Here is a 54288-nt window from a genome sequence, read left to right on the forward strand (position 1 = left end):
CGGACGGGCCGGGCCACGGCGTGGTGTTCTTGAGCATGTCGCGCGGAACGATGGTGACCTGGGCGCGGGCGTGCGAGTCGGGGTCGGGGCGACACCCCGGGCCGCCCCGTTGCCGCGTCTGGAGTCCGCTTATCGGGGTTTTGCTGGGTTTGAAGTGCTTTGGTGTTGCTTCTGATTAATGTGGCGGAGAATTTTTGGGGGCGTGCCTGCTGGGCGGTAGCGTTCCGGCTAGCAAGACCGGTCAGGAAGGCCAGACGTCACCCGCCGCACGACATCGCAAGGAGCCTCGCCCGTGGTGCAGGACAAGACGGCCGCTCCGGTACCGGAGCGGCCCACGCAGGGCGTTCCCGCGGGAGGTGCGGCGGCCGGTCCCGTGACCGGCTCGGTGACCGGTCCCGCGAGGAGGGCGACCGCCGGCCCGGTGGACGGCTCGGCGGACGGTGCCGCGGCCGTGCCGGCGGACGGTGCGGACGGTGTCGCGGGCGGCCCGCTCGGCGCGGAGGTTTCGTCCCCCGGCTCGCGCCTGGTGCCGCTCGCCCGGGCCGCGGGCGCGGTGGCCGGCGGCCTGCTGATGTTCCTCGCCTTCCCGCCGCTCGGGCTCTGGTTCCTCGCGCCGCTCGGCATGGCCTCGGCGATCCTGGCCGTACGTGGCACCCGCCCGCGCCGGGGCACCTGGCTCGGCCTCCTCACCGGTCTCGCCCTGCTGCTGCCCGCTCTGCACTGGGTGAGCCCGATCGGCACCGACGCCTGGCTGGGGCTGGTCGCCATGGAGAGCGCCTTCTACGCCGCGTGGGGGACGGGCGTCGCGGTGGTGACCCGGTTGCGTCTGTGGCCGCTGTGGGGCGCCGCGCTCTGGGTGGCGGCCGAGTGGGCGCGAGGGCAGTTCCCCTTCGGCGGATTTCCCTGGGCGCGAGTGGCCTTCAGCCAGGGAGAGTCGATCTTCACCCCGTACGCCGCGCTCGGCGGGGCTCCGCTGGTGAGCTTCGCGGTGGCTTTGTGCGGTGGCCTGCTCGCCCTGGCGGTGCTGCGCTTTTTCCCGGCCACGGCCCCCGCTCCAATCACGGCCCCGGCCCCGAGCGCGGCCTCGGCTCAGGTCCCGGCCTCGGCCGAGTCCCAAGGGTCGCTCTCGCGCACGGACCGGCTCCCGGCCTCGGCCGAGGTTCCGCCCGAGTCCTCCGGCTCTCCCGTGGTTCCCGGCCCCCGCCGTGCCCGGGGCCCGCGCTGGGGGCGGGCACTGGCCCTGCCGCTCGCCGGGGCGTTGGCCGTGCCGGTCGCGGCCCTCGCCGTTCCCCGGTACGGCGACGAGGGCAGGAGCGTGACCGTCGGCGTCATCCAGGGCAACGTTCCCGGCCGTGGCATGCACCCGCTGGGCGACGAGCCCGCCGTGGTCCTCGGCAACCACACCCGGATGCTCCACCAGATGGCACGGGATGTGCGAGAGGGCAGGACACCCCGTCCCGACCTGGTCGTGCTGCCGGAGAACTCCACCGACATCGACCCGTTGCGCAACGAGTTCGCCCGGAGCGAGATCGACGCGGCGGTCAAGGACATCGGGGTGCCCGTCCTGGTCGGCGCCGTGGTCGGGATCGGGGAGAACAACCGGGCGACCCGCAGCATCGTCTGGGATCCGGTCACCGGCCCCGGCGCCCACTACGACAAGCAGCAGCTGGTCCCCTTCGGGGAGTTCACCCCGCTCCAGGGCCTCGTGCTCGCCCTGTTCGAGCGGGCATCCCTGGTCGGCAAGCAGTCGGTGGCGGGCACCCGCGACGGCGACCTCAGGCTGGGGCCGGTGACCGTCGGCGCGATCAACTGCTACGAGGTGGCCTTCGACGGCATCGTGGGCGACACCGCCAGGACGGGGGCCACGCCGCTGGTGGTGCAGACCAACAACGCCACCTACGCCCTGACCAACCTGCCGTCGCAGCAACTCGCCATGTCCCAGTTGCGGGCCGTGGAGCACAATCGGGCTGTGATCACTTCCGCAATTACTGGTATATCGGCATATGTGACCCCGAATGGTTCGATCGCCTGGCGCACCGGTGAGCTGGTTCCCGCCATGAACGTCCTGACCGTTCCGGTCAGGACCGCGCAGACCATCGCCACACGCGTGGGTGCGCTGCCCGAGTGGGCCTTGATACTTGTGGGTGCGGGTGCGGTGGCCACCGCCTGGCGGCGCCGGACGCCCGGTGCGGGGCACCTCGCGAACCGGGAGGACGATCAGCAGGTGGGAGACGCGTGATGGAGCGGATGCTTGGTCGGGTGCTCGTCATCGTCCCGACGTACAACGAGCGGGAGAACCTGCCGCTGATCACCCGGCGGCTGCGCGAGGCCGTCCCCGACGCCCACCTCCTGATCGCGGACGACGACAGCCCCGACGGCACGGGAGCGATCGCCGACAAGCTGGCGGCCGACGACGACCACGTCCACGTGCTGCACCGGCCGGGTGGCAAGCAGGGGTTGGGCGCCGCCTACATCGCGGGTTTCCGCTGGGGTCTTGAGGAGGGGTTCGGCGTTCTCGTGGAGATAGACGCCGACGGATCCCACCAGCCGGAAGAGCTGCCCAAGCTGCTGGACGCGCTGGCCGAGGGGGCCGATCTGGCGATCGGCTCCCGGTGGGTGCCCGGCGGCAAGGTCGTCAACTGGCCGGTCTCGCGGGAGTTCCTGTCGCGCGGCGCGAACGTCTACACCCGGCTGATGCTGGGCCTCCCGGTCCGGGACGCCACGGCGGGCTTCCGCGCCTACCGTGCCTCGGCCCTGGAGAAGATCAGCCTGCACGACGTCGAGTCGCGGGGCTACTGCTTCCAGGTGGACCTGACCCTGCGCACGGCTCGCGGCGGGATGCGCGTCACCGAGGTGCCCATCACCTTCGTGGAGCGCACCGTCGGGGCGAGCAAGATGAGCCGCGGCATCGTGGTCGAGGCACTGTGGCGGGTCACCGTCTGGGGTGTCACCGGTCTGCCCGCCCGCCTGCGCCGCCGCCGAGGTCGCTGACCCCTGGCCCCGCGGTGGCGCGGCCGGCCGATCCTGGCCGCCCGCGCCGCTTCCGTGAGGCCGCCCCCGGTTCGGAGGGGAGCACCGTCCTGAGAGCCGGCTGAAGCCCTGAGGGCCTGAGGACGCTGAGAAAACCGTCCACGCTGAGCGAACGCGGAACGCGCCGCCGCTTCGGGACGTTGTTCATGTCGTACGGCTGTCGCACGAGTTGAGGCGAAAAATGCGCATTCTGCTGTTCCTGACCTTTCTCGTGGTGCCGTTCCTCGAGATATGGGTGCTCATCCAGGTCGGTCAGCTCATCGGCGGGTGGCCCACGGTGGCCCTTCTGCTCGCCGGCAGTCTGCTGGGCGCCTGGATCGTGCGCCGCGAGGGCCGCCGGGCCTGGCGCAGACTCCAGGAGGCGCTGCAGAGCGGCCGGGCACCCGAGCGCGAACTCGCCGGCGGCGGGCTGACCCTCGTGGGCGGCATGCTGCTGATCGCTCCGGGATTCCTCTCGGACGTCCTCGGTCTCCTGTGCCTGCTGCCGTTCACCCGGCCGATGGTCCGCGGGCTCGGATCCTGGCTTCTCGCCCGCCGGATCCGCACCCTCGTCGCGAGGAACGCGGGTGGTGCCGGGCTCGGCTCGCCGTTCGGCGCGGGCTCGCCCTTCGACGTGTCGCGCGACGGCGGGAGGCCCCCGGGTTCCGGGCCGGTCGTCCACGGCGAGGTCATCCGCGACGAGCCGGGTGACGCGGGAGGCCCAGGCGGGACCAAGGACTCCGACCGGGGGATCATCGGTCGCTGAGCGCGGCCAGGCGGCGCAGCGAGAGCCGGAACAGGGCCGCGTTCAGCGGTTTGATCACCCGCCAGCCGAGCCGACCGGCCGCGCCGAACGGCACGTCGAGGTCCTCCTCCCAGACGATCGTGCTGCCGCCGCCCTCGCGGGGCAGCACGCGGAAAACCCCGGTGCCGCGCACCAGCCGTCCGGTGTGGCGGACTCCCACGCTCCTCGGCGGATCCCACTCGGTGATCTCCATGGTGTCGAGGAACCCGGCCGGTCCCACCCCGGTGAAGGCCTCCAGACGGCTCCCGGCGCCGCGACCGTCTCCGGCGGTGACGCGCGCCCGGGTCAGGACCATCCACTCGTGGTGCCTCGGCCAGTCGGTCAGGACCGAGAACACCTGCTCGGGCCGGGCGTGCGCGTCCACGGAGACGCTGATGTGGGAACGGGTCATCCACGGTTCCTTCCCCGTCTCCGCCGGCCGACCCTCCGGACACCTCGCCGTGCCCCCGTGCCCGTGAGATCCTGCCGTGGGCGGTGACGAAGGTGCCGGAGGAATCTCGTTTTTCTCCTTTTCAGGTCGAGATTCAGTGTGACTGTGGACCGTGAGAGGGCGAAGACGTGACGGCACGGCGCGCCCGGGACGGTTCGCGGCGGGAAGAACGACACCGGGAGAGCGTGGAGAGGGGCGGGTTCGCGATGACCGCGTTCGCACAGGGAGCCGACCTGGTCGAGGTCAGGCCGGTCGGCTGGGACGACGCGGCGGCCGTGGCGCTCCGCGGAGCGATGACGGAGGAGATGGACGCCCGCTACGCCGACCTGCTCGCCGTCATCGGCCTCGTGCCCGATGGCATGAACGTCGAGCCGGAGACCGTCGCCTACACCGGGGTCGCCTACGTGGCGGAGGGCGTCGCGGTCGGGCACGTGGCGTTGCGCAGGCTGGGTGGCGACCTGGAGCTCAAGCGGATGTTCGTGACCCCGTCCCATCGGGGTACCCGCGTGGCGCGGGCCCTGCTGGCCGCCGCCGAGGACGCCGCCCGCGCGCTGGGCGCGCCCCGGGTCGTCCTGCAGACCGGTCCCCGCCAGCCGGACGCGGTGAGGATGTACGAGCGGGAGGGCTACACGCCCGTCCCGGTCTTCCCGCCCTACGACCGTCTCCCGGGCTCCCTCTGCTTCCAGAAGCCTCTTTGATCCGCCCTCTCGCTCGCGGCGAAGGGCGGTTCTCCGGGGGGCCGGGGCCGTGCCGGGCCGGTCGCCCGGACACGGGTTCGCCGGCCCGGCCGAGGGGACGGCCGGACCGGCGAGGTGCTCGCGGGGTCTAGGACGCCGCGTGCTCGGGACTGTCGACGTAGATCCGGCCGAAGTCGACCGCCGGGGCGAATCCGGCGAAGTTGCGCTCGACCTCGGCTTTCTCCGCCGCGTTCGGGTTCGCGTTGGTGCAACTCGTACCCGCGCTCGCGCCGGACATCAGGTCCGTGCACCGGCCGGTACGCCGGTCGGGCAGGCCCAGGATGTGGCCGATCTCGTGGGTGGCGATCCGCAGCGGGTTGTGACCCTCCGCGGTCGCCTGCCGGCCCATCCACACGGTTCCGCGGCCCAGGCTGGTGGGCTGCGCACGAGGCCAGCCGTTGTCGGCGAGCACCACGAAGTCCGCGGGGCTGCCGGCCACCAGTCGTACGTTCGAGACGCTGGAGTTCCAGATCTGGGCCGCCTGGTCGACGGCGGATCGGAACTCCGCGGCCCTGCTCGCGTCATACCTGAGCACGCGAACCGCTGCCGTGCGGGCGTCCGCCGCGTGGGCGGGCGCGGCCTGGGCGGGGGTGACCGTCACCAGGAAGGCCAGCCCCAGGATGAGGGCGACGCCGGAGCGAATGATCCTTGACATTTCTGGCGGGCCTCCTCGGCCATCGGGGGGTTGCTCACGGGGAGCAGGCTGGTGAGGAGGCGAGATCAGCCGGTGACGAGTGTCAGCCCGTACGCCGAGAGGATCTCGTTGACCGGCTGGTGGTAGGTGGTACCGCCGACGGAGCAGTTGCCCGAGCCACCGGAGGTGACGCCCTGTGCCTGGTTGCCGGAGATGAAGGAGCCGCCGGAGTCGCCTGGCTCGGCGCACGCGCTGGTGCGGGTCAGGCCGCTCACCGTGCCCTGCGCGTAGGTGACGCTCGCGTTGTGCTGCTGGATGGTGCCGCAGCGCCAGCCCGTGGTGGAGCCGGAGCGGCAGATCGAGGAGCCGACCGAGGCCTGGGTGGAGCCGCGGACGACCACGTTGGCGCCGCCGGAGCCGCGGACGTAGGGGGTCACGGTGTGGCCGGGAGTGGAGACCCAGGCGTAGTCGTTGCCGGGGAACGACGAGCCGTAGAAGGAGCCGGAGGGGGAGCTGGTGGTGGCTCCCGCCCTACCGCAGTGACCGGCGGTCACGAAGCCGGGGGCGGTGCCCCGGCGCGCGGAGAAGCCGATGCTGCAGCGGCTGCCGCCGATGTAGTAGGCGTTGCCGCCGATGATGTTGATGAAGGGCTCGGGCTTCTCGGCGGAGAGCGTCACCTTCACGACGCCCTTGTCCACGCCCGCGGCCGCGGCGAGGGCCTCGCCCGCTGCCTGGTCGCCGGTGAGGATGACGACGCTGTTGGTCGTGACGTCGACGTACCAGAGGGAGGCGCCGGCCTTCGCCTCCGCCGACGCGCCGTCGAGCTTGGCCTTGACGGCCTCGAGGTCGGCGAGGGAGCGGCTGACGACCACGGGCTGCGCGCCCTTGGCCTTGATGGCGGCCGCGGCGGAGGCGTCGGTGGTGGCCACGGAGAGCTGGGAGGCGTCGCCGTTGAGCCAGGCGCCGCCGTACTTGGCGCCCAGTTCCTGGGTCAGGGCGGACTCCGAGGCGGCCGCGCGGTGCTCGTTGGCCAGGCGCTGGACGGCCTGCTCGGCGGTGAGGCCGAGGTCGCGCTGGAGAGCCTCGAGCATCGCGGCCGGAGGCTGGGGGGCGGGGGCAGGGGGGGCGGTTGTCGCGACGGCGGGCGACACGGTGGCGACCAGGTACAGAGCCACGGTGGCGGCTCCAGCCAGAAGGGTACCTCGACGTAACATGCACACTCCTTGTGAGGGGTGATGTCAAGGTATTGGTGAGAAGCATGCGGGGGGATCTCCCAAAAAATCCCTATCGCGATGTTATGGGGGCTTGATCACCTTCGGGCCTGGGGTGAGGTTGAGGGCGCGGTGCTCGCGAACACCTTCCTCCCGGAGAGGCGATGCGACCGAAACGGTTCAGGAATATGGCCGAAACGGCGGGGAGTGATGGACGATCAGGTGCTTCCCCTACTCGCGCGGCCGGGGGGAACTCTGAAAGACTGGTCACCGCGCCTTCGGCGCACAGGTGCCGATTCTCGACAGTTACCAACAGTGACCAAACGGAGCAGCGTCAATGACTTGTTCTGTGCATCCGGAACTCGCGAGGACGCATCGCCGCGCCGCACGTGCGGCCGATCGGTGGAGAGGGGCCCTCACGACGCCCGTTCCCCTCCTCTCCCGGGCACGCCCCGCGCGGGCCGTCGTCCAGGCCGCTCACCATCCGGCCGTCACCGCCCGGATGCCACAGAAGGACACGCACCATGACTGACGAAGCCGCCGTCACCGACGCCGGGAGCGAGGAGACGGCGACGTTGCCGCGCCGCAGCGACGCGCTGCGATGCCCGCACACCGAGGGCGACGAGCGCCGTTGCGTCCTGCCTCCCGACCACGATCTGGACCACGTCTACCCGCACCAGAAGGCTCCCGCCCTGTGCGCGGGTGAGTGACGGGCGATCGAACGGCCGGCAGGGAAACGGCCCGCGGGCGCGAGAGGTCCGGCGGCGCCGTCCCCGGTGACCTCCCGGCGGGAGGCCCTCTCGGAAACAGGCGTCCCTCGGTGTTCTTCGGCGTCGCCCGGCGTCCCCCGGCTTCAGAGGACGCCGATCGCCTCGGCGGCGGTCACGGCCGCGCGGACGGCCTGCGCCGGGTCGCCCTCGTGGTACCGCCGCTCGCTGGGCTCGATGTTGTCGAGAAACTCCTGATAGCGGACCGCGTACGCGAGGTGCTGCAGAGGTTCGGCCAGGACCAGCGCGCGGGCCGGGTCGCAGCCGGGGACGGCCGCGGCCCACGTCTCGCGCCAGGCTTCCGCGGCCGCTTCCCAGAGGTCGCCGGGCAGGAAGTCACGGGGGCGCAGGCCGTCGAGGACGGGGTGGCCGTAGTGGCTGTCGGCGAGGTCCAGCACGACGGTGCCGCGCGGTCCCGCCATCCAGTTGCCCGGATGGAAGTCGCCGTGCACCAGCGTGCACGGCAGGCCGCATGACTCCAGCGAGGCGGCGAGCGACGGCAGACGACCGGCGAGCCGGTGGGCGAGGCGCAACTCCCCGGTGTTCAGGTCACCGGCCGCCTCACCGTCGAGCAGTCCGCCCACCAGCGCGGCCAGAGCCGAGGGGGTGCGGTCGGGAAGTCCGTCGGGTGGCGCGCACCCGTGTTCGGCGAGGGCCGCCTGTGCCCTCGCCAGGCGGCTCACCGCCTCGACGACGATCTCCCGCGACGCCCCGTGACAGTCGCCGCCGGGCACGTGCTCCAGGAGCACCCGCCGGTTCGGGGTGTCGGCCGCCACGATCGCGGGCACCAGGCCGGGATCCTTCGCCGCGAGCATCCCGATCGCGCGGGCCTCGTCGGAGGCGAACCCAGGAGTGATCTTCAGCCAGACCGGTCCCGGGCGCGTGGGGATGCGGAACAACCCCGCCAGGTTCCAGGTCCTCACCTGCCGGACGGGACCCTCGGCGGGTCTGCCCGCCTCACGCAGCGCGGCCTGGGCCCAGGCCAGTGCCTCGCGCGCTCCGGACGCCTTCGCCCACTCCGCCCGGTGCGCCACGGGGCCCGCCAGATCTTCCAGGACCGGCCTGCCGGTCACGTCCGGGGCGCCGGGCCGGAGGTCGGCCGGACCGGCCGCGGGACGGTCCAGAGCCTCGACGTGATAGGTCGTGTGACCGTCGCGAGGGCCATCGCGAGGGCCGCCGCCGTTCTCGACGTCGACCAGGCGCAGCACCACCACGGGCGTGCCGAGCACGCCCTCCAGATGGGTCACGACCGAACCGACCTCGGCCCACCAGGGTTCGGCCACGGGGAACGGGCCCACGGTTCCCAGCCATTCGGTGCCCGACGTCACGAAGGCGCTCACCGTGCGGCCCGATGTTTCGCTCACGGGGGCAGTGTGCCCGCGGGGAAGCGGTCGGTGCCACGGGTTTTCCCCGGGGCCGAGGCGGAGGAGGACGAGGGGCGGCGCTGCCGGGCCCGGGTGGCCGGTCCTCGGTCAGTGCCCGGAGTTGTGGTCGTCGAAGAGGGAGGGCTCGTGCCGCCGGGCCGGCCGCGCGTGGGGCTCCATCGACCCCGCGGGCCGGGGGTTCTCGCTCGGGCGATCGCGCCGCAGTTGGGACAGGAGTCTCGCGTCCTCGCGCATCTCCTCTTCCGAGGGGGACAGGAAGATCGCCAGAAGCAGACCGAGGCTGAGCATGCTGATCCCGACGAGCAGGGGCAGCATGAAGTCCATTCCCTGTGCTCCGCTCGTCGGTGCGGGGGTGCCGTGGAGTTCGACCCCGATGGCGAACATCCCCGTGTAGTGCATCCCGTTCACCGCGAAGCCCATCAGCAGGGCGGCGCCGGTGGTGGCGAGTGCCCCGCGCACGCGCACGCTGAACCAGAGTGCCACCGTCGCCGCGACCACCGCGATGATCAGCGACAGTCCGACCAGGAGGGGGTCGTAGCTCACGTGTGCGGACATGTTCATGGCCGCCATGCCCAGATAGTGCATTCCGGCCACGCCCAGGCCGGTCAGCAGCCCGCCGCCGAGGAGCGCGCCGGTGCTGTTCTCCCGGTGCGAGACCAGGAACAGGCCGGCGCCGACGACGACGATCGCGAGCAGTGCGGACGCGACGGTGAGCGGGACGTCGTAGCGGATCGACGTGCCCATGACGTCGAAGCCCATCATCGCGATGAAGTGCATCACCCAGATGCCGGTCCCGCCGATGGACAGGGCCGCGCCGCCGAGCCAGAGCGCGCGTGAGCTGCCCTCCGCCCCTCGGGCCCGCGCGGCGAACAGCAGTCCCAGCAGGGATCCGGTGCTCGACATGATGTACGAGGCGACCGGCGTGACGAGCCCGTAGGCGAAATGGTCGATGGGGGACATGGCGAACTCCTGGCATGCGGGAGGGTGATGGAACGTGCCAGGACGGGGTCAGGCCGGGCTGGCGTGCGGGGGGATGGAACGTGCCAGGACGGAGTCAGGCCGAGCTGGCGTGCGGGAGTGGTCGTGGGATGGCCATGAGGTGGCCGTGGGGTGGTTCGGGTAGTGACTGGTTGATCGGCCAATCACTACGAGGGGAGCTCACCTTACAGTTCTTCGGTTGCGCATGGCCATAATGGGGTGATTACGAATGTCTAAACCAAGCACGCGGTGACTGTCTCACTCACTTGACGTGAACATCCCAGGAGAGGAGGCGGGCCGATGAGCAGGCTCGCCGGTCGAGGACAGAAGACGCCACCGCCTCCGGTATGGCCGGAGGACCGCTACGAGGTGGTCTGCGAGCGTGACGAGCCGCACGGCGGCACCCACGACCGCTATCACTTCCCGAAGTACGCGGTGAACTCGGCGCGCAGCCTGGAGACGGCAGGGCTCGCCAGGAGGGTGCGCGTGGTCAGGCTGTCCGACGGGGTAGTGATCTACGACCGCGTCAACGGCGTCGACCTGCCCGCCGACGAGTGGTGATGGCCACCCTCGGGCGGAGGCGTGAGGGGGCCCGGGTGCCGAGGTCGGAGGGCGCCGGGCCCTGTGGGGACGGACGGGTCACCGGGCCCTGGACCGTCGAGATCAGACGGTTCCAGGGCCCGGGCCGTCGGAGTCAGGGGGTGGGAGGCTCGGAGGGATAAGGGCTCTCGCCGTCCCGGATCGCCGCGAGCATCCGTGCCGCGTACGCCTGCACAGCCTTGTGCAGGCCGTGGCCGAAACTCACGCGGGCCACCCCGAGGGCCGCGAGCTCGCCGATGGACGGTGTGCCGGGACGGAACAGGATGTTGATCGGCCCGTCGATCCCCTCGACCAGCGCGCGAACGGCCTCCGCCTCGGCCACGAAGATCGGATAGACGCAGTCGGCGCCCGCCTCCAGGTAACCGCGCCCCCGCCGCACCGATTCGGTCAGCCGCTCCTCGGGGCTTCCCGGCCCCTGCATGTAGGCGTCGACTCGGGCGTTGATCACCAGGTCCACGCCCGCGTCGGTCGCGGCACTCCTGACGGCGGAGAGGAAGGCGATCTGCTCGTCGACGTCGATCATCGCGCCCGTACGGGGGTCGGAGTCCTCCAGGTTGCAGCCTGACGCCCCCGCGGCGACGAGCCGCTCGACCAGCTCCGCGGGCTCAAGCCGGTAGCCGCGCTCCATGTCGGCGGTGACGGGCAGGCCGACCGAGCGGCTGATCCTGGCGATCGCGGCCAGCATCTCCTCGACCGGGGTCTCCTCGCCGTCGTCGTAGCCGAGCACCGGGGCGATCGCGGCGCTGCCGGTGGCGATCACCGGGAAGCCCGCCGCCTCGACCGCACGGGCCGACGCGGCGTCCCAGACGTTGGGCACTACCAGCGGACGGCCGGGTACGTGCAGCGCCCGTAGTGCCGTGGCTTTCTCATGGGCCGTCGTCGGCGCGGAACCGCCGGTGTCCTCACTGGTGGAAATGGTCATGGAAGCGACCCTAGCCGGGAAGTGGATCGATCTTAAGCACCAATTCCCAACCAGCCGGTTAGGCCACTTCGCCTCGTTCACCGCCTGGAAGAGCCGGACGACCCCCGAGGCGGGGACGCTCTTTCCGAGCGGGAGGGTGAGGCTCTTGGAAGCCTCGGGGCGAGTGGGGGAAGCGACGGTCAGGGGGAGAGGCCGGGGACGGGAAAGAACGGACCCCCGGCCCTCGTGGGGCCGGGGGTCGCCAACTCTCCGAATTCGGTCAGGCGCTCTTGCGGCGCTGGGCGCGTAGAATCGCCAGGCGCTCGTTGAGCACCTCCTCCAGGTCCTCGATCGTGCGGCGCTCCAGCAGCATGTCCCAGTGCGTTCGCGGGGGCTTGGCCTTCTTGGCCTCCGGCTGCTCGCCGTCCACCCGGAGGGCGGTCGCGCCGCACATGCGGCACTCCCAGGTCGCCGGGATCTCTGCTTCAGCGGCAAGCGGAACGTCGAATCGATGGCCCTTCGGGCAGGTGTAGGACACCTCTTGGCGCGGGGCCAGATCGGTGTTGCGGTCGTTCTCGTAGCTGGTCGCCCCGAGTCTGGTGCCGCGTAGCGCACGCTCGCCCATGTCTGAATGCCTCCTGAGGGCCCCGTCGTGAGGGGTTCGTCTCCCACGGCGTACAACGCTTGGTACCGTGTGTGGATTCCCACAGACAGGGTGATCCAATCGCACGTTCTTGACCCGGTCTGCGAAGGACCCTTTTTTCTGGGGTTCTCAGATGCGTTCCGGCACCTGGTTTCCGGCCGCTCTGATGGCCTTGGGCAGGTTGATGAGGGCGAGCAGCACGAATCCGAGCACGAAGAAGATCACCAAAGAGATGATTCCCAGGCGATAGCTGTCGGTCAGCTGGAGCGCCAGGCCGAGGGTGAACGAGCCGAGGAACGTCGAGCCCTTGTCGCTGATCTCGTACAGGCTGTAGTACTCCGCCTCCTTGCCCTTCGGGATCACGTGGGAGAACAGCGATCGCGACAGGGCCTGTGTCCCGCCCATCACGATCGCGATGGCGAATCCCAGCGCGAAGAAGGGCAGGGCCGCGCCCTTGGGCAGGAAGTAGGCCACGGCCACCACGGCGATCCAGGCGATCAGCGCGGCCAGCACGACCCGCTTGGCCCCGTACGAGGCGGCGAGCCTGCCGAGCAGCAGGGCGCCGAAGAAGGCGACGAACTGCACCATCAGGATCGCCGCGATCCGTACCTTCTGGTCCAGCCCGAGCTCCTTGTCGGCGTAGGTGGCCGAGAAGGAGATGACGGTCTGCACGCCGTCGTTGTAGATCAGATAGGCGACGAGGAAACCCAGGGTGAGCGGGTAGCGTCGCAGCTCCCTGATCGTGCGGCCCAGCTGCCGGAAGCTGCCGGTCATGGCCTGGCCCACGTTCTCCGCGCCCGAGGGGAGCGCCCGCCGGTTGCGCAGCCGCAGCAGCGGGATGATCGTGAACCCGCCCCACCACAGGCCCGCGGACGACAGGGCGATGCGCACGGCATCGCCCTCGGTGATGCCGAAGGACTTGTGATAGAGGAACAGGGCCAGGTGGACGGCGAGCAGCAGGCCGCCGCCGAGATAGCCGAAACCCCAGCCCCTGGCGGAGACCTTGTCACGCTCGTCCGCCGTGGAGATCTCCGGCAGGAACGAGTTGTAGATCACGAACGCGGCGGCGAAGGCGACGCTGGACACCAGGAACAGCGCGCCGCCCAGCAGGTAACGTCCGTCGGCGACGAACCAGAAGCAGACGGTCGCGCCGGCGCCGAGGTAGGCGAAGAGACCGAGGAGCTCCTTCTTCCTGCCGGTGTGGTCGGCCAGCGCGCCCACGACGGGCATCAGGATGATCTGCAGGATGGCCGCACAGCCCACCACGAAGGAGTAGTAGGCGCTGGGCCGCACGTCGAACCCGATCACGTCCACGTACGGGCGTCCCTGGGCGGCGGTCTCCGCGATCGTCGTCAGGTACGGGCCGAGGAAGACCGTCAGGATGGTGGTCGGGAAGGCGGAGTTCGCCCAGTCGTAGAAGTACCAGCCGCGCTGTTCGCGGCGGCGGGACTGGGGGGAGTCCTCGACGACCTGTTCTGAGGTCATGGGCGGTCCTCGGTCTTTCGGGGGGAGGGGGAGGCGGGGAGAGGAGAGGGGAAACAGGGGATCGCGGGGATACGGCTTACGCGGCGAGACGGCCCGGATACCACTGGCCGCGAGACTCCAGCACGCCGCGCAGTCCTGAGATGTTGTCGGTCATCAGCCCGTCCACGCCGAGGTCGAGCAGGCGTTCCATCACCCCGGTGTCGTTGACGGTCCACACGTGGATCTGCATACCGAGCGCGTGCGCCGTGCGGATCAGTGCGGGCGTGGTGATCCGCAGGCCGCGGAAGCCGACCGGCACCTGCGCGCACGGCACCCCGGCGCGGGCCAGGCGGGCGAGCAGGCGGCCGTAGCCGGAGGTGGAGGCGGCGGCGCGCAGGGTCGCCACGCCGCGCGGGCCGAGCGATGAGCACACGTCACGGCCGATCGCGGCACGGGCCCTGGCGAGCCGCTCCTCCGAGAAGGAGGTGAGGCAGATCCGGTCGTGGGAGGCGGTCCGCCTGACCGCGGCGGCGAGCGGCGCGATGGCCGCCGACTCCTTGACGTCGATGTTGAAGCGCGCCTCGGGCCACGAGCCCAGCAGGTCCTCCATCAGCGGGATCTCGTCCACGCCGCCGATCCGCGCCTCACGCACCAGCCGGTACGGCAGTCCGGCGATCCTGCCCCTGCGGTCGGTCACCCGGTCCAGGGTGTGGTCGTGGAAGGCGAGCAGCACTCCGTCGGAGGTGGCGTGCGCGTCGGTCTCCAGATACGTGTAACCGAGTTCGACGGCCCGCTCGAAGGCGGGGAAGGTGTTCTCCCTGCCCTCGGCGGCACCACCCCTGTGCGCGAAGGGCAGCGGGCCGGGATGGTCGAGGAAGGCGTAACGGCGTTGCACGTGCAGGAGTATGCCCCCTGCGGGCCGGGCGCGTCATCGCGGGCAGGTGAACGTTTGGATCACAAGGCCCTGAACGGGAGGGGACGGGCGGAGTGGGACGGAGGGCGCGACAGCGGCCGCCCGGCGCCGACCTGACCCGGGGCAAGGCTTTGCCCTGGCCTGCCCATCGCCGTGGATGATGGAAAAACACCTGGTTGTCCACGGGGTGTCTCGCCGTTACGCCCGGTTTTTCCTTCTTCGGGGGCAGGTGGCGTCGAGGCCCTGGTTGTGAGAACGGAGGCCGCGCATGAGCACGGGAAGCACTCCCGGACGCCTGGCGCGCGTGGGCGTCTTCCTCGACGATCGCCTCGGCGCGGCGACGTTCCTCAAGCGGAACATGCGGAAGATCTTTCCTGACCACTGGACGTTCCTGCTGGGCGAGATCGCTCTCTACTCGTTCGTCATCCTGCTGCTGACCGGCACGTTCCTGACGTTCTTCTTCAAGCCCGGCATGAACGAGGTCGTCTACAACGGCTCCTACTCGCCGCTCAAGGGCGTCACCATGTCCGAGGCGTACGCCTCCTCGCTGGACCTCAGCTTCGACGTGCGCGGCGGCCTGCTGATGCGGCAGATGCACCACTGGGCGGCCCTGCTGTTCATCGGCGGCATGATGATCCACATGCTGCGGGTGTTCTTCAACGGCGCCTACCGCAAGCCGCGCGAGCTGAACTGGCTGATCGGCGTCGCCCTGCTCGCTCTCGCGCTGTTCGAGGGCCTGACCGGCTACTCCCTGCTCGACGACCTGCTCTCCGGTGCCGGCCTGAGGATCACCGCCGGTGTGGCGCAGTCGCTGCCGGTGGTGGGCACCTGGCTCAGCTTCTTCCTCATCGGCGGCGAGTATCCCGGCCAGGACGTCATCGCCCGCTTCTACTCGATCCACATCCTGCTCATCCCGGCCGTACTGCTGGCGCTCATCACCGCCCACCTGATCCTGACGTGGGTGTTGAAGCACACGCAGATGCCGGGCAAGGGCCGCACCAACGACAACGTGGTGGGCGCGCCGACCTACCCCTCCTTCATGATCAAATCGGGCGCCTACTTCATGTTCACCTTCGGCGTCGTCGCGCTGCTGGGCACCTTCGCCCAGATCAACCCCGTCTGGCTGTACGGCCCCTACGTGCCGTCCGACATCTCGGCGGGCACCCAGCCCGACTTCTACCTGGCGCTCCTGGACGGCTCGCTGCGCCTGATGCCCTCCTGGGAGATCAACTTCCTGGGCTTCACGCTGCCGATGAGCGTGCTGATCCCGGCGCTGCTCCCTCTGGGGATCATCCTGACCGGCTTGGCGCTCTATCCGTTCGTCGAGCAGTGGGTCACCGGGGACCGCCGCGAGCACCACATCGTGGACCGTCCCCGAAACAACCCGCACCGCACCGCGATCGGCGTGTCGGCGGTCACGTTCTACGGCGTCCTGTGGCTGATGGCCTCCAACGACGTGATCGCCTCGGTCTTCCACCTCTCGCTGAACAAGATGATCTACATCGGCCGGGTCCTGGTCTTCCTCGGCCCGGCACTGGCGTACCTCGTCACCTACCGGATCTGCCTGGGGCTGCAGCGCCGCGACGCCGACGCCCTCGGTCACGGCGTGGAGACCGGTGTGATCAAGCGCCGGCCCACGGGTGAGTACTTCGAGGTCCACGTTCCCCCCCTCGAATCCATCGAGGCCCAGGTCCGAGGCAAGGAGCCGGTCCCGATCCTCGAAGGGGCGGCCGAGGAGGGCGACGGGGACGGCGCCCCGCCGCGCGGAGGGAAGCACCACCCGCTGCGCGAACTCCGCGCCAGGATGAGCAGGGCGTACGGCGGCGAGAAGGTCCCGCTCGGCGACGGGGATCACGACGGTCACGACGGGCGTGAGGGGAGCGGCGGGCACGACGGGCGCGACCGCGCCGGGCGCGCGGCCGTCGGCCGCGGAACGGAGGAGAAGAGGTCGCCGTGACCGGCCGGGGCGGTCGCTCCTCGGGCGGCACCTCGCCCGTCGAGGGCAGTCACTCCTCGGCGGGCACCTTGCCCGACCACTCCTGGCGGCGGGCCTCCGCGATCGCGATCGCCGCCGCCACCGCGACGTTGAACGACCCGACCCGGCCGACCTGAGGGATGTAACAGACGCCGTCGGCGGCCTCCAGCAGCGCGGGGGAGCAGCCGTGGTCCTCGCTGCCCACCACCAGGCACACGTCGCCGTCGAGCCTGGCCTCGGACAGGGGCACCGCGTCGCCGGTGAGTTCCACCGCCACCACGGCGAACCCGTCCTCCTTCGCCGCCCGTACGGCCTCCAGGACGGGGACCGGCTCCTCCCAGGCCACCAGCCTGTCGGTGCCCAGCGCGGTCTTCTGCGCCTTGGGGTTGGTCGGCGGGGTGGCGTTGCCCGCCAGCCAGATCCGCTCCACACCGAAGGCGGCGGCCGTGCGGAAGATGGAGCCGATGTTGAACGGGCCGGTCACCGACTCCAGGATCAGAGCCAGCCGCCCTTCGGTGTTCCTCCGCCAGGTGCGGTTGAGGCGTTTGACATCGGTCGGGCGCAGTTGCCTGCGCGGATTCGCCGTCATCGGTCGTTCACTGTTTCTCGTCGTTCCTCGTTCGTTCCGGGTTCGTTCAGAGTTCGTTCAGGGGTCGTTCCGCGCTCTGTCCGCGGTGACCGTGTCTCGTCGCGTCTCACCACTTCAGTGCCGCTCAGTGCCGCTCAGTGCCGCTCAGCCGCCACCCGGTGCCATCCGGTGTCGGGAGTCCTCGGCGCCTCTGGTGCCCGCCGGAGAACGGCCGCTCACGGCGCGGGGTCCGTCCCCGGGCGCGCCTCCACCCGGAGGATCCGGTACGAGGAGCGGGAGGCCACGCGCTCGGTGGGCCAGCCCCGCTCGTTCAGCCAGCGCTGCAGGGAGTCGGAGCCCAGGTGTTTCTGGACGACCAGGTGGGCGACGCCGTCGGGGGTGAGACGCGACAGCCAGCGGGTCAGCATCTCGTGCATCGCGGCCTTGCCGATGCGGATCGCGGGGTTGGACCAGATGGCGGAGAACCGCACCTGTGGGGGGACCTCGTCGACATGCATCGACCTTACTTTGTCAAGGGAGGCGGCCCTGGCGTTTCTCGCGCACAGCTCGACCGACCTGCGGTTGACGTCCACCGCCCAGACCGTCGCCTCCGGGGCACGCGAGGCCATCGTCAGCGCGATCGGCCCGTAGCCGCAGCCCAGGTCGAGCAGGTCACCGCTCGGTGGGGGAGGCGGGACGCTCTCCAGCAGGATCCGGGTGCCCTGGTCGACACGCTCGGCGGAGAACACCCCGCTGTCGGTCTCCAGCTTCAGATGAAGGTCGGGGAGCACGAGCGTGACCGAGCCGGGACGGCCCGCGGTCTCCGGACGCTCCTCGAAGTAATGTGCCACGTCGTAGAACGTTACCAATGGCGGGGACCGGCTCAGGGCGGCCACGACGCCGAAGGCGGCAAGACCACCCCGTACACCCGCCCCGCTCCCGGCCGGTCGGCGGAGACGGGAGCGCCCGCCCCCACCCGCCGCCCCAGTCGTACGTCCGCCCCGACGTGTGAGATCAGGGGATCCGCGACCCCAGCAGCAAGGCCACTCCGGCGGTCACCAGCCCGGCCAGGATCGCCGCCACCACGAACCACTGGGTGATCTCCTGGTTGACCGTCCGGTACCCCAGCGAGGTGCCGATCTGCTCGTACACCTGCCGCAACTGGCTACCCGACTCCGCCTCGTAGGCCCGGCCGCCGGTGCCGTCCGACAGGGTCTGCAGGGTGGCCTTGTTCACCGGCACGTTCACGTCGCGGCCGTCGATCGAGACCGTGCCGTCCTGGGTGCCGTAGGCGATCGTGGAGACCGGCACCCGTGAGTTCATCGCCGTCTCGATCGCCTCGGCCACCGAGCGGCCCGAGGTGTTGTCGCCGTCGGACAACAGCACGATCGCGGCCGGAGGCGGGTCGGTCACCGCCTGCTGGTCGAAGGAGCGTAGCGACTCCAGGGAGCTGAAGACCGCCTCGCCGATCGCGGTGCCCGCCCGGGTGCTGAGATTGCCGAGGGAGGTGTTGACCGCCTGGTGGTCGGTGGTGGGTGAGATCACGACCGAGGCGGAGCGGGCGAAGGCGACCAGCCCGACGTTGAACCGTTCCGGCAGGTCGGCGACGAACTTCTGGGCGGCCTCCTTGGCCGCGGTGATCCGGTTCGGCTGGACGTCGCCGGCCTCCATCGAGAGCGAGACGTCCAGCGCGATGATGATCGTCGCGCGGTCGCGGGGGATGCGTACCGAGTCGGCGGGGCGGGCCGCCCCCACGATCAGGAGGCTCATCATGACGAGGAACAGCGCGGGGGCCACATGCCGCCGCCAGCCGGGCCCCGCGGGGGACACCAGCGCCAGCAGGGGCAGGTTGGTGAACCGCAGCGCGTAGCGGCGCCGGGCGAACTGGGCGGCCAGGTAGCCGGCCACGAGCAGCGCCAGCGCGGCGAACAGCCACAGCCAGACCGGAGAGAGGAAGGTCACCGGGTCGCTCCCGATCTTGGGGGCCGATGGGTCAGGTGTGCCATACGGCGCTGCCGCAGCACGAACTGGGCGATGTCGAACACCCAGTCGCGGTCGGTGCGCAGCACCAGGTGGGCCACCCCGCAGCGGCGCAGCGCCATCCGGTTGGTCATCCGCTGCGCGGCGGCGGCCTCCGCGTACGCGTGGCGGACCTTGGGGGTGAGCTGGATCTGGCGGTTCCTGCCCGTCTCGGGGTCGGTCATGGTGACCAGCCCCACCGGTGGCAGCTCCAGCTCGCGAGGGTCGATCACTTCGACGGCCAGCACCTGGTGGTGGGCGGCCAACCGGCGGATCGGCCGCTCCCAGGGCAGCTCCAGGCCGGGATCGAGGGTGGGCTCGGGATCGAGGAAGTCGGAGACGATCACTCGAAGACCGCGCCGCCGCCGCGCCGAGGCGAGGATCTCGATCGCCTCGGCCAGGTCCGGGGCATCGGCGACGGCACGGCCCCTCGGGGCGTCCATCAGCGAGTGCAGCAGGCCGTACAGGGCCGGGCGGCCGCTCCTGGCGGGCATCCGGTGGACGTACTCGTCGTGCAGGACGTAGGTGCCGAAGCGGTTTCCGATCCGGCCGGACAGGAAGCCGATCGCCCCGACGGCGGCCACGACCAGATCCCGCTTCTCCATGTCGGCGGTGCCGAAGTCCATGCTGGGCGACAGGTCCGCCAGGGCCCAGGTCTCCAGTTCCCGGTCGGCGATCAGGTCGCGCACGTGCGGGACGGTCGTGCGCGCGGTCACCGCCCAGTCCATCCGCCGGATGTCGTCCTCGCCGGGCACGTAGACCCGGCTGTCGCCGAACTCGCTGCCCGGACCGGGCAGGAGCCCCTGGTGGGCCCCCTGCAGCAGCCCGTCCAGGCGCCGGACGATGGTGAGCTCCAGTCGCCGCAACGCCTGCTCGGCTGTGTTTGTTTGCGACGCTGCGCGTCGCGGTGAGGCCGCTCTTACCCGGCTCCTTCCCTCGTCGCTCATCCGCTTCGCTCCTTCGCTCCTCAGTCCAGTCCCCGGCGCGGCCTCACGCGCTGGTTGGCGACGCTGCGCGTCGCGGTTCGGCCGCTCTTGTCCGGCTCCTTCCCTCGTCGATGAAGGTCGTTCGTTCCTCACGACCTTCCTCTCCTCAGTCCAGTCCCCGGCGCGGCCTCACGGCCCTTTTCAGCAGGTCATCGAGGGCCCTGGTTCCAGACGACCAGGGGGGGCGGTACCGCGGCGAGGATCTGGCGGACCACCTCCTCGGGGTCGATCCCGTCGGCCAGGGCGTCGAAGGTGAGCATCAGCCGGTGGGACATCACGTCCACCGCCACGTCGCGCACGTCGTCGGGGAGCAGGTAGTCACGGCCGCGCAGCAGCGCCAGGCCGCGGCCCGCGGCGACCAGGCCGAGGGTGGCCCGAGGGCTGACGCCGATCTCGATGTTCTCCTGCAGCTCGGCCAGGCCGTAGTCGGCGGGGGAGCGGGTGGCCATCACAAGCCTGACCACGTAGTCGGCGACGAGCTGATGGACCGACACCTGGTCGGCCATGGACTGCAGCGCGGCCAGCCGCGCGGGGTCGAGCACCGCTCTGGGGGTCGGCGGTGTCACGCTCATCCGGTGCAGGATCTCCAGCTCCTCGTGGGCGCTGGGGTGGCTGACGCGGACCTTGAACAGGAACCGGTCGCGCTGGACCTCGGGGAGGGGGTAGACGCCCTCGGACTCGATCGGGTTCTGGGTGGCCAGCACGATGAACGGCTTCGGCAGGGAGTGGGTCTCCCCGGCCAGGGTCACCTGCCGCTCGGCCATGACCTCCAGCAGCGCCGACTGCACCTTCGCCGGGGCCCGGTTGATCTCGTCGGCGAGCAGGAAGTTGACGAACACCGGGCCGAGCTCGACATCGAAGGCCTCGCGGGAGGGGTGGTACACCCGAGTTCCCACGATGTCGCTGGGGACCAGGTCGGGAGTGAACTGGATGCGGGCGAACTCCCCGCCGACCACCGTGGCCAGGGTCGAGGCCGCCAGGGTCTTGGCCACCCCGGGCACGCCCTCCAGCAGGCAGTGACCTCGGGCGAGGAGTGCCACGAGCAGCCGCTCCACCATGTGTTCCTGCCCGACGATGACCCGCCGGACCTCGGCCAGGGCGTCGCGCAGCAATCCGGTGTCGGTCTCGCGCGGCAGTTCTTCGGCGACGGTCATGTCGGTATTCCATCAAATGAAGTGGCGGCTCGCACGGCGGGCTCGCTCCGTATTTCCTGACAGTGCCCGCATGGGGCCCGCATGGGGCCCGCAGCGGGACCCGGCGGGTTCGTGTGCCGGTCCTTCCGCAGGTCCGGCGGGTTCCGTTCGGAGTCCCGTCGGGTGGTCGATCCCGGTCCCCGTGGAGCGTGGTGTGATCGGCGGGGTGTGCTTTCATGTCAGACGTGGCCACTCCACTCCAGTACGGTGATCCGCCCCAGTTGGGGCCCTTCGTCGTGCAGGCCCGTCTGCGCGTGGGACCCGCGGGTCTGGTCTACCTCGGGTTGGCGCCCGACGGCCGGGCCGTCTCGGTCGCGGTGCTGACCAAGGGGGCGGCGCTCGACCCGGCGGCCCGTGACCGTTTCGTCACCGGGGTCCGCGAAGCGACGGCGAGCCGTTCCGGCGTACGGGGCTGGATGGCCTGGGCGACGCGCACGCGTACCGCCGCGGCCGATGCGGTCCCGCAGGTGCTGGCGATGGACGGTGGGAGCGCCCCGTGGGTGGCCACGCCGTATGAGCCGGACCGGGCGGGGGCGGAGCGGTTCCTCGAGGCGGTGCTGGTCAGCGGCACGCTGATCGGTGAGCAGCACGGTCCTGACTTCGCGCCGCACTGGGTGGGTGACCGCTCCCCGGCGCTGCCACCGCCGCCCAAGGGCGCGCCGCCGCCGACCGAGACCCGCCGGTCCGTGATCATCGCGGGGGTCGTGCTGACCGTGCTGCTCGTGCTGCTGGCCGTGATGGTCTGGCTTCTGTTGCGCAGGGAAGACGATTCCGAGCCGTTGCCGAGGCCGTTGCCGCCCACGGTGTTCGTCCCGACCCCGCCGCCGGTCCCGGCGACACCCGAGCCCGGCGAGCCCACGCCGTCACCGTCGCCGAGTCAGAGCGGGACCGGAACGCCAGGGCCGGATCGGGGCGACGAGAACGAGGGCGAGCCGATCTAGGGGGCCCATCCGGGGATGTCCGGCGGGCTCGGGCCGGATGCGCGCGTCGAGTTCGAAGCGAGCCGGGTGGGTGTCCGGATGGAGAGATCGCGCGGGTCTTCCTCCTGGTGAGTGACCATCTGGGCGCGTTCGTCGCGCATGTCGACGGCATGTCCCGGTGAGGCGGGGCGTCGAGTCCGAAGCGAGCCGGTGGACGTCCTCATGGGGGATTCCTCTCGTCCTGCTACTCGTTTACGAGTACTCATGTTTGACTATGTCACCTACTCGTGTTTGAGTAGTCGTATGAGTAGTACGCGACTGTTCATCCTGGGGGCGCTGGCTCGCCGGGGACCGATGCACGGTCATCAGATCCGGCAGAGCGCGCAGACGGACCGGACCGAGTTGTGGACCGACATCAAGGTCGGCTCCCTGTACGGGGCGCTGCACCGCATGGAGGCCGAGGGCGTGATCGAGACGGTGCGCACCGAGCAGCAGGGCAATCTCCCGGCGCGGACCGTCTACGCGATCACCGAGGACGGCGCGCTGGAACTGGAGTCGCTGCGTGAGGCGGCCCTGCGTGACACCCGGCTGCGGCCCGATCCCGTGGACCTCGCTCTTCAGCTCAGCGCCGACATGGGCGAGCGGGAGCTGAGGGCCGTCATCGAGGACCGGCATCGCAGGCTCACCGCCGAGCTCCAGAGCTGGCAGCGGCTGAGGGAGGCGGCCACCCCCCACCTCCGCGGCCTCGAACCGCTCGGCTTCGACCACACCCTCATCCGCCTGCGGGCGGAGATCACGTGGCACGAGACGCTGCTTGGGGAACTGCCCCGGCTTCTCGGCGCCACCGGTGGATCCCCGGAAACGCCCTCCGATGCCACCCCCGACGAAGACGAAGGAGGAGCCTGACATGCCCGCCGAACCACTCGACGTCCTCGTCGTCGGAGGTGGCATCGGAGGGCTGGCGCTGGCTCAGGCACTGCTGCCCTCCGGTGTGAACGTCCAGGTCTACGAGCGTGCGCGTGAGGCCGCCGACTGGGTGCAGGGTTACCGCATCCACATGAACCAGATCGGCAGCCGGGCGCTGCACCGCTGCCTGCCGCGCCCACTGTGGGAGGCGTTCCTCGCCACCTCGGGTCACCCCGGCCCCGGCTTCGGCTTCCACACCCACCGGCTGCGCGAGCTCGTGTTCGTGGAGGAGAGCGTGATGACCGGCGGGGCCGCCGACCCTTCCGGCGGCCAGTACGCGGTCAGCCGCACCACCCTGCGCAGGCTCCTGCTCGCCGGTCTGGAGGGCGTCGTCCACCACGGCAAGACGTTCCAGCGCTACGAGACGAGACCGGACGGCAGGGTCACCGCCTTCTTCGCCGACGGCACCTCGGCCACCGGTGATGTGCTGGTCGGCGCGGACGGCGCCGACTCGCGCGTACGCGGGCAGTATCTGCCGGGGGCCCGTCGCGTCGACACCGGCGCGCTCGCGATCGGCGCGAGGCTGCCGCTGGACGACCGGGTTCGTGGGTGGCTGCCACGAAACCTCGCCGACGGGCTCAATCTCATCCTGCCGCCGAGCGGGAGCGCGATGTTCACCGCGGCCTTCAACGGCAGACGCAGGGCGGAGAGCCTCCTCGCCCGGGGGAGCGGCCTCGTTTCAAGCCGTGGAGCCGGGCCGGCCGCCCGGGAAGGGGATGGGGCGGGCCTGGAGACCGATCTCGCCGGGTTCGGGCTCGACCTGAGGGCCCTGGCCGACGATCTTCAGGACTACGTGCTGTGGGCCTTCGTCGCCCCTCGCGGGATCTACCCGGCCGGTGCCGCGGACCTCGACGGTGGCGGGCTCAGGGACCTGGCCGGGACGATGACCTCCGGCTGGCATCCCGCCCTGCGCCGCCTGGTCGCCGAGGCCGACCCGGCCAGTGTTCGGTTGATGCCGTTCAAGACCTCCGTCCCCGTCGGCCGCTGGCCCACGACGACGGTGACACTGCTCGGGGACGCCATCCACAACATGACCCCCGCGATGGGCTTCGGCGCCAACACGGCGCTACGCGACGCCGCGCTGCTGGCGAGCAGGCTGGTGGCGTTCCAGCGGGGCCGGGGCACCCTGGCGGAGGCCGTCGGCGGCTACGAGGCCCGGATGCGTGAGTACGGCTTCGGAGCCGTCCGCACCTCCGCGAGGTTCACGAATTTCATGATCTCCGGCAGTCCTCTCGTCCGGCACGGCGCGAAGACCTGGTTCCGCCTGTGCGACGCCCTGCCGCCGGTCAAGCGGATGAGCTTCGGGCACCTGTGGACCGACGGCGCGACCGGGGAAGGGTAGGCGCGGCCGGGGGCACAGGGGCATCGCGCGGGGGGCGCTCAGGGGCGCGCCCCCCCGTAAACCGCCGCCCTTTTTCGTGAAGATTTTTTCCTTTGTCGCTATAAAGCGCCCTATGTCGGATAAGGAGCCCGTGTGTCGATATGTACTTGGCACGCCGATAGCGACCGCGGCAGGGAAAGGAAACGTTGTCATGACGGATGTGTCGAGCATGGGCCCCCAGTCGGGCGATGACCGCCCGGTCCTGACCAACCGTCAGGGGCACCAGGTCTACGACAACCAGAACCAGCGCACGGTCGGCGCGAGGGGCCCGGCCACGCTGGAGAACTACCAGTTCCTGGAGAAGATCAGCCACTTCGACCGCGAGCGCATCCCCGAGCGGGTGGTCCACGCCCGGGGGGTGACCACCTACGGCCACTTCGAGGCCTACGGCAAGCTCGGCGACGAGCCGATCAGCCGCTACACCAGGGCGAGGCTCTTCCAGGAGGCGGGCAAGCGGACCGACGTGGCCGTGCGCTTCTCCACGGTGATCGGCGGCAGGGACTCCTCGGAGGCCGCCCGCGACCCACGCGGGTTCGCGGTGAAGTTCTACACCGAGGACGGCAACTGGGACCTCGTCGGCAACAACCTGGGGGTCTTCTTCATCAGGGACGCCATCAAGTTCCCCGACGTGATCCACGCGCTCAAGCCGGACCCGGTGACGTTCAGGCAGGAGCCGGGACGGATCTTCGACTTCATGTCGCAGACGCCGGAGAGCATGCACATGATCGTCAACCTGTTCAGCCCACGCGGCATCCCCTCCGACTACCGGCATATGCAGGGATTCGGGGTCAACACCTACAAGTGGGTGAACGCCCAGGGCGAGACCCACCTGGTCAAGTATCACTGGATGCCCAAGCAGGGCGTGCGCAGCATGACCGAGGAGGACGCCGCCGTCGTCCAGGGGCAGGATCTCGGGCATGCCACCAAGGACCTGCACGAGGCGATCGACCGCGGCGACTTCCCCGAGTGGGAGCTGCTGGTGCAGATCATGAGCGACGACGACCACCCCGAGCTGGACTTCGACCCGCTGGACGACACCAAGGTGTGGCCCGAGAACGAGTTCCCGCCCATGCCGGTCGGCAAGATGGTCCTCAATCGCAACGTGGCCAACAATTTCGCCGAGAACGAGCAGATCTCCTTCGGCACCGGGGTCCTGGTCGACGGGCTCGACTTCTCCGACGACAAGATGCTGGTGGGCCGTACGTTCTCCTACAGCGACACCCAGCGCTACCGCGTGGGGCCCAACTACCTGCAGCTGCCGGTCAACCAGGCCAAGAACGCCGAGGTGCGCACCAACCAGCGCGACGGCCTGATGACCTACCACGTCGACGGGCAGGGCGAGAACCCGCACGTCAACTACGAGCCGTCGATCACCGGAGGGCTCAGGGAGGGGCAGAGGCCCGCCCACGACGAGCAGGGCCCGCTCATCTCGGGCCGGGTGACCCGCAAGCGCATCCCGCGTACCGACGACTACACGCAGGCGGGCCAGCGCTACCTGCTGATGGAGGAGTGGGAGCGCGACGACCTCGTGCGGAACTTCGTCGACCTGATCTCCCAGGCCTCGCGCCCGGTTCAGGAGCGCATGGTCTGGCATTTCCTGATGGTCGAGGACGATCTCGGCCTCAGGGTCGGGGAGGGGCTCGGGATCAGCCCCGACGACGTCTCCCATCTGGAGCCGCTGGCGAGCCAGGACCTGAGTGACGAGGACCGTGAGCGGATGTCCAAACTGGGCAAGAACGGGCCTCGCCCGGTGGAGGGCATGAAGATGACCCACTGCGTGCCCAACGAGCGGGCGCGGGCGGAGCGCTAGCGAACCGCCGCCGGGCCGGAGCGAACCGTACTCCGGGCCCGGCGGCGGAAGGCGTGGGCCGGTGCTCGGGGACGGCGTCCCGCGGGCGCGGGGAGATGATCCATCCGCCCCGGAAGCCCGCCGACCAGGACCTTCAGCCAGGGAGAGATCCTCGGTCAAGGAAGCCCGATTTTTCCGCTTAAAAGGTATGAATGCCATTACAGCGGGCACGCGATTCTCAATCCGAGACGCCGTTCCCACTCCCAATTGGATCGCCATGCCTGTTAAGAGCAACGTCATTCCGATCATCCACTGGTCTCGCCGTTCGTCCTGTCTCAGCGAGGACCCCGAGCTGTTCTTCCCCGTGTCCTATGAGGGGCCGGGCCGTGAGCAGTACGAGCGCGCCAGGGCGGTGTGCCGCCTGTGCCCGGTGCGCGGGCGTTGCCTGGAGTACGCGTTGAACACCCAGCAGATGTACGGCGTGTGGGGAGGCACCACCCCGGAGGAGCGCAGGGCCACCATGACCAGGGCGAAGCGGCAGGTCAGGTAGCGCGGCCTTCCTCGTCAACGGGCCCGCCGGCGCCGCCCGCCCGGCGCACGGTCCGGTCAGCCCGGAGCCGACCGGTTCACCGCGGCCTCCCCGGGCTCACGGCGCCCTCGGGTTCCTCGGCCTCGCCACGGTCTCCGGATTCGCCGACGAGGGCGCGGAAACGGGCGGCGTTGCGCTGGGAGTTGTCCGCGCAGCAGTTGTTGAAGAGCACATGGGTGATCTCGGCACCCTCCGCGAGCTTCTTCACCCTCGCCGCCCAGCGGGCGAGCTCCTCCTCCGAGTACAGGTACGCGAAGCGCTCGTCGACGTTCTTGCTGGTCCACTTGTCGGAATGCCCGTGCATCCGTACCACGGCGAGGTCGGAGGTCGCGGCGAGGACCGGCGGGACCGACGAGGCGTGCCCCTGCGGCATGTCGACCCCCACGTACGCGAGGTCGTGCCCGGCGAGAAAGGCGAGGGTGTCCTCGCGGTTCTCCTCGCTCATCCAGGTGCGGTCGCGGAACTCGACACTGACGCGCATCGGTGCGCAGCGCCGGGCGCATTCCAGGATGTGGCGCCTGTTGCCCTCCCCGATCGGGAACCACGGCGGGAACTGGAAGAGCACCGCCCCCAGCTTGCCGGCCTCGTGCAGCGGGCCCAGCGCGTCGAGGAAGCGCCGCCAGACCTCGTCCAGGATCTCCGGTGGCACGTCCTTCGGGTAGAGGTTGCGCCCCTGTGGCGCGCCGAGGCTCTCCCGCAGGTCCTTGTAGAGGGAGGCGGGCCGGGTGGGGTGCCCGGTGAGCATGGAGAACGCCTTGATGTCGAAGGTGAAGTCCGCGGGGGTGCGGTCGCGCCAGGCCTCCACGGTGCTCCGCGACGGCGGATGGTAGTAGGTGGCGTCCACCTCGACGACCGGGAACCGCGTCGCGTAGTAGGCGAGGCGTTTCGCCGGGGTGGAGGCGTCCTCGGGATACCAGCCGGACTCCAGCAGCGAGCGGTGGGTCCACGAGGCCGTGCCCACACAGATCCTGCCCATGCCCACGTCCTCCCCTGACAGGCCCGGCGTTCGCCGCTGCTCGTATGCCTACCGGGTGCCCTGGGAGGGGGCGGTGAATCCCTCCCGGTGGCGGCTTCGCCGTACGGGGGGATGATCCGGCGGTGGGTGACCACCGCACCGGCCCGGAGGAGGGTCCGGCGTCCGCGCGATGCCGGACACGGCGAGCACGACACCGCGCCGCTACGGACTCCCCAGCACCGTGCCCGAAATGCCCGCCATACTCACCCTAAGCGGGCGGGGCCGGGTTCAGCGCCGGGGGGACGGCCAGGGGTTGGGACGGCAGCCGTGCAGGGACTTGGTCTGCTGGAGCATCACCGGTGCCCGCCGGCCGCGCCCCGGGCAGGACACGTGGCCGTGGCCGAGACCGTGGCCGACCTCGTGGCTGATCACGTACTCGCGGTAGGAGGCCACGTCGCGGCCGTAGCCGCGCGCCCCGCTGTTCCAGCGGACCGCGTTGATGACCGCGCGCTCGCCGTTCCAGCAGGAGAGTATGCCGTTGGTCCGCATCGGCAGGCATCGCCTGTCGGTCGTCCGCGGGCTGCTCAGGGAGACCCTGATGCTCGCCGGGCCGCGGGGCACCCGCTTGAACCGGTATCCCCAGCCGCGCCGGTCGTTGAGGATCCGGTGCACCTCGGCGGCGAACTCCTCCGCCTCGAACGGCAGGCCGCGCTCGACCTCCACGATGTACCGGATCACCTTGCCCTTCCTCCCCCTGGGAGGGGCGGCCTCGCCGGGGGCGACGGCGTAGCGGCCCTTGGCCGCCCGGGGCACCTTCATCCTCAGCGGCTGCTGGCGGCCGTTGGTGAGCAGGAGCGGCTCCTTGGCGGGTGACAGGGGCGCGGCCGTGTCCTGCGGCTGAGGCGGCGGGGTCGGCGTCTGGGGAACCACCGGTATGCCGGGCGGGGCGGCGTCGGGGGGAGGTGCGGGCCTGTCGGGAACGGGGTCGAGGCGACCGCTCAGCACCGTGGCCCCACCGGCTGTGAACGTGACCACGATGCTCAGCGCGAGAAGCAACAGAACGGTCTTAGGGTCACGTCTCTTTTCGTTCCTGGACATAGACCGTAAACCCTATTGCCCCTTGGAGGTAACTCATCAAATCAGGAGCAAATCCATCATATGCAGCCAACGCAGGGGCATTTCACGGCATGCCAACGGCGACCGCACGTATGCGGTCGCCGTTGGATCAAAGGGGAGCGGACTCAGCGGGGTCCGCGTGGACTCGACAGACGGATCGCCGCCGGCACCGCGGCCCGGCCCTGGACGGGACGGGATCTCACCGGCCCGAGGCGATCAGCTTCCTGGCCTCTCCCGGATCGTCGGTGGCCAGGGCGAGCCGGGCGTTCTCGCGGCACCGCTCCAGGGAGTGGGCGGCGAGACTCTCCCGTACCGCGGGGACGCCGGGCGCGGACATCGACAGGCTGGTGACCCCCAGCCCGACCAGGACCGTCGCCATGAGCGGGTCGGCCGCCGCCTCGCCGCACACGCCGACCGGCTTGCCCGCCGCCTGTCCGGCCGCCGCGCAGTCGGCGATCAGCTGGAGCAGCGCGGCCTGCCAGGGGTCGAGCAGGTCGGCGAGTTCCCCGTGCTGACGGTCGGAGGCGAAGGTGTACTGGCTCAGGTCGTTGGTGCCGATGCTCAGGAAGTCGAGCTCCTCCAGCAGGCGTCCGGCGCGCAGCGCGGCGGCGGGAACCTCGATCATCGCCCCGACCCGCGCGATGCCCCGGGCGCGTGCCCGCGCGGCGAAGTCGGCGGCCTCGGCCACCGTCGTCACCATCGGTGCCATCACCCACGCTTCGGCCCCGGTCGCGCGGGCGGCCTCGGCGATGGCGTCGAGCTGGGTGTCGAGCACCTCCGGCCTGACCCGGGAGACCCGAAGTCCCCGGATGCCCAGCGCGGGGTTGGTCTCCTCGGCCAGTCCGAGGAACGGCAGCGGCTTGTCCGTGCCCGCGTCGAGGGTGCGGACCACGACGTGCCCGCCGCCGGGTGCGGCACGGAAGACCGCGGCATAGGCGGCCACCTGCTCCTCGTAGGTCGGCTCCTCGCGCCGGTCCAGGAAGAGGAACTCCGTGCGGAACAGCCCCACCCCCTCGGCGTCGAATCCCCCGGCCCCCTCCGCGGAAGGGGTGTGGCCCGAGGGGGTGAGGTCGGCCGCCGAGCCGACGTTGAGCAGCAGCTTGACCGGGTGGCCGTCGGAGGTCCGCCCGGGGCCACGGCTGGTGGCCTTCCTGAGGCGGTCTTCCTCGGCCCGGCGCTGGACCGCGGTGGCGGCCTCCTCGCCGATGCCGACCTCCACCTCGCCCAGCTGGCCGTCGACCGAGATCCACGTTCCCTCGCCGATGTCGTCGGCTCCCCGGCAGGCGACCACGGCGGGCAGGCCGCGGGCGCGGGCGAGGATGGCGGTGTGGCTCGTCGGGCCGCCCTTCTCGGTGACGAGGGCGAGAACGGACCCGGGATCCAGGTTCACCGTGTCGGCGGGGGAGAGATCCCCGGCGACCAGGACGAACGGGTGGCCGGGGTCGGGCACCCCGGGGACGGGCAGGCCCAGCACCGCCGCCACGGCCCGGTTGCGGATGTCGTCGAGGTCCGCGGCGCGTTCGGCGAAGTAGCCGCCCGCATCCAGCAGCGCGCGCCGGTGATGGGCGCAGGCCTCGTCGACGGCGTGCGCGGCGTTCCGGCCCGACCTGACGCTCGTCTCCACGGACTCGTGCAGGCCGGGGTCGTCGGCGATGAAGGACTGCGCCTCCAGGATCGCCTTCGCGTCTGCGTCGGGCGCCTTCTCCGCGCGCGCCGCCAGCTCCGCGGCCGTGGCCCGCAGCGCGTCCAGCGCCAGAGCGAGCTCGGCGTCGGCGTCGGTGACGGGGGAGGGTGCGGGCAGCTCCGGCGGACCCGCCATCCGGCAGACCCGTCCGGCGGCCCGGCCCGGGCTCACGCCCAGGCCGTTGAGCGTCTCAGCCACGGGAGTTCTCTTCGGCGTCGAGGTCACGGGCGAGCAGTTCGGCGAGAGAGTCGAGCGCCTCGTCGGCTCCCGCTCCCTCCGCCTCGAGCGTGACCTCCGTGCCGTGCGTGGCGCCCAGTGCCAGTACGGCGAGCATGCTGTTGGCCGGTACGGGTTTGCCCTCTCCGACACGGATGCGGACGGGCACCCCCTGCTTGCCCGCGGCCTGCACGAAGATCTTCGCGGGCCGGGCGTGAAGGCCCGTGCTTGAGGCGACGACCACTGTCCTCTCCGGCATCTCCGGTTCTCCTTCTGCGCTTTGTGCGCGTTCTGCGAGTGGTGCGAGCTTGACGGGCCTGTGCCGGTTGTGTGCCGGGCCCCTCCCACCTGGTCCGGCGGGAGGGGCCCGGCGGGCCGGCACCGGTCAGGGTTCGATGGTCACCTTGATGGCCTCGCCCCTGCTGACGATGTCGATGCCCTCAAGGACCTCCGTGAGCGGCAGCCGATGTGTGATCAGGTCGGCGACCGGCACCGAGCCGTCGGCGATCAGCCGCAGAGCCTGGGCGTTGTGCGCCGGGCTCGACCCGTTGGCGCCGACGATGGTCAGCTCCCGGTAGTGGACCAGGTTGGAGTCACACCGGATGATCGGGTTGTCCTTGGGCAGGCCGCCGAAGAAGCTGATCCGCCCCTGGCGGGCGACCATCTGCAGCGCCTGCTCCTGGGCCGCGCCGGCGGCGGCGGCGGTGATGACGACGTCGGCCCCCCTGCCCTCGGTCAGTTTGAGCACCTGCTCGACGACGTCCTCACCGTGGACGACCGCGTCCGGGTGGACCAGCTTGGCGGCCATCTCCAGCCGCCCGGCGTTGATGTCGACGAGGAAGACGCGTGCCGCGCCCCGCGCCCGGGCCAGCCGCACGTGCAGGCAGCCGATCGGGCCGGAGCCCATGATCACCACGTCGTCGCCCTCGCCCACGCGGGCCAGTTCCTGGCCGTTGAGCACGCAGGCCAGCGGCTCGGCCACCGACGCCTCGGCGAAACCGATCTCGTCGGGAATGCGGTTGACGCCGTTGACCGCGAGGACCTTCGCCGGGATGATCATGTACTCGGCGAAACCACCGTCGTAGTGGTAGCCCATCGACTCCTGGTTCGGGCAGACGGTCATCCGGCCCCGGCGGCACTCCGGGCACGTACCGCAGGGGATCGCGGCGATCACCTGCACCCGGTCACCCGGGGCCCACTCGCCGGCGTCGACGGCCTCGACCACCTCGCCGGCGATCTCGTGCCCCATCACCCTGGGCGGATGGATGTGGTGGTGGCCGTGCTTGAGGATCTTCGCGTCGGTGCCGCAGGTCGAGCAGTTGCGCACGCGTATCTTGATCTCGCCTGGTCCGGTGACGGGTTCCGGCGCCTCCTCGACGCGGATGTCGCCGGGGGCGTAGAAACGGGCGACCTTCACTGTGCTTCGTCCTCTTCGTTCGGTTGCAGCAGCCGGACCACCTCGGCGACTTCCGTCGCCTCACGAAGGGCCCGGGCCTGGTCGGGATCCATCAGGATCTGGGCGAGTTCGGCGAGCAGCCGCACGTGGCCGTCACCCTTGGCGGCGATGCCGATGCACACTGTCACCTGCTCGCCGTCCCAGTCGACGCCCTCGGGGAAGCGCACGAAGCTGATGGCGTCGTACAGGACCGCGTCCTTGCCGGCCAGGGTGCCGTGCGGGATGGCGACCCCCTCGCCGACGTAGGTGGAGATCGACCGCTCCCGTTCGAGCATGGTGTCGATGTACTCGCTCTCCACCGCGCCGACGGCGAGCAGGGCCTCTCCGCACTGCAGGATCGCGTCGTCCCGGCCGGCGGCCGAGGCCGCCAGCCGGATGGCGCGTGGGTCCAGCGGCAACGGTGCCGTCTCAGGCATTGACGGTGCCGCCGCTCTTGATCGTGCTGACCAGCTTGGTCACCGCGGGATCTCCGATGAAGACCTGGAACGGGATCAGCACCTTGTCCGGGGCTCCGGCCCGGGCCCGGCTCGCCAGTCCGGCGTGGCAGAGCACCACGTCGGCGTCGGCGGGGATCGTGTTGACCGGGGTGTGCTCCACCGCGATGTTCTGCGGCTTCAGCTGCTTACGGAGCTGGCTGGCGAGCATGACGCTGCTGCCCATTCCCGCGTCGCAGGCGACGACGATCTTGTGGATGTCCTTGCTCTCGATGCTGGCCATCGATTAGGCCTCCTTGACGGTGGGTGCGGTCTGCGGCTCTTCGACGCTCTCCCCACTCTCCTCACTGTCGTCCTTGCCGCGCCCGAAGCCGAGGAGCGCCGCCGCGACGGCGAAGGAGACGAGCGTGGCGGCGGCGACGCCGGCGATGGTGCCGAACAGTCCACCCCTGGGGGTCACCGCGAGGAAGGCGAAGATGCTGCCGGGCGACGGCGTGGCCACCAGCCCGGCCCCGGTCATGAGGAAGACCAGGACGCCCGTGGCGCCACCGGCGATGACCGCGAGGATCAGCCGGGGCTTCATGAGCACGTAGGGGAAGTAGATCTCGTGGATGCCGCCGAAGAAGTGGATGATGATCGCGGCGGGGGTGCTGGGACGCAGCGCGCGGGGGCCGAAGAACATGAAGGCGAGCAGCAGGCCGAGGCCGGGGCCGGGGTTCGACTCCAGCATGAACAGGATCGACTTGCCGTCCTCGGCCGCCTGGGCGATGCCCAGCGGGCCCATCACGCCGTGGTTGATGGCGTTGTTGAGGAAGAGCACCTTGGCGGGCTCGATGACGATCGAGGCGATCGGCAGCAGGTTGTTGTTGATCAGCCAGGCGACCGCGTCACTCGCGACCGAGGTGATCGAGGCGACGACGGGGCCGATGGCCTTGAGTCCGACCAGGGCCATGGCGCCGCCGATGATGCCGGCGCTGAAGTTGTCCACCAGCATCTCGAAGCCGGCCTTGACGCGGTCGGCGATGAGTCCGTCGAACAGCTTCAGGAGGTACGCGGTGAGCGGACCGATGATCATCGCGCCGAGGAACATCGGGCTTTCCGCACCGGCGACGATGCCCATGGTGGCGACGGCGCCGACCACGGCGCCGCGCTGGCCGTGGACCATCCGACCGCCGGTGTAGCCGATCAGGACCGGCAGCAGCGTCGTGACGATCGGCCCGACCAGGGTGGCGAAGTCCTCGTTGGGCAGCCAGCCGGTGGGGATGAACAGGGCGGTGATCAGGCCCCAGGCGATGAACGCGCCGATGTTCGGCATGATCATCCCGGCGAGGTATCCGCCGAAACGCTGAATAACTGCTCGCGCCCCGGTTCCTGTGACAGTTGGGGTGTATTCACTCATGTGGTTCTGCTCCTTCCGGGGCGGTCGGCGGTTAGGCCGACCTGGGGGGTGGATCTGTGCCGCCGTCAGCCCTCGGGCCGCAGCGGCAGGGTGGGATCGGCTCCGGTGACGCTCACGTCGTCACGATGGATGTGGTGTGGGGATGGCATCCGGCTTCCCGGTAGCCCGACCGCGGCGGTCGCCCAGGCCAGCGCCTCCACCAGCGCGCGCTCGCCTCGCGCCCCGCCCGCGAGGAAGCCCGCGAGCATGGCGTCGCCGGCACCGACGGTGCTGCGTGGTTCGGCCACCGGGCACTGGCCGTGCCAGATCTGGTCGTCCTGCAGCAGGATCGCGCCGTCGGCGCCCAGACTGGCCAGGACGGTGCCCGCGCCTCGCGCCCGCAGGTTCTCCGCGGCCTTGATGGCGTCGCCCAGGGACGAGATGACGATCCCCGTGGCCTCGGCCAGCTCCTCCCGGTTGGGTTTGACCAGGGCGGGAGCCTCGGCGAGCGCCGAGACGAACGCGGGTCCGCTGGTGTCGACCGCGACGTTGATGCCCGCGCCGCTGAACCGCTCGCACAGGCGGGCGTAGACGTCGGCGGGCACCTCGGGCGGGAGACTGCCCGAGGCGACCACCCAGTCCGCGGAGCTGGCCGCGCCGAGCACCGCCTCGGCGATGGTGTCGAGTTCGGTCGGCGACAGGGCCGTTCCCGGTTCGTTGATCTTGGTGACCGTGCCGTCGGGCTCGGCCAGCGCGACATTGGACCGGGTGGCCCCGCCGACGGGGACGGTGATCATCTCGATGCCCTCGGCCGAGAGCAGGCTCACCAGTCGGCGGCCCTCGTCGCCGCCGAAGGGGACGACCGCGCACGAGCGGACCTGGTTGGCCAGCAGCGCGCGGGAGACGTTGACGCCCTTGCCGCCGGGGTCGAGGTGGGTGGCGGCGGCGCGGATGACGGCCCCGCGGGTCATCGACCCGACCTCGATCGTGCGGTCCAGGCTGGGGTTGAGGGTCAAAGTGACGATCATGCCGGGACCACCTTGGTCGTACGGTTCCGGCGGGTGCCGAGGGGGGCGGGGACGGTCACCTGCGAGGTCCTGGCGGTGAGCGAGGGGGAGGGGAGGATCACGCCCGGATCACCTCCGGGCCCGCTGCGGCCATCTCGGCCGCGACCCCGGAATCGAGCCCGGTGTCACTGATCACCACGTCGATCTCCTGGATCGAGGCGAAACGCGCCAGGTAGGTGTTGGGGAACTTGGTGTGGTCGGCGAGCAACACGCACCGCTGCGCCGCGTCGATCATCGCCCGCTTGATGGCGGCCTCGGCCGGGTCGGGTGTCGTCAGCCCCTTGGCCACCGAGCAGCCGTTGGCGGCCATGAACGCCACGTCCACGTGCAGGTCGGCGAGAGGGCGCAGTGCCCAGTCGTCGACGGTGGCCAGGGTCCGCCCGCGGACCCGGCCGCCCAGCATGATCACCGTCAGGTTGGGGCGGGTGGCCATCGCCGTCGCCAGCGGCGGTGAGTTCACGATCACGGTCAGCTCCCGATCGACCGGAAGTGCCTGCACCAGCCTGCCGGTGGTCGAACCGGCGTCGATGATGATCGCGCCGTCGTCGGGGAGCTCGGCGAGCGCCGCCTTCGCGATGCGTTCCTTCTCCGCGATCATCACCTCGTCGCGGGCGGCCAGCTCGGGCTCGAACCCCAGCCGCTCGACCAGGATCGCTCCGCCGTGCACGCGTCGCAGCATCCCGGAGCGCTCCAGCGCGGTCAGGTCGCGCCGGATGGTCTCCGTGGTGACGGCGAACTCCTCCGCCAGCGTCACCACGTCCACCCGTCCGACGGCCCGCGCCCGGCGCAGAATCTCCTGTTGCCGCTCCTCGGCGTACATGCTGTTGATTCACCACCGTTTCCGTGTTGTTTCAGCTTTATTTACACCCGAATGTGTTGGAACGTCAATGGGCTACCTCCCGGCTAACACAGCATGACCATAAAAAAACCCAGGTATTTACCGGTAAACCGAGGGGTCGGGCGGGGGTGGGGTCACGGTTTGGCCCATATTTGGGAACACGTTGGAATCACTGTGGCTCTTGGTGTGAAGTGAGGCCGATCCGGGCTCCGCCCGGCGGCGAAGTGAGGAGCGCCGCGGGCTCTTCCCGTGCGAAAGACGCGTCTCAGGAGGGATCCGGGGAGGTTCGAGGAGCTCCGGGGATCTTCGGGAAGGACGGGGAACGCCCCGGACTTCCCGGCGGATGGGAGTCCGGGGCCATCACGGGGGTTCTGTCGCGGGAAGTGCCTCAGCCGGTCGCGGGAAGTGCCTCAGCCGGGAAACGAGATGTGGGCGGGCGGCACGTGGGCGGCCAGCCAGACGCCGTTGGCGCTCACCCGGAACTCGTGACCCGCCCGGTGCATCTCTCCCGCGCGGACGACCAGCACGACCGGCCTGCCCCGGCGCGCGCCCACCCGGGTCGCGGTCTCCCGGTCGGGGGACAGGTGCACGGCGTGCCGATCCATCGGCCGCAGGCCCTCCTGCCGGATGGCGGCCACGTGCGCGCCCACCGTTCCGTGAAAGAGGATCTCGGGCGGTTCGACCGCGGGAAGGCCAAGATCGACGTCGACCGTGTGGCCCTGGTTGGCGCGGATCCGGTCGCCCTCGATGCTGAAGCGCCGCTTGTCGTTGCCCGCGACCACCCGCGCGAGCTCCTCACGGGTGATCGCGAAACCGTGCCGCGCGGCGGCGGCCAGCAGGGCTTCGATGTCCACCCAGCCCTGCGGGCCGAGGGCGAGCCCGATGCGCTCTGGCTGGTGCCTGAGGTGCTGGGAGAGATATTTGGAGACTCGAACCAGCCGCTTGTCGTCCATGGATACGGGTCTCCGGGTGGGGTGGGCTCAGCCGTCGGCGGCCCAGCCGTGGGTGCGCTTGAGGACGGCGGCCACGCGGGCGAAGCGCGCGCCGTCGAGGATGGAGCCCTCGCGCCGGATGTCGCCCTCGGCGAGACTGAAGATCCGATCCAGGCGCAGGTAGGAGACCCGGTTCTCCCGGTCCCACTGGCCGGGGCCGAGCTCCAGGTAGTCGTCGGGGTCGCCGCCGGCCCGGCTGGTCAGCATCAGTGCGAGCAGCTTGCGCCCGTGGCGGCCGACGACCAGCAGGGGCCGGTCCTTGCCCCGGTTCGGATCCTCCTCGTAGGGGACCCATGCCCAGACGATCTCGCCGGGGTCGGCGAGCCCGTCGAGGTCGGGGGAGTAGTGCAGGGTCGCGGTTCGGTCGACGCGGTGGACCTCGCTGACCGCGCCTCGGGCCGGTCGGGGGTCCTCGCCAAGATCACGCACGCGCACAGCTTAACGGCAGACTCCGGCCGCTTCCAAGGGGGCACCCGGAGCCGGTGGCGGGAAAGCGCGCCGCCCGCCGGCCGCGATGCCGGCGGGCGGCCGAGGTCCCGGTGGGCGGGTGCCCTCATCCTGGACCTGGTGCGAAGACGGCTCAGCCGCCGCTCTTGCGCCGGAAGGAGCGCTTGGCCGCAGCCGGGCCGTGAGCACCGTGGATCTTCGAGGAGTTCTTCCCCTTGCCCCCGGAGCCCGCGTCCGCCTGGGCGAGCCTCTTGCGCTCCAGTGCCTCGCGGAACTTGCGCTTCAGCTCGTCGTCGGAACTCTCGGAACCTTCGGGTTCCGGCGTGACGTCAGACATTACAGACCTCCTGATCTATCGGGCGGTCCAACCCCGACCAACAGGATCATCATCCTCTCATCCGGACCCCTTCGGCGTGCAGGCCCCTGGCTTCGGCTCTGAGAGGAAGGGCATTGTGCCGCGAGCTCCGCCGGCGCACGGGTCAGTGCATTCCCAGCGCCATCATCAGCAGCAGGCCGGCGAGGTGGCCGACGACCACGAAGACGATCACGAAGACGAAGACGAACTTGGCCGGGCCGTGCTCGAAATGCCGGCCCTCCTTGAGGGTGGGGCGCTTGGCCTGGCGCTCGGCGATCCGCTCCTCGATCGGCCTGCTGTGAAACATGGGGGTCCTTTGCTCACCGATGGTTGGGGCGATAATCGTTTGTGTACCAATTATCGTACTATGTCGCTTGGAGGCGCACGTGAGTGACATGGCCGACCCCCTGAGCCTGGACCGTCAGGTGTGCTTCGCCCTGGCGATCGCCTCGCGCAACGTCATCGGTCTCTACCGGCCCCTGCTGGAGCCGATGGGGCTCACCCATCCCCAGTATCTGGTCATGCTCGCCCTTTGGGAGCGGGCACCGCTCTCGGTCAAGGAGCTGAGCGAGCTACTGAGACTCGACCCCGGTACGCTGTCCCCGCTGCTGAAGCGTCTCGAGGCCGTCGGTTACATCCGGAGGCGGCGTGACAGCCAGGACCAGCGTGTCCTGGCCGTCTCGCTCACACCGGAGGGCAGCGGGCTACGGGGCGAGGCGGAGAAGGTTCCGCCGGCGATCGTCAAGCGTCTGGGGATGACCGTGGAGGAGCTCCAGGAGCTCCACCGGTCGCTGACACGGCTGATCGCCGCGGCGGACGGCGCGGCATCACCGACTCACGAAGAGTCACAGGACAGGGAGAGGAAAGGCTCATGGCCGGAAGTCACGGGGGAAGCCCCAAGTCGTGGTTCGCGGTGATCGTCATCCTGCTGGGGTTCACCGTGGGGGGCGTCGCCCTGTGCCTCGGCCCCAACTGGACGTTCTTCTGGGTGGGGGCCGGGATCGTCGCGGTGGGCGGTGTGATCGCCCTGATGGTCGACATCTTCTCCGACGTCATCATCGACGCGCCCCGCGTGCCGATGGACCAGAGCAACGGCTGATCGGGCCTCCTGCGGGGCCTCCCCGCCCGGCGGGATCTCAAGTGATCCGGTAGAGCAGCTCGGGTCGTCCGAGTCCGCCGTACTGGGGGACCCGGTGCGTGATCCCGTTCTCCGTCAGATGCTCCAGGTAGCGGCGGGCGGTCACCCGGGAGACGCCGATCGCCGCCCCGGCGGTCTGGGCCGACAGGCCGCCGGGCGCCTTGCGCAGCTCCGCCAGCACGGCGTCGAGCGTGGCCTGCGTCATCCCCTTGGGAAGGAGGCTCTGCGTCGGACCCCGCAGTGCCGCCAGCGCGCGGTCCACCTCGCCCTGACCGTTCGCCTCTCCCACGCCCTCCACCGACGACCGGAACTCCGCGTAGCGGACGAGCTTCTCGTTCAGCGAGGCGAAGGTGAACGGCTTGAGCAGATACTGGGCCACGCCGACGGAGACCGCCGACCTGACCACCGACAGGTCCCGCGCCGAGGTGACCGCGATCACGTCCGACATCACGCCCGCCGCCCGCAGCGCGCGGCACACCTCCAGCCCGTGCATGTCCGGCAGGTAGAGGTCGAGCAGGATGAGATCGACGGGGTGCCGCCGCAGGAAGCGCAACGCGTCGCCGCCGGACCTGACCACCGCCTCCACCCTGAAGCCGGGCACCCGCTCCACGAACACCCGGTTCGCCTCGGCGGTGATCTCCTCGTCCTCGACGACCAGTACCGAGATCATGAGACGCCCTTCCCTCGCAGTGGCAGCCGCACGGTGAACACCGCGCCCGTCCCGCTCTCCGTCGTCCTTCCTGCGTCCCGCTCGTCCTCGCCCGCGAGCGCGCGGACGGTTTTCGCGGCCGGGTCCGGTTCGCCGGTCCCGCCGACCTCGATCGTCCCGCCCATGCGGCGGACCGCCTGACCGACCATGGCCAGGCCGAGGCCGCGGCCGTCGCCCTTGGTGGTCCAGCCCCGGCGGAAGGCATCCCGAGCCGTCGCCGGGTCGAGGCCCTGGCCGCTGTCCGCCACGCTGATCACGAAGGTCGTCTCGTCGGCGCGCAGCCGCACCTCCACCCGCGCGGGCCCGGTGCCCGACATGGCCGCGTCCGCCGCATTGTCTATCAGGTTGCCGACGATCGTCACCAGGTCGCGGGTGTCCAGGCCGAGGTCGTCGAGCTCGCTGTCCGGCGTGATCGCCAGCTCCACTCCCCGTTCCCCGGCCTCGGCGCTCTTGCCCAGCAACAGCGCGGCGAGTACGGGTTCGCGCACGGCGCCCACCACCCGGTCGGTGAGCTGCTGCGCGGCCTTGATCTCCTCGGTCGCGAACGCCACCGCCTGCTCGGCGCGGCCCAGCTCGACGAGGGTGATGACCGTGTGCAGCCGGTTCGCCGACTCGTGCGCGGCGGCCCGCAGGGAGTCGGCGAAGCCGCGCTCGGCGTCGAGCTGCCCGGTCAGGGACTGCAGCTCCGTGTGGTCGCGAAGGGTGACCACGGTGCCGAGCGAGCGGTTGCCGGAGCGGACCACCGCGACGTTCACCACCAGCGTCCGCTCTCCGGTCATGTGGATCTCGTCGCTACGGTTCTCACCCGCCGAGAGGCGCTCGCTCAGCGAAGGGGGAAGGCCCAGCCGGCCGATGTGCCTGCCGCTCACCTCGCCCGTCAGGCCCAGGAGTTCCCTGGCGCCGTCGTTGCAGAGCGTCACCGTGCCCGCGTCGTCGACGAGCAGCAGCCCTTCCCGTACGGCGTGCAGGATCGCGTCGTGGTACTCGTACATCCGGCTCAGCTCGGCGGGGCCCATCCCGTGGGTCTGGCGACGCAGCCGGGCACCGACCAGGTAGGTGCCCGCTCCGCCGACGGACAGGCCGAGCAGACCGGTCAGCGCGGCGCCGGCGATCTGCCCGCGGAGCCTGACGCTGATCTTGCTGATGGTGATGCCCGCGCTGACCAGGGCTTTCACCTCGCCGCGGGCGTCGCGGACCGGGGCGACGGCACGGACCGAGGGACCGAGCGTGCCGGTGTAGGTCTCGGTGAACACCTGTCCCGCGAGGGCGGGCGCGGTGTGGCCGAGGAACCGGTGGCCGATCCGGGCCGGGTCGGGATGCGTGTAGCGCACGCCGTCGAGGCTCATGATCGTGACGAAGTCGACCCCCGTCTCCCGCCTCACCCGTTCCGCGTACGGCTGCAGGGCCGCGGAGTCACCCAGGTGGGTGAGGACGGAGGGGGAGTCGGCCACGCTGATGGTCACCGCCCTGGCGGTGCCGACGGCCTCCTCGACGAGCAGGTCACGCACCTGCAGGAACGCCAGCAGCGCGCCACCGGCCACGGTGACGCCTACCACGACGATCTGGAGCACCAGCATCTGCCTGGCGAGGCTCCAGTCGCGCATGCGTCTGGGAAATTTCCGCAAGCTCACGAACTTCACGAACGAAATGTACGCAAGGGTGACTTAGATCACACGCCCGGACCATAGTCGCTCGACCGGACTTTCCTTCTAGCGCGGTGGAGCACGCATGAGCGCGGCCCGAGATAGAACACACTACCTGTACATAGCCGTCATCCTCGCTGTGATCGCCGGCATCGCGATCGGCTTCGCGGCCCCCGAGGCCGGCATCGCACTGAAGCCGCTCGGCACCGCCTTCGTCGCCCTGATCAAGATGATGATCAGCCCGATCATCTTCTGCACCATCGTCCTCGGTGTCGGATCGGTCACCAAGGCCGCCAAGGTCGGCAGGGTCGGAGGCCTCGCGCTCGGCTACTTCGTCGCGATGTCGACCGTCGCGCTGGGCATCGGCCTGCTCGTGGGCAACCTGGTCGACCCCGGCCACGGCCTGCAGCTCACCGACGAACTGCGCAAGGCCGCCGAGGCGGAGGCGGTCAAGGGCGGTGAGACCGACACGACCACGTTCCTGCTCGGGATCATCCCCACCACGCTGGTGTCGGCGTTCACCGGAGGGCAGGTGCTGCAGACCCTCCTCGTCGCGCTGCTCGCCGGGTTCGCCCTGCAGGCGATGGGCGAGCGCGCCAAGCCCATCCTGAACGGCATCACGCACATCCAGCGGCTCGTCTTCCGTATCCTCGCCATGATCATGTGGGCCGCCCCGGTCGGCGCCTTCGGCGCGATAGCCGCGGTCGTCGGAGCCACCGGCATGGACGCGCTCAGGAGCCTCGGCGTCATCATGCTCGCCTTCTACCTGACCTGCGTGCTCTTCGTGTTCGTCATCCTCGGGCCGATGCTCTGGCTCGTGGCGCGCGTCGGGCTGTTCCCGCTGCTGCGCTATCTCGGCCGGGAGTTCCTGCTGATCCTGTCGACCTCGTCGTCGGAGTCGGCCCTGCCCCGCCTGATCGCCAAGATGGAGCACCTCGGCGTGAGCAAGCCCGTCGTCGGCATCACCGTGCCGACCGGGTACTCCTTCAACCTGGACGGCACCGCCATCTACCTCACCATGGCCACGCTGTTCGTCGCGAGCGCCACCGGTGCCCCGCTCGCCTTCGGTGAGCAGGTCTCCCTGCTGGTGTTCATGATCATCGCGTCGAAGGGCGCGGCCGGGGTCACCGGTGCGGGTCTGGCCACCCTCGCGGGCGGCCTGCAGTCCCACCGCCCCGACCTGGTCGACGGTGTCGGCCTCATCGTCGGCATCGACCGCTTCATGTCCGAGGCGCGGGCGCTGACCAACTTCGCGGGCAACGCGGTCGCCACCGTCCTGATCGGCACCTGGACGGGAGAGTTCGACCGGCAGCGCGCGGCCGAGGTCCTGGCGGGCAGGGCGCCGTTCGACGAGACGACCCTCCTCGACGACGACAACGAGGGTGAGGACGCCTCGCCGCCCTCGCCGTCCTCCGCGCGCCCGGACGACCAGGCCCTGACCCCGGCGTAGCCGGTGTGACGACGGGCGACCCTCCGAAGGGCGCACGGGCCGGTGGTGGACGCTCTGCTCGGGGGAGCGACCGCCACCGGCCCGTACGTGTGAGGACGCGCCTGTCGAAGCGATCACCGTCGGCCGGTTCCCGTGGATCCGGCGGCGTTGACACCCCTGTCACGTCGTCCTAGTTTGAGCAGGCTCAGACGACTGATCACGAAATCGAAGGGGAGCGGTGGATGGCCGTCATCGATGCCCACCAGCACTTCTGGAATCTGGAGACGGGCTCCTACCCCTGGCTGACGCCGGAGGCGGGGCCGCTCTACCGCACCTTCGCCCCCGAGGAACTCGTCCCGCAGCTCGCCGCCGCCGGTGTGCGGCGGACCGTGCTGGTCCAGGCCGCCGACACCTACGCCGACACCGACGCGATGCTGGCGCAGGCGGACGCCCACGACTTCATCGCCGCCGTGGTGGGGTGGGTGCCGCTGAACCGGCCGGACGAGGCGGCGGAGGCGCTGGAGCGTTACGGCAGGCATCCGAGGTTCGCCGGGGTGAGGCACCTCATCCACGACGACCCCGACCCCGACTGGGTCGTCCAGGACACGGTGATCGAGAGCCTGGGCCTGCTCGCCGCGGCGGGGCTGCCGTTCGACGTGGTCGCCGTGCTGCCCAGGCACCTGGAGCACGTGCCGTTCCTCGCCGAGCGCGTCCCCGGGCTGCGGCTGGTCATCGACCACCTGTCCAAGCCGCCGATCAGGGAGAAGGGGTGGGAGCCGTGGGCGTCGCTGATCGCCCGCGCCGCCGAGCACCCCAACGTGTACGGCAAGGTGTCCGGTCTCAACACCGCCGCCGATCCGGAGACCTGGACCGCCGAGGACCTCCGCCCCTACGTCGACCACGCGCTTGAGGTGTTCGGCCCCGAGCGGCTGATGTTCGGCAGCGACTGGCCGGTGGCCGTCCTCGCGGGCGACTACGCCAAGGTCTGGCAGGAGACCGGCGTGCTGCTCTCGGGGCTCGACGAGGCCGCCAGGCAGGCGATCCTCGGCGGTACCGCGGCGCGCTTCTACGGCATCGAGCCCTGATCGGCCCTCGCTCTTTCCTGACCCCCTTCTGCCCGCTTCGCGCCCCTCCCGGCCCTTTTCTGACGGGGGATCCGGCGGGGCCGAGAGCGCGGGTTGACGCGCGCCCTCGGACTCAGGCCGACGCGCGCAGGAAGCCGATGCTCGCCGCGAGGCCGCGAACGTCGACACCGAGGCCGCGCAGGATGGAGACGGAGGCGTTCGAGCCGTCGGCCAGCAGGCCCTTCAGTAGTTCCTCGCCGCCCACCTCGGAGTCGGTGCCTCGGGTGTGCAGGGCGACCTCGACGACCTTCCGTGCCCTGGCCGTGAGGAGCAGGTCACCGGCCGGGCCGCTGAGTGTCACGTTCAGCGGGCGGAGCCTGGAGCGCGTCAGCCGCCACGCCAGGGGATCCTCTCTCCGGGGCGGGAGGCGCCGCCTGACCTCGTCCAGGTCGACGCCGATGGCGGCGAGCAGCGCGCGGTCGCCCGCCAGGCCCCTCGCGGTCTCACGGTTCCGGATCTCCGCCCCGACCGTCTCGGGGGTGACCGTGAGACCCGTCACCGGCCAGGACTTGGCCAGAGCGAGCAGGAACATGTCCTCGTCGAGCGTGGTGCGGCCGTGGTCGAGCGCCAGTAGTCCGGCGCGGACCGTGGTCCGCCGGGCCTCGGGGGTGAATCTCGCGAACATCGTCAGCTCCCGCCCTCGGTGATTCGGTGTGCGTGCTTGCGGTGTGCCGTCTGCCGCCTGACGCCGAGCGCGGCGGCGATGACCTCCCAGGAGGAACCCTGGTTCCTGGCCTCGATGACGTGCGCGGCCTCAAGCTCCTCCAGAAGCCTGCGCAGCGCCGCCACGGCCGCCAGTGCCACCACCGGATCCTTGCCGTCGACGGCCTCGGCGAACTCGTTCAACGATCCCATGCTGTCAGCATAAGCTGACATATTCGTTGTTGTCAGCATTTGCTGACAACATTCTGGAGCCTCGCCGCGTTCCGGCAGCGGACGCGCTAGCGTGCGAGGGTGGACAAGATCTTCACCGTTGAGGAGGCGCGGGCGCTCATGCCCGTGCTGCTGGAGCGGGCCGCCGCGTTCGTGGCGATGCGGGGGGAGTTGGCGGAGCTCGCGCACGAGCTCCGCAGCACCGGGACGTCGCAGGCCGGTGGCCTGGCGGAGGCGAAGGCATTCGAGGCCAGGCTGGAGGAGATCCTCGGCTGGTTCGAGGAGCGGGGTATCGAGGTCAAGGGCGTCGCGCCCCTGCTGGTCGACTTCCCCTCGGTGCTCGACGGGGTGCGGGTGCGGCTGTGCTGGCTGGAAGGGGACCGCGAGCTGGTGTGGTACCACCGAGAAGAACTCGGCTTCGCCGGTCGCAGACCCCTTCCCTGACCACGTTCCCCGGAGGGTCGGGGGTCTGACTACTCGACCACCAGGTTGACCGGGATGTTGCCCCGGGTGGCGTTGGAGTAGGGGCAGACCTGGTGGGCGGCCTCCACGAGGGCGGTGCCGGCCTCCCCGTGCAACTCGTCGGGCAGCTCGACGCGCAGCGTCACGGCGAGCGCGAAGCCCTCACCCTCGGGGACGAGGCCCACCTCGGCGGTCACCGAGGCCTCGGACACGTCGGCCTTCCGCCTCCTGCCGATCAGCTGGAGCGCGCTGGCGAAGCAGGCGGCGTATCCGGCCGCGAACAACTGCTCGGGATTGGTGCCCTCGCCGGAACCGCCCAGCTCCTTCGGTGGTGCGAGGGTCACGTCGAGGCGCTTGTCGGACGAGACCGCCCGTCCCTCTCTGCCGTTGGCGGTGGCGATGGCCGTGTAGATCGTACTCATCGTGATCCCTTCTCGGTTTCGGACAACTTAATTGTGCACAATTAAGTTGATAACAGTCAAGGTCGGTATAATCGAGACGTGAAGATCACCGTCGAGAATCTGGTCTGCTTCGACGTGCACGCCGCCTCTCGCGCCCTGGACGCCGTCTACCGCAGGGTGCTGGGCGAGCTCGGCCTGACCTACCCGCAGTACCTGGTCATGATGGTGCTCTGGGAGCGCGAGCCGGTGACGGTCAAGGAGCTCGGCGTGAGGCTGCGGCTCGACTCGGGCACCCTGTCCCCGCTGCTGAAGAGGCTGGAGGCGGCCGGCCTGGTGCGTCGCGAGCGCAGCACGGAGGACGAACGATCGGTGCTGGTGCGGCTCACCGACGAGGGTGGCAGGCTGGGGGAGCGGGCGTGCGACGTCCCCGCCCGGATCTTCGAGGCCGCCGGTCTCGCCCCCGTCGAGGTCCTGGACCTGCAGCGGACCCTGCGCCGTCTCGTCGCCTCCCTCGACGAGTCGGCGCGATGACCACGGCCGACGACGTACGCCGCGTCGCCCTGGCGCTGCCCAGGACCGAGGAGAGAATCGTCAGGGACCGGGTGACCTTCCGGGTGGGCCGGATCGTCTACGCCGCGATCTCGCCGGACGAGACCTCGATGGGTTTCGCCTTCCCCAAGGAGGAGCGGGCCGCGCTGGTGGCGGCCGAGCCGGAGAAGTTCCACATGCCCCGGCCCTCCGACGAGCGTTACCACTGGGTGCGGGTGTGGCTCGCGGCGATCGACGAAGCCGAGACGCGCGAGATCGTCGAGGAGGCGTGGCGGATGGTCGCCCCCAAAAGGCTCGCGGCCGCTCATCTCGGAGAGCCGGTGATCAGGAGGTTCCGCTGAGGTGGACCTCCCGGGCCAGCTTCGTCGTCTGGGCGGTGGAGCGCTGCCAGGTGCTTCCCGCGGGGTGGGCGGTCAGCAGGACCACGATCCAGCGCTCCTTGGGGCCGACGAGTCCCGTGGTGTGCAGGACCGGGCGCCCCAGGTCGGGGACCGGCCCTGAGCGGGCGGGGACGACCCGTGCGGTGACCATGGACTCGGTGGAGGTGGAGGTGGAGGTCGATGGGTGGGCGGCGGACGCGGGGGCCGCCGAGGCCGAAGGCAGGGGGGTGGGAGCGGTCGCCGGGCGACAGCGGACCGGGGGCGTGGAGCCGTACCCCGACCAGCCCTGTTTGACCGCCCACGGCCCGCGCACCGCGCGGGGGATGCCGAAGTACTGGTCGAAACCGTCGGAGCCGCACTGCCCCGACCTGCGCAGGTGGCCCAGGATCAGGCCGCCGACCTTGGGGTCGGCCTGGTCGAGCAGGTAGCGGTAGGTCGTGGCGACGTCCATCGCGCTGAGTGAGGTGTAGCCCCAGAAGCCGGGCTTGTCGGCCGGCGGGGGAGCGGTGTCGGTGAGCCGCAGCTTGCGCGCCATCCGCTGGACGATCTTTCCCTGGCCGCCCCGGGTCCAGAAGGACGTCGCGGCGCCGTCGTCGCTCACTCGCAGCATGGCCTTCAGCAGCGCGAGGTCCCGCTCGGGAACGCTCTTGCGCGACTCCAGGTAGTCGATCGCGATGAGGATCTTCACCACCGACGCCGATCGGAATCTCCGGTGCGCGTTGCGGTACTCGGTCACCTTCGCCGTCTGCCGGTCGAAGACCACGTACCCGGCCGTCACCCCCGGTGGGATGTTCGGCTTGCCGGGGGCGGTGGCCGAGGCCGGAGCGGTGGTGGCGATGAGCGGGAGGGCCATCGCGAGAGCTGCCAGAAAACGCGTCACGGGACAAATGCCTACCAGATCCCGATGCCGACGTCAGGAAGACGTCAGCGATGGGCCGACTCCCGAGATATAACCAACTAAACATGTAGAGATTAAGGGGTTTGGTGTTATTGTCGTCGTATGTCGGCAGTTCCCCTGCATCTCGCCGTCGCATTCGACGGCGCCGGATGGCACCCCGCGGCCTGGCGTGACCCCGCCGCCTCCCCGAAAGCCCTGTTCACCGCCGCCTACTGGGCCGCCCTGGTGGCCGAGGCCGAGCACGGCCTCCTCGACTTCGTCACCATCGAGGACTCCTTCGCCCTGCAGACCACGCTCCTGGACGGGCACGACGGCCGCACCGACCAGGTGCGCGGGCGTCTCGACGCCGCCCTCGTCGCCTCCAGGATCGCCCCGCTGACGAGCAGGATCGGGCTGGTGCCCACGGTCACCACCACGCACACCGAGCCCTTCCACGTCGCGAGCTCCATCGCCACCCTCGACTACGTCAGCTCCGGGCGGGCCGGATGGCGCGCACAGATCTCCGGGCGCCACACCGAGGCCGCCCACTTCGGCCGCCGGGAGGTTCCCGTGCTGACGCGGGAGAGCCTCGGCGACATCGACAGGGCACCTCTGGTGCGGGAACTGTTCGGTGACGCCGCCGACGCCGTCGAGGTGGTGCGACGCCTCTGGGACAGCTGGGAGGACGACGCGGTCATCCGCGACGTGGCCACCGGCCGGTTCGTCGACCGCGACAGACTCCACTACGTCGACTTCGAGGGCGAGCACTTCACCGTGAAGGGGCCCTCCATCGTGCCGCGACCGCCCCAGGGGCAGCCGCTCGTCACCGCGCTGGCACACTCCCGGCTGCCGTACGAGTTCGCCGCGCGCGGCGCCGACGTCGTCCACGTCACGCCGCACGACACCGAGCAGGCGCGGGCCGTCGTGGCGCAGGTGCGCGAGATCGCGGAAGAGGTGCGCGACCCGGACGCCGAGAGACTGAAGATCTTCGCGGACCTCGTCGTGTTCCTGGGAGAGGACGGGAACGACGCCCGCGAGCGCGGGGCCCGGCTCGACGAACTCGACGGTGCCGCCTACACCTCCGACGCCGCGATCTTCACGGGCACGCCCGGCGAGCTCGCCGACCTCCTGCTGGAATGGCGCGCGGCCGGCCTGGAGGGTTTCAGGCTACGGCCCGCCGTGCTGCCGACCGACCTGAACGCGATCACGCGTGGCCTGGTGCCCGAGCTCCAGAAACGCGGCGCCTTCCGCCGCGCGTACGAGGCCGACACCCTCCGCGGCCATCTCCACCTGCCCCGACCCGCCGGCCGCTACGCAGGGAGCCGACGATGAAGCAGATCATCCTCGCCGCCCACTTCCCGGGCGTGAACAACCACACGGTCTGGAGCGATCCCGCCTCGGGCAGCCAGATCGACTTCGCCTCGTTCACCCACCTGGCGCGGACCGCCGAGCGCGGCAAGTTCGACTTCTTCTTCCTCGCCGACGGGCAGCGGCTCCGCGAACAGCGCGGGAAGATCCACGATCTCGACGTGGTCGGCCGCCCCGACTCGCTCACCGTGCTCTCCGGTCTGGCCGCGGTCACCGACCACCTCGGCCTGGCCGGAACGATCAACGCCACCTTCAACGAGCCGTACGAGCTCGCCCGCAAGCTCGCCACCCTCGACCACCTGTCCGGAGGCAGGGCCGGGTGGAACGTCGTCACCTCCTCCGACGCCTTCACCGGGGAGAACTTCCGCCGGGGCGGCTTCCTGGAGTACGCGCGGCGCTACGAGCGAGCCGAGGAGTTCGTGCGGACCGTCAACGAACTCTGGGACTCCTGGGCGGCCGACGACCTCTTCGCCGACCCGGCGGCCGGCACGTTCGCCAGGCCGGACGCGGGGGAGTTCGCCCACCGGGGCACCCACTTCGACATCGGCGGCCACTTCACCGTGCCGCGCAGCCCGCAGGGCCGTCCGCTGACCATCCAGGCGGGCGACTCCGAAGGCGGCAGGGCCTTCGCGGCGGCCACCGCCGACGCGATCTTCTCCCGGCACAGCAGGCTCCAGGAGGGACAGGCGTTCTACCGGGACGTCAAGTCGAGGCTGGCCGCGCACGGCCGGTCGCCCGACTCCCTGAAGATCCTCCCCGGTGCCACCTTCGCGCTCGGCGACACCGACGCCGAGGCGCAGGAGAACGCCGACCACATCCGCCGCCAGCAGGTGAGCCCGCAGACCGCGATCCTGCTGCTGGAGCAACTGTGGAACCGTGACCTGTCGGCCTACGACCCCGAGGGGCCGCTGCCCGAGATCGACCCCGACGTCTCCGAGGACTCGATCATCAAGGGCCGGACCCGGTTGTCCCGCGACCCGCTCAAGACGGCGGCGGAGTGGCGGGCCCTGGCCGAGTCCAAGAAGCTCGGCATCCGCGACCTGATCATCGAGGTGACCGGCAGGCAGTCCTTCATCGGCTCGCCCTCGCGCGTCGCCGAGGAGATCAACGAGTTCGTGCAGAACGACGCCTCCGACGGGTTCATCCTGGTGCCGCACCTCACCCCCGGCGGCCTGGACGCCTTCGTCGACACGGTCGTCCCCCTGCTGCAGGAGCGCGGGGTCTTCCGCGCCGAGTACGAGACCACCACGCTGCGCGGTCACCTGGGCCTGGAGAACGAACGATGAAATTTCTGGCGATCACCTTGATTGTCCATGGCCCCGACCCCATCACCGGTGAGCTCAAGTCGACCAACGCGCGCCTGCGCGAGGTCGTCGAGAACGCCGTGCTGGCCGAGGAGCTCGGGTTCGACGGTTTCGGCGTCGGAGAGCGGCACGAGCGCCCGTTCATCTCCTCGTCCCCGCCGGTCGTGCTCAGCCACATCGCGGCCAGGACGTCGACGATCAGGCTGTTCACCGCGGTCACCACGCTGAGCCTGCTGGACCCGGTACGGGCCTACGAGGACTACGCCACCCTCGACCACCTCTCCGACGGCCGCCTGGAACTCATCATCGGCAAGGGCAACGGCGCAGCGCAGGCCCAGCTGTTCCACGTGACCGGCGAGGACCAGTGGGAGCGCAACCGGGAGGGCTACGAGTTGTTCCGCCGCCTGTGGCGGGAGGACAGGGTCACCTGGTCGGGGAGGTTCCGGCCGTCCCTGACCGACGCGGAGACCTGGCCGCGCCCGCTGCAGCGCCCCGTCCGCGTCTGGCACGGCAGCGCCACCAGCAAGGAGTCGGTGGAGCTCGCCGCCCTGTACGGCGACCCGCTCTTCTCCGCCAACGTCAGCAACCCGGTCGAGCCGTACGCCGAGCTGGTCCGCCACTACCGGGAACGCTGGGAGTTCCACGGTCACGACCCCGCCGACGCCCTGGTGGGCGCGGGCACCGCGGGCTACTACGCGACCAGGAGGTCCCAGGACGCGATCGAGACCTATCGGCCGATCTTCAACGCGAGGCTGGAGCTGTTCAAAAAGGTCGGGGTGGACCCGGTCTTCCATACCCTGGAGGACGCGATCGAGCGCAGTTCGATCCTGGTCGGCAGCCCGCAGCAGATCATCGACAAGGTCCACCGCTACCACGAGCGGCTCGGGCACGAGGTCATGCACCTGCACGCCGACGCGGACGGCCTCACCGACAAGCAGCACCGGACGGCCCTGGAACTCTTCCAGAGCGACATCGCCCCCGTGCTGCGCGCGGAGATCCCCAGCAGGCCGTTTCCCCGTCAGGAGGGCTCCGAGCCGGGGAGTCCGGGTTCCGGAGGTCCGGGCTCCGGGAGTCCGGGCACGGAGAGCTCTCGACGCGAGAGCCCGGTCTCCGAAGCTCCCCGCCCCGGGAACTCACAGCGTGAGGAGGTGCGGTCATGACCTCCCTGTCGATCCTCGACCTCGCTCCCATCCCCTCCGGTGGCACCGCCGGCGAGGCGCTGCGCAACACCCTGGACCTGGCTCGGCGGGCCGAGGAGTTCGGCTACCTCCGCTACTGGGTGGCCGAGCACCACCTCGCGCCCGGTGTCGCCAGTGCCGCCCCCGCCGTGCTCATCGGCCTGGTGGCCGCCGCGACCAGCACGATCAGGGTCGGCTCGGGAGCCGTCCAGGTCGGTCACCAGACCGCGCTGTCGGTGGTCGAGCAGTTCGGTCTCGTCGACGCGCTCTACCCGGGCCGTATCGACCTCGGCCTGGGCCGGTCGGGTCAGCGCGGGGCCGAACTTCGCGCGAGCGTCGAGCTCTCGGAATCGGAGAGGACCCCGCCTCCGCCGACGCCCGCCAGGATCGTGGACGGGCTGCTCATCCCCGAGCCCTTCTCCTTCACGGCGCTCGTGAAGTCGCCGCTGTTCTCGCTGTACGGCGCGTTGCTGCAGCAGCCGGGTGCGCGAAGCCCCGACTTCGCCGACCAGGTCGACGAGATCGCGGCTCTGCTGGCCGGGACCTATCGTTCCCCCGAGGGGGTGGCCGCGCACGCCGTGCCGGGCGAGGGCGCGGACCTGAGCCTGTGGATCCTGGGCAGCAGCGGCGGGCAGAGCGCCCAGGTGGCGGGGGAGCGGGGACTGCCGTTCGCGGCGAACTACCACGTCAGCCCGTCCGGGGTGCTGGACGCCGCTCAGGCGTATCGGGAGGCGTTCAAGCCCTCGGAGGTGCTCGGCGAGCCCTACCTGATCGTCTCGGCCGACGTGGTCGTGGCGGAGGACGACGAGACGGCGAGGGAGCTCGCCTCCCCGTACGGGCTCTGGGTCCGCAGCATCCGCACCGGCGCCGGGGCGATCCCGTTCCCGACTCCGGCCGAGGCCGCCGCCCACGAGTGGACGCGGGAGGACCTCGCGCTGGTCGCCGACCGGCTCGCCACCCAGTTCGTCGGCTCCCCGCGGACCGTCGCGGAGAAGCTGCGCGTGCTGCGCGACGTCACCGGCGCCGACGAGTTGCTCATCACCACCATGACCCACGACCACGCCGACCGGGTCCGCTCTTATGAGTTGCTCGCCGCGGAATGGGAGGGAGGCGTCGTCACAGGCTGAGCCCGCGTCGTCCACGTCCTCCCCGGCACCCGGCGGTCACCGCCGGGTGCCGGAGCTTTTCCGGTCCGTACTCCAGGAAACCGGTCCGCACTCCGGGAAAGACGACCGGCTGAGCGGTCTTGGGAATCGCGTCCGGCCCGCCGGGACGGCGGGCCGGACGCGATCTCAGGCGCGCTTGGCGATGGCGGTGATGAAGGGCTGGACGAGCCGCGCGGCGAGCGGGCCGAACGCGGCGAGGATGAGAACGTACGTGGCGGCGAGCGGTCCCAGGTCGGGATGGACCCCGGCGGCCACCGCGAGTCCGGCGATCACGATGTTGAACTCACCCCGGGGGATGAGCGCGATACCGGCCCGCGCCTGCCCGGCGTTGGCGATGCCCGCCCGGCGGGCGGCGTAGGCGCCGGTGAGCAGTTTCGTGATCATGCTGATCAGGGCGAGCAACGCGGCGAGCCCGGCGACCGGCAGGATCTTGGTCGGGTCGGTCTGCAGGCCGAAGAAGACGAAGAACACCGCGGCGAACAGGTCGCGGAGCGGGGTGAGCAGCGCCTGCGCGTCCTCGGCCAGTTCACCCGAGAGCGCGATCCCGACAAGGAAGGCGCCGACCGCGGCCGAGACCTGCAGTTGCTGCGCCACTCCGGCGACCAGCAGCGCGAGGCCGACGACCTTCAGCAGCAGCACCTCGGAGTTGGGGCTGGAGACGAAGGCCTCGATGAACCTGCCGTAGCGGAGCGCGACCAGCAGCACGACGCTCACCGTGGCGAGCGCGATCGCCACGGTGATAGCGCCACCGGCGAAGCTCACCCCGGCCAGCACCGCGGTGAGGATCGGCAGATAGATGGCCATCGTCAGGTCTTCGAAGACCAGCAGCGACAGCACCACCGGTGTCTCGCGGTTACCGATCCACCCCAGGTCGGACAGCACCTTCGCGGTGATGCCCGAGGAGGTCGCGTACGTGACGCCGGCCATGGCGATGGCGGCCACCGGCCCCCAGCCGAGCAGCAGCGCGGCGATCGCGCCCGGAGCCGCGTTGAGCACCAGGTCGACGACGCCCGCTCGCGCGTTGCCCTTCAGGCTCGTCACGAGCTCGTCGGCGTTGTACTCCAGGCCGAGGGTGAGCAACAGCAGGATCACGCCGAGCTCGGCACCGACCGCGATGAACTCCTCGCTGGTGGCCAGCGGCAGGATGCCGCCGGTGCCGAAGGCGAGGCCCGCGATGAGATAGAGGGGGATGGGGGATATGCCTGCTTTTAGGGCTAGTGCTCCGAGGATGCCGAGCCCGAGAAGGACAGCGCCGAGCTCAAGGAAAAGGATCGCTGTGTGCACCCGGCGTCCTACCCGCCGGAAAGGATATCGGAGACGGCGGAGGTGCTCTCCGGGCTGCCCACCACGACCACCACGTCGCCCCGGGACAGCATGAAGTCGGGAGCGGGGCTGGCGAAGACCTGACCTTCGCGCACCACGGCCACGATGGAGGCGCCGGTGCGGGTGCGTACGCGCGCGTCACCCATCGGCCGGCCCGCGTACGGGGAGGCGGGCGGGATCGGCAGCTGCATGCTGACCAGACCCTCGACCTCGCGGTGCAGATCGTTGAGGCGCTGCACGATGCGCGGGGCGCCGAGCAACTCGGCGAGCGCGTCGGCCTCCTCGTCGTTCAGCTTGATGGTCTCGCACGCGCGATCAGGATCGTCGGGGTCGTATATCACCAGGTCACGGCGGCCGGTGCGGTGAGTGACGATCCCGATGCGCCTGCCTGAGCGCGTGGTGAACTCGTGTCGCAGTCCTATCCCAGGCAGTGCCGTCTGCTCGACCTCCACCGTGCCAGCTCCTCCGCGTGCGCATGCGTTCTTCCTTTACGGAAAACCTACCAATCCGGGGGCCCTCGACATACCAGTGGCTTCGGGCCGGTGACGCACCGGCGGCAATAA

59 protein-coding genes are annotated in these 54288 nt (G+C 70.6%); 23 read left to right on the top strand and 36 right to left on the bottom strand.

The genetic code is table 11. From position 1 onward, the window contains the following. The first annotated feature begins 571 nt into the window (after nucleotides 1-571). The 3 genes from lnt (at nucleotide 572) to ABT352_RS30070 (ending at nucleotide 3775) form a co-directional block, all read left to right on the top strand. Nucleotides 572-2239: an apolipoprotein N-acyltransferase gene (lnt, locus tag ABT352_RS30060; RefSeq protein ID WP_502992907.1), complete on the top strand. Its 1668-nt coding sequence runs from the start codon at nucleotides 572-574 to the stop codon at nucleotides 2237-2239. Continuing rightward, nucleotides 2239-2991: a polyprenol monophosphomannose synthase gene (locus tag ABT352_RS30065; protein WP_350948330.1), complete on the top strand. Its 753-nt coding sequence runs from the start codon at nucleotides 2239-2241 to the stop codon at nucleotides 2989-2991. Before lnt ends, ABT352_RS30065 begins: the two co-directional genes overlap by 1 nt. A gap of 220 nt (nucleotides 2992-3211) precedes the next feature. Beyond that, on the top strand, nucleotides 3212-3775 hold the full coding sequence (locus ABT352_RS30070) for an FxsA family protein (RefSeq protein WP_350948331.1): 564 nt from the start codon (nucleotides 3212-3214) through the stop codon (nucleotides 3773-3775). On the opposite strand, the gene ABT352_RS30075 is transcribed toward ABT352_RS30070, so the two are convergent. Beyond that, on the bottom strand, nucleotides 3762-4205 hold the full coding sequence (locus ABT352_RS30075; RefSeq protein WP_350948332.1) for an SRPBCC family protein: 444 nt from the start codon (nucleotides 4203-4205) through the stop codon (nucleotides 3762-3764). The two genes, ABT352_RS30070 and ABT352_RS30075, sit on opposite strands and share 14 nt — an antisense overlap. Before the next feature lie 245 nt (nucleotides 4206-4450). On the opposite strand from ABT352_RS30075, the gene ABT352_RS30080 reads away from it, so the two are divergent. Next, on the top strand, nucleotides 4451-4942 hold the full coding sequence (locus ABT352_RS30080; protein ID WP_350948333.1) for a GNAT family N-acetyltransferase: 492 nt from the start codon (nucleotides 4451-4453) through the stop codon (nucleotides 4940-4942). 127 nt (nucleotides 4943-5069) lie between these two features. Here the strand turns inward: ABT352_RS30080 and ABT352_RS30085 are convergent, their stop codons facing one another. Together ABT352_RS30085 and ABT352_RS30090 are read right to left on the bottom strand one after the other, a co-directional pair. Next, nucleotides 5070-5636, bottom strand: coding sequence for a snapalysin family zinc-dependent metalloprotease (locus tag ABT352_RS30085; RefSeq protein ID WP_350948334.1), 567 nt, complete (start codon nucleotides 5634-5636; stop codon nucleotides 5070-5072). 65 nt (nucleotides 5637-5701) lie between these two features. Continuing rightward, on the bottom strand, nucleotides 5702-6829 hold the full coding sequence (locus ABT352_RS30090) for a S1 family peptidase (RefSeq protein WP_350948335.1): 1128 nt from the start codon (nucleotides 6827-6829) through the stop codon (nucleotides 5702-5704). Nucleotides 6830-7350: 521 nt separating this feature from the next. On the opposite strand from ABT352_RS30090, the gene ABT352_RS30095 reads away from it, so the two are divergent. After that, nucleotides 7351-7536 carry a hypothetical protein gene (locus ABT352_RS30095; RefSeq protein WP_350948336.1) on the top strand — a complete coding sequence of 62 codons (186 nt, stop codon included), beginning with the start codon at nucleotides 7351-7353 and terminating at the stop codon, nucleotides 7534-7536. Between the two features lie 143 nt (nucleotides 7537-7679). Here the strand turns inward: ABT352_RS30095 and ABT352_RS30100 are convergent, their stop codons facing one another. After that, nucleotides 7680-8957 carry an aminoglycoside phosphotransferase family protein gene (locus tag ABT352_RS30100; RefSeq protein ID WP_350948337.1) on the bottom strand — a complete coding sequence of 426 codons (1278 nt, stop codon included), beginning with the start codon at nucleotides 8955-8957 and terminating at the stop codon, nucleotides 7680-7682. Between the two features lie 108 nt (nucleotides 8958-9065). Continuing rightward, nucleotides 9066-9938: an MHYT domain-containing protein gene (locus ABT352_RS30105; protein WP_350948338.1), complete on the bottom strand. Its 873-nt coding sequence runs from the start codon at nucleotides 9936-9938 to the stop codon at nucleotides 9066-9068. A 318-nt stretch (nucleotides 9939-10256) separates the two neighbouring features. Between ABT352_RS30105 and ABT352_RS30110 the strand changes: the two genes are divergently transcribed. Then, nucleotides 10257-10517 (top strand): hypothetical protein, encoded by a 261-nt coding sequence (locus ABT352_RS30110; RefSeq protein ID WP_350948339.1) that lies wholly within the window; start codon nucleotides 10257-10259, stop codon nucleotides 10515-10517. Between the two features lie 133 nt (nucleotides 10518-10650). On the opposite strand, the gene ABT352_RS30115 is transcribed toward ABT352_RS30110, so the two are convergent. The 4 genes from ABT352_RS30115 to ABT352_RS30130 all read right to left on the bottom strand — a co-directional run bounded on the left by ABT352_RS30115 (nucleotide 10651) and on the right by ABT352_RS30130 (nucleotide 14459). Next, nucleotides 10651-11478: an isocitrate lyase/PEP mutase family protein gene (locus ABT352_RS30115; RefSeq protein ID WP_350948340.1), complete on the bottom strand. Its 828-nt coding sequence runs from the start codon at nucleotides 11476-11478 to the stop codon at nucleotides 10651-10653. 259 nt (nucleotides 11479-11737) lie between these two features. Next, nucleotides 11738-12082 (bottom strand): RNA polymerase-binding protein RbpA, encoded by a 345-nt coding sequence (locus ABT352_RS30120; protein ID WP_350948341.1) that lies wholly within the window; start codon nucleotides 12080-12082, stop codon nucleotides 11738-11740. 147 nt (nucleotides 12083-12229) lie between these two features. Beyond that, nucleotides 12230-13585, bottom strand: coding sequence for an MFS transporter (locus ABT352_RS30125; protein WP_350948342.1), 1356 nt, complete (start codon nucleotides 13583-13585; stop codon nucleotides 12230-12232). A 76-nt stretch (nucleotides 13586-13661) separates the two neighbouring features. Then, complete coding sequence (locus ABT352_RS30130) at nucleotides 13662-14459, bottom strand: glycerophosphodiester phosphodiesterase family protein (protein ID WP_350948343.1); 798 nt, start codon at nucleotides 14457-14459, stop codon at nucleotides 13662-13664. 286 nt (nucleotides 14460-14745) lie between these two features. Here ABT352_RS30130 and qcrB point away from each other — a divergent pair, with 286 nt between their 5' ends. Beyond that, nucleotides 14746-16434 (top strand): cytochrome bc1 complex cytochrome b subunit, encoded by a 1689-nt coding sequence (gene qcrB, locus ABT352_RS30135; RefSeq protein ID WP_350948344.1) that lies wholly within the window; start codon nucleotides 14746-14748, stop codon nucleotides 16432-16434. Between the two features lie 49 nt (nucleotides 16435-16483). On the opposite strand, the gene ABT352_RS30140 is transcribed toward qcrB, so the two are convergent. From ABT352_RS30140 to ABT352_RS30160, 5 genes are all read right to left on the bottom strand, one after another. Continuing rightward, nucleotides 16484-17041 (bottom strand): TrmH family RNA methyltransferase, encoded by a 558-nt coding sequence (locus ABT352_RS30140; protein ID WP_350948345.1) that lies wholly within the window; start codon nucleotides 17039-17041, stop codon nucleotides 16484-16486. Nucleotides 17042-17256: 215 nt separating this feature from the next. Beyond that, nucleotides 17257-17871 (bottom strand): class I SAM-dependent methyltransferase, encoded by a 615-nt coding sequence (locus ABT352_RS30145; protein ID WP_350948346.1) that lies wholly within the window; start codon nucleotides 17869-17871, stop codon nucleotides 17257-17259. Between the two features lie 163 nt (nucleotides 17872-18034). Further along, nucleotides 18035-18982, bottom strand: a complete 948-nt coding sequence (locus ABT352_RS30150) for a VWA domain-containing protein (RefSeq protein ID WP_350948347.1) — start codon at nucleotides 18980-18982, stop codon at nucleotides 18035-18037. After that, nucleotides 18979-19986 (bottom strand): DUF58 domain-containing protein, encoded by a 1008-nt coding sequence (locus ABT352_RS30155; protein WP_350948348.1) that lies wholly within the window; start codon nucleotides 19984-19986, stop codon nucleotides 18979-18981. Before ABT352_RS30155 ends, ABT352_RS30150 begins: the two co-directional genes overlap by 4 nt. Before the next feature lie 188 nt (nucleotides 19987-20174). Continuing rightward, nucleotides 20175-21179, bottom strand: coding sequence for an AAA family ATPase (locus tag ABT352_RS30160; protein ID WP_350948349.1), 1005 nt, complete (start codon nucleotides 21177-21179; stop codon nucleotides 20175-20177). Between the two features lie 215 nt (nucleotides 21180-21394). On the opposite strand from ABT352_RS30160, the gene ABT352_RS30165 reads away from it, so the two are divergent. From ABT352_RS30165 to ABT352_RS30185, 5 genes are all read left to right on the top strand, one after another. Next, on the top strand, nucleotides 21395-22159 hold the full coding sequence (locus ABT352_RS30165; RefSeq protein WP_350948350.1) for a hypothetical protein: 765 nt from the start codon (nucleotides 21395-21397) through the stop codon (nucleotides 22157-22159). 282 nt (nucleotides 22160-22441) lie between these two features. Beyond that, the gene (locus ABT352_RS30170) at nucleotides 22442-23044 is read left to right on the top strand and encodes a PadR family transcriptional regulator (protein ID WP_350948351.1); all 603 of its coding nucleotides are present in this window, start codon (nucleotides 22442-22444) and stop codon (nucleotides 23042-23044) included. 1 nt (nucleotide 23045) lies between these two features. After that, nucleotides 23046-24446: an FAD-dependent oxidoreductase gene (locus ABT352_RS30175; RefSeq protein ID WP_350948352.1), complete on the top strand. Its 1401-nt coding sequence runs from the start codon at nucleotides 23046-23048 to the stop codon at nucleotides 24444-24446. Nucleotides 24447-24636: 190 nt separating this feature from the next. Continuing rightward, entirely contained in the window at nucleotides 24637-26295 is a 1659-nt protein-coding gene (locus ABT352_RS30180) for a catalase (protein ID WP_350948353.1), read from the top strand. A gap of 256 nt (nucleotides 26296-26551) precedes the next feature. After that, the gene (locus tag ABT352_RS30185; protein WP_350948354.1) at nucleotides 26552-26824 is read left to right on the top strand and encodes a WhiB family transcriptional regulator; all 273 of its coding nucleotides are present in this window, start codon (nucleotides 26552-26554) and stop codon (nucleotides 26822-26824) included. Between the two features lie 76 nt (nucleotides 26825-26900). Here ABT352_RS30185 and ABT352_RS30190 read toward each other — a convergent pair whose 3' ends face one another. From ABT352_RS30190 to ABT352_RS30255, 14 genes are all read right to left on the bottom strand, one after another. Continuing rightward, nucleotides 26901-27839 (bottom strand): DUF72 domain-containing protein, encoded by a 939-nt coding sequence (locus ABT352_RS30190; RefSeq protein ID WP_350948355.1) that lies wholly within the window; start codon nucleotides 27837-27839, stop codon nucleotides 26901-26903. 267 nt (nucleotides 27840-28106) lie between these two features. After that, nucleotides 28107-28874, bottom strand: coding sequence for a DUF3152 domain-containing protein (locus ABT352_RS30195; RefSeq protein WP_350948356.1), 768 nt, complete (start codon nucleotides 28872-28874; stop codon nucleotides 28107-28109). A 259-nt stretch (nucleotides 28875-29133) separates the two neighbouring features. Further along, on the bottom strand, nucleotides 29134-30816 hold the full coding sequence (gene ptsP, locus ABT352_RS30200; protein ID WP_350948357.1) for a phosphoenolpyruvate--protein phosphotransferase: 1683 nt from the start codon (nucleotides 30814-30816) through the stop codon (nucleotides 29134-29136). Next, a complete protein-coding gene (locus ABT352_RS30205; RefSeq protein ID WP_350948358.1) occupies nucleotides 30809-31093 on the bottom strand; it encodes an HPr family phosphocarrier protein in 285 nt (94 codons plus the stop codon). The genes ptsP and ABT352_RS30205 overlap by 8 nt, the downstream gene beginning before the upstream one ends. A 126-nt stretch (nucleotides 31094-31219) precedes the next feature. Continuing rightward, a complete protein-coding gene (locus ABT352_RS30210) occupies nucleotides 31220-32251 on the bottom strand; it encodes a zinc-dependent dehydrogenase (RefSeq protein ID WP_350948359.1) in 1032 nt (343 codons plus the stop codon). After that, the gene (locus ABT352_RS30215) at nucleotides 32248-32706 is read right to left on the bottom strand and encodes a PTS mannitol transporter subunit IIA (RefSeq protein WP_350948360.1); all 459 of its coding nucleotides are present in this window, start codon (nucleotides 32704-32706) and stop codon (nucleotides 32248-32250) included. Before ABT352_RS30215 ends, ABT352_RS30210 begins: the two co-directional genes overlap by 4 nt. Next, nucleotides 32699-33007, bottom strand: a complete 309-nt coding sequence (locus ABT352_RS30220) for a PTS sugar transporter subunit IIBC family protein (RefSeq protein WP_350948361.1) — start codon at nucleotides 33005-33007, stop codon at nucleotides 32699-32701. The genes ABT352_RS30215 and ABT352_RS30220 overlap by 8 nt, the downstream gene beginning before the upstream one ends. A 3-nt stretch (nucleotides 33008-33010) precedes the next feature. Beyond that, nucleotides 33011-34123, bottom strand: a complete 1113-nt coding sequence (gene mtlA, locus ABT352_RS30225) for a mannitol-specific PTS transporter subunit IIC (protein WP_350948362.1) — start codon at nucleotides 34121-34123, stop codon at nucleotides 33011-33013. Nucleotides 34124-34188: 65 nt separating this feature from the next. Continuing rightward, nucleotides 34189-35130 carry a 1-phosphofructokinase gene (gene pfkB, locus ABT352_RS30230; RefSeq protein WP_350948363.1) on the bottom strand — a complete coding sequence of 314 codons (942 nt, stop codon included), beginning with the start codon at nucleotides 35128-35130 and terminating at the stop codon, nucleotides 34189-34191. A 97-nt stretch (nucleotides 35131-35227) separates the two neighbouring features. Further along, nucleotides 35228-35989, bottom strand: a complete 762-nt coding sequence (locus ABT352_RS30235) for a DeoR/GlpR family DNA-binding transcription regulator (RefSeq protein ID WP_350948364.1) — start codon at nucleotides 35987-35989, stop codon at nucleotides 35228-35230. Between the two features lie 428 nt (nucleotides 35990-36417). After that, nucleotides 36418-36960, bottom strand: a complete 543-nt coding sequence (locus ABT352_RS30240; protein ID WP_350948365.1) for an RNA 2'-phosphotransferase — start codon at nucleotides 36958-36960, stop codon at nucleotides 36418-36420. A gap of 27 nt (nucleotides 36961-36987) precedes the next feature. Further along, the gene (locus ABT352_RS30245; protein ID WP_350948366.1) at nucleotides 36988-37428 is read right to left on the bottom strand and encodes a type II toxin-antitoxin system PemK/MazF family toxin; all 441 of its coding nucleotides are present in this window, start codon (nucleotides 37426-37428) and stop codon (nucleotides 36988-36990) included. A 151-nt stretch (nucleotides 37429-37579) separates the two neighbouring features. After that, entirely contained in the window at nucleotides 37580-37783 is a 204-nt protein-coding gene (locus ABT352_RS30250; protein ID WP_350948367.1) for a DUF5302 domain-containing protein, read from the bottom strand. Nucleotides 37784-37925: 142 nt separating this feature from the next. Then, complete coding sequence (locus ABT352_RS30255; RefSeq protein ID WP_350948368.1) at nucleotides 37926-38108, bottom strand: hypothetical protein; 183 nt, start codon at nucleotides 38106-38108, stop codon at nucleotides 37926-37928. 88 nt (nucleotides 38109-38196) lie between these two features. On the opposite strand from ABT352_RS30255, the gene ABT352_RS30260 reads away from it, so the two are divergent. Then, nucleotides 38197-38718 carry a MarR family winged helix-turn-helix transcriptional regulator gene (locus ABT352_RS30260; protein WP_350948458.1) on the top strand — a complete coding sequence of 174 codons (522 nt, stop codon included), beginning with the start codon at nucleotides 38197-38199 and terminating at the stop codon, nucleotides 38716-38718. Further along, nucleotides 38673-38900, top strand: coding sequence for an HGxxPAAW family protein (locus ABT352_RS30265; protein WP_350948369.1), 228 nt, complete (start codon nucleotides 38673-38675; stop codon nucleotides 38898-38900). The genes ABT352_RS30260 and ABT352_RS30265 overlap by 46 nt, the downstream gene beginning before the upstream one ends. A gap of 37 nt (nucleotides 38901-38937) precedes the next feature. Here ABT352_RS30265 and ABT352_RS30270 read toward each other — a convergent pair whose 3' ends face one another. Then, nucleotides 38938-39609, bottom strand: a complete 672-nt coding sequence (locus ABT352_RS30270; protein WP_350948370.1) for a response regulator — start codon at nucleotides 39607-39609, stop codon at nucleotides 38938-38940. Beyond that, on the bottom strand, nucleotides 39606-41288 hold the full coding sequence (locus ABT352_RS30275; RefSeq protein WP_350948371.1) for a sensor histidine kinase: 1683 nt from the start codon (nucleotides 41286-41288) through the stop codon (nucleotides 39606-39608). Before ABT352_RS30275 ends, ABT352_RS30270 begins: the two co-directional genes overlap by 4 nt. An 88-nt stretch (nucleotides 41289-41376) precedes the next feature. Here ABT352_RS30275 and ABT352_RS30280 point away from each other — a divergent pair, with 88 nt between their 5' ends. Beyond that, the gene (locus tag ABT352_RS30280) at nucleotides 41377-42741 is read left to right on the top strand and encodes a cation:dicarboxylate symporter family transporter (protein ID WP_350948372.1); all 1365 of its coding nucleotides are present in this window, start codon (nucleotides 41377-41379) and stop codon (nucleotides 42739-42741) included. 221 nt (nucleotides 42742-42962) lie between these two features. Continuing rightward, a complete protein-coding gene (locus tag ABT352_RS30285) occupies nucleotides 42963-43805 on the top strand; it encodes an amidohydrolase family protein (protein ID WP_350948373.1) in 843 nt (280 codons plus the stop codon). A gap of 112 nt (nucleotides 43806-43917) precedes the next feature. On the opposite strand, the gene ABT352_RS30290 is transcribed toward ABT352_RS30285, so the two are convergent. Together ABT352_RS30290 and ABT352_RS30295 are read right to left on the bottom strand one after the other, a co-directional pair. After that, nucleotides 43918-44469: a Clp protease N-terminal domain-containing protein gene (locus ABT352_RS30290; RefSeq protein WP_350948374.1), complete on the bottom strand. Its 552-nt coding sequence runs from the start codon at nucleotides 44467-44469 to the stop codon at nucleotides 43918-43920. A gap of 2 nt (nucleotides 44470-44471) precedes the next feature. Then, nucleotides 44472-44699: a helix-turn-helix domain-containing protein gene (locus ABT352_RS30295; protein ID WP_350948375.1), complete on the bottom strand. Its 228-nt coding sequence runs from the start codon at nucleotides 44697-44699 to the stop codon at nucleotides 44472-44474. Between the two features lie 99 nt (nucleotides 44700-44798). On the opposite strand from ABT352_RS30295, the gene ABT352_RS30300 reads away from it, so the two are divergent. After that, nucleotides 44799-45161, top strand: a complete 363-nt coding sequence (locus ABT352_RS30300; protein WP_350948376.1) for a DUF2203 domain-containing protein — start codon at nucleotides 44799-44801, stop codon at nucleotides 45159-45161. A 29-nt stretch (nucleotides 45162-45190) separates the two neighbouring features. On the opposite strand, the gene ABT352_RS30305 is transcribed toward ABT352_RS30300, so the two are convergent. Continuing rightward, nucleotides 45191-45601 (bottom strand): organic hydroperoxide resistance protein, encoded by a 411-nt coding sequence (locus ABT352_RS30305; protein WP_350948377.1) that lies wholly within the window; start codon nucleotides 45599-45601, stop codon nucleotides 45191-45193. A 78-nt stretch (nucleotides 45602-45679) separates the two neighbouring features. On the opposite strand from ABT352_RS30305, the gene ABT352_RS30310 reads away from it, so the two are divergent. Further along, nucleotides 45680-46111 carry a MarR family winged helix-turn-helix transcriptional regulator gene (locus ABT352_RS30310; protein ID WP_350948378.1) on the top strand — a complete coding sequence of 144 codons (432 nt, stop codon included), beginning with the start codon at nucleotides 45680-45682 and terminating at the stop codon, nucleotides 46109-46111. Next, complete coding sequence (locus tag ABT352_RS30315; RefSeq protein WP_350948379.1) at nucleotides 46108-46470, top strand: MmcQ/YjbR family DNA-binding protein; 363 nt, start codon at nucleotides 46108-46110, stop codon at nucleotides 46468-46470. Before ABT352_RS30310 ends, ABT352_RS30315 begins: the two co-directional genes overlap by 4 nt. Here the strand turns inward: ABT352_RS30315 and ABT352_RS30320 are convergent. After that, nucleotides 46454-47389 carry a D-alanyl-D-alanine carboxypeptidase family protein gene (locus ABT352_RS30320; RefSeq protein ID WP_350948380.1) on the bottom strand — a complete coding sequence of 312 codons (936 nt, stop codon included), beginning with the start codon at nucleotides 47387-47389 and terminating at the stop codon, nucleotides 46454-46456. The two genes, ABT352_RS30315 and ABT352_RS30320, sit on opposite strands and share 17 nt — an antisense overlap. A gap of 120 nt (nucleotides 47390-47509) precedes the next feature. Here ABT352_RS30320 and ABT352_RS30325 point away from each other — a divergent pair, with 120 nt between their 5' ends. The 4 genes from ABT352_RS30325 to ABT352_RS30340 are packed head-to-tail and all read left to right on the top strand — an operon-like array spanning nucleotide 47510 to nucleotide 52363. After that, a complete protein-coding gene (locus ABT352_RS30325) occupies nucleotides 47510-48718 on the top strand; it encodes an LLM class flavin-dependent oxidoreductase (RefSeq protein WP_350948381.1) in 1209 nt (402 codons plus the stop codon). Further along, nucleotides 48715-50040 (top strand): NtaA/DmoA family FMN-dependent monooxygenase, encoded by a 1326-nt coding sequence (locus ABT352_RS30330; RefSeq protein WP_350948382.1) that lies wholly within the window; start codon nucleotides 48715-48717, stop codon nucleotides 50038-50040. Before ABT352_RS30325 ends, ABT352_RS30330 begins: the two co-directional genes overlap by 4 nt. Continuing rightward, a complete protein-coding gene (locus ABT352_RS30335; protein WP_350948383.1) occupies nucleotides 50037-51218 on the top strand; it encodes an LLM class flavin-dependent oxidoreductase in 1182 nt (393 codons plus the stop codon). The genes ABT352_RS30330 and ABT352_RS30335 overlap by 4 nt, the downstream gene beginning before the upstream one ends. After that, nucleotides 51215-52363 (top strand): LLM class flavin-dependent oxidoreductase, encoded by a 1149-nt coding sequence (locus ABT352_RS30340; protein WP_350948384.1) that lies wholly within the window; start codon nucleotides 51215-51217, stop codon nucleotides 52361-52363. The genes ABT352_RS30335 and ABT352_RS30340 overlap by 4 nt, the downstream gene beginning before the upstream one ends. A gap of 165 nt (nucleotides 52364-52528) precedes the next feature. Here the strand turns inward: ABT352_RS30340 and ABT352_RS30345 are convergent, their stop codons facing one another. Together ABT352_RS30345 and ABT352_RS30350 are read right to left on the bottom strand one after the other, a co-directional pair. Further along, on the bottom strand, nucleotides 52529-53686 hold the full coding sequence (locus tag ABT352_RS30345) for a cation:proton antiporter (RefSeq protein WP_350948385.1): 1158 nt from the start codon (nucleotides 53684-53686) through the stop codon (nucleotides 52529-52531). An 8-nt stretch (nucleotides 53687-53694) separates the two neighbouring features. Further along, nucleotides 53695-54177 (bottom strand): cation:proton antiporter regulatory subunit, encoded by a 483-nt coding sequence (locus tag ABT352_RS30350; RefSeq protein ID WP_350948386.1) that lies wholly within the window; start codon nucleotides 54175-54177, stop codon nucleotides 53695-53697. Nucleotides 54178-54288 lie beyond the last annotated feature (111 nt).

It is taken from the genome of Streptosporangium sp. NPDC000563 (assembly GCF_040299985.1).
GTDB lineage: Bacteria > Actinomycetota > Actinomycetes > Streptosporangiales > Streptosporangiaceae > Streptosporangium.

Excerpts from the sequence above, each read along its gene's own strand:
- lnt (WP_502992907.1), top strand. The coding sequence starts at position 572 with ATGTTCCTCGCCTTCCCGCCGCTCGGGCTCTGGTTCCTCGCGCCGCTC.
- ABT352_RS30065 (WP_350948330.1), top strand. The coding sequence starts at position 2,239 with ATGGAGCGGATGCTTGGTCGGGTGCTCGTCATCGTCCCGACGTACAAC.
- ABT352_RS30070 (WP_350948331.1), top strand. The coding sequence starts at position 3,212 with ATGCGCATTCTGCTGTTCCTGACCTTTCTCGTGGTGCCGTTCCTCGAG.
- ABT352_RS30075 (WP_350948332.1), bottom strand. The coding sequence starts at position 4,205 with ATGACCCGTTCCCACATCAGCGTCTCCGTGGACGCGCACGCCCGGCCC.
- ABT352_RS30080 (WP_350948333.1), top strand. The coding sequence starts at position 4,451 with ATGACCGCGTTCGCACAGGGAGCCGACCTGGTCGAGGTCAGGCCGGTC.
- ABT352_RS30085 (WP_350948334.1), bottom strand. The coding sequence starts at position 5,636 with ATGTCAAGGATCATTCGCTCCGGCGTCGCCCTCATCCTGGGGCTGGCC.
- ABT352_RS30090 (WP_350948335.1), bottom strand. The coding sequence starts at position 6,829 with ATGTTACGTCGAGGTACCCTTCTGGCTGGAGCCGCCACCGTGGCTCTG.
- ABT352_RS30095 (WP_350948336.1), top strand. The coding sequence starts at position 7,351 with ATGACTGACGAAGCCGCCGTCACCGACGCCGGGAGCGAGGAGACGGCG.
- ABT352_RS30105 (WP_350948338.1), bottom strand. The coding sequence starts at position 9,938 with ATGTCCCCCATCGACCATTTCGCCTACGGGCTCGTCACGCCGGTCGCC.
- ABT352_RS30110 (WP_350948339.1), top strand. The coding sequence starts at position 10,257 with ATGAGCAGGCTCGCCGGTCGAGGACAGAAGACGCCACCGCCTCCGGTA.
- ABT352_RS30115 (WP_350948340.1), bottom strand. The coding sequence starts at position 11,478 with ATGACCATTTCCACCAGTGAGGACACCGGCGGTTCCGCGCCGACGACG.
- ABT352_RS30120 (WP_350948341.1), bottom strand. The coding sequence starts at position 12,082 with ATGGGCGAGCGTGCGCTACGCGGCACCAGACTCGGGGCGACCAGCTAC.
- ABT352_RS30125 (WP_350948342.1), bottom strand. The coding sequence starts at position 13,585 with ATGACCTCAGAACAGGTCGTCGAGGACTCCCCCCAGTCCCGCCGCCGC.
- qcrB (WP_350948344.1), top strand. The coding sequence starts at position 14,746 with ATGAGCACGGGAAGCACTCCCGGACGCCTGGCGCGCGTGGGCGTCTTC.
- ABT352_RS30140 (WP_350948345.1), bottom strand. The coding sequence starts at position 17,041 with ATGACGGCGAATCCGCGCAGGCAACTGCGCCCGACCGATGTCAAACGC.
- ABT352_RS30155 (WP_350948348.1), bottom strand. The coding sequence starts at position 19,986 with ATGAGCGACGAGGGAAGGAGCCGGGTAAGAGCGGCCTCACCGCGACGC.
- ABT352_RS30160 (WP_350948349.1), bottom strand. The coding sequence starts at position 21,179 with ATGACCGTCGCCGAAGAACTGCCGCGCGAGACCGACACCGGATTGCTG.
- ABT352_RS30165 (WP_350948350.1), top strand. The coding sequence starts at position 21,395 with ATGTCAGACGTGGCCACTCCACTCCAGTACGGTGATCCGCCCCAGTTG.
- ABT352_RS30170 (WP_350948351.1), top strand. The coding sequence starts at position 22,442 with ATGAGTAGTACGCGACTGTTCATCCTGGGGGCGCTGGCTCGCCGGGGA.
- ABT352_RS30175 (WP_350948352.1), top strand. The coding sequence starts at position 23,046 with ATGCCCGCCGAACCACTCGACGTCCTCGTCGTCGGAGGTGGCATCGGA.
- ABT352_RS30180 (WP_350948353.1), top strand. The coding sequence starts at position 24,637 with ATGACGGATGTGTCGAGCATGGGCCCCCAGTCGGGCGATGACCGCCCG.
- ABT352_RS30185 (WP_350948354.1), top strand. The coding sequence starts at position 26,552 with ATGCCTGTTAAGAGCAACGTCATTCCGATCATCCACTGGTCTCGCCGT.
- ABT352_RS30190 (WP_350948355.1), bottom strand. The coding sequence starts at position 27,839 with ATGGGCAGGATCTGTGTGGGCACGGCCTCGTGGACCCACCGCTCGCTG.
- ABT352_RS30205 (WP_350948358.1), bottom strand. The coding sequence starts at position 31,093 with ATGCCGGAGAGGACAGTGGTCGTCGCCTCAAGCACGGGCCTTCACGCC.
- ABT352_RS30215 (WP_350948360.1), bottom strand. The coding sequence starts at position 32,706 with ATGCCTGAGACGGCACCGTTGCCGCTGGACCCACGCGCCATCCGGCTG.
- ABT352_RS30220 (WP_350948361.1), bottom strand. The coding sequence starts at position 33,007 with ATGGCCAGCATCGAGAGCAAGGACATCCACAAGATCGTCGTCGCCTGC.
- mtlA (WP_350948362.1), bottom strand. The coding sequence starts at position 34,123 with ATGAGTGAATACACCCCAACTGTCACAGGAACCGGGGCGCGAGCAGTT.
- pfkB (WP_350948363.1), bottom strand. The coding sequence starts at position 35,130 with ATGATCGTCACTTTGACCCTCAACCCCAGCCTGGACCGCACGATCGAG.
- ABT352_RS30235 (WP_350948364.1), bottom strand. The coding sequence starts at position 35,989 with ATGTACGCCGAGGAGCGGCAACAGGAGATTCTGCGCCGGGCGCGGGCC.
- ABT352_RS30240 (WP_350948365.1), bottom strand. The coding sequence starts at position 36,960 with ATGGACGACAAGCGGCTGGTTCGAGTCTCCAAATATCTCTCCCAGCAC.
- ABT352_RS30250 (WP_350948367.1), bottom strand. The coding sequence starts at position 37,783 with ATGTCTGACGTCACGCCGGAACCCGAAGGTTCCGAGAGTTCCGACGAC.
- ABT352_RS30255 (WP_350948368.1), bottom strand. The coding sequence starts at position 38,108 with ATGTTTCACAGCAGGCCGATCGAGGAGCGGATCGCCGAGCGCCAGGCC.
- ABT352_RS30260 (WP_350948458.1), top strand. The coding sequence starts at position 38,197 with ATGGCCGACCCCCTGAGCCTGGACCGTCAGGTGTGCTTCGCCCTGGCG.
- ABT352_RS30265 (WP_350948369.1), top strand. The coding sequence starts at position 38,673 with ATGGCCGGAAGTCACGGGGGAAGCCCCAAGTCGTGGTTCGCGGTGATC.
- ABT352_RS30270 (WP_350948370.1), bottom strand. The coding sequence starts at position 39,609 with ATGATCTCGGTACTGGTCGTCGAGGACGAGGAGATCACCGCCGAGGCG.
- ABT352_RS30280 (WP_350948372.1), top strand. The coding sequence starts at position 41,377 with ATGAGCGCGGCCCGAGATAGAACACACTACCTGTACATAGCCGTCATC.
- ABT352_RS30285 (WP_350948373.1), top strand. The coding sequence starts at position 42,963 with ATGGCCGTCATCGATGCCCACCAGCACTTCTGGAATCTGGAGACGGGC.
- ABT352_RS30290 (WP_350948374.1), bottom strand. The coding sequence starts at position 44,469 with ATGTTCGCGAGATTCACCCCCGAGGCCCGGCGGACCACGGTCCGCGCC.
- ABT352_RS30295 (WP_350948375.1), bottom strand. The coding sequence starts at position 44,699 with ATGGGATCGTTGAACGAGTTCGCCGAGGCCGTCGACGGCAAGGATCCG.
- ABT352_RS30305 (WP_350948377.1), bottom strand. The coding sequence starts at position 45,601 with ATGAGTACGATCTACACGGCCATCGCCACCGCCAACGGCAGAGAGGGA.
- ABT352_RS30315 (WP_350948379.1), top strand. The coding sequence starts at position 46,108 with ATGACCACGGCCGACGACGTACGCCGCGTCGCCCTGGCGCTGCCCAGG.
- ABT352_RS30325 (WP_350948381.1), top strand. The coding sequence starts at position 47,510 with ATGTCGGCAGTTCCCCTGCATCTCGCCGTCGCATTCGACGGCGCCGGA.
- ABT352_RS30330 (WP_350948382.1), top strand. The coding sequence starts at position 48,715 with ATGAAGCAGATCATCCTCGCCGCCCACTTCCCGGGCGTGAACAACCAC.
- ABT352_RS30335 (WP_350948383.1), top strand. The coding sequence starts at position 50,037 with ATGAAATTTCTGGCGATCACCTTGATTGTCCATGGCCCCGACCCCATC.
- ABT352_RS30340 (WP_350948384.1), top strand. The coding sequence starts at position 51,215 with ATGACCTCCCTGTCGATCCTCGACCTCGCTCCCATCCCCTCCGGTGGC.